Source organism: Streptomyces sp. NBC_01244 (genome assembly GCF_035987325.1).
GTDB lineage: Bacteria > Actinomycetota > Actinomycetes > Streptomycetales > Streptomycetaceae > Streptomyces.
This window is the reverse complement of sequence record NZ_CP108488.1, coordinates 7,251,477-7,309,147: the sequence shown is the minus strand read 5'-3', so window position 1 is coordinate 7,309,147 and position 57,671 is coordinate 7,251,477. Positions and strand designations below refer to the sequence as shown.

The 57,671-nt window shown below is 71.8% G+C and carries 32 protein-coding genes and 1 pseudogene (2 of these 33 cut by a window edge); 15 read left to right on the top strand and 18 right to left on the bottom strand.

Features of this window, described 5'->3' with window-relative positions; genetic code table 11:
• The 3 genes in view from OG247_RS32720 to meaB are tightly spaced (at most 5 nt apart) and all read left to right on the top strand, a layout consistent with a single transcriptional unit that may run on beyond the window.
• Window positions 1-405, top strand: partial view of a methylmalonyl-CoA mutase family protein gene (locus tag OG247_RS32720; RefSeq protein WP_327255565.1) — the 3' end only. Its footprint begins 1,452 nt before the window's first position; the window shows 405 of its 1,857 coding nt (coding positions 1,453-1,857); its start codon lies beyond the left edge, outside the window; the stop codon is at window positions 403-405.
• The gene (gene scpA / locus OG247_RS32715; protein WP_327255564.1) at window positions 402-2,597 is read left to right on the top strand and encodes a methylmalonyl-CoA mutase; all 2,196 of its coding nucleotides are present in this window, start codon (window positions 402-404) and stop codon (window positions 2,595-2,597) included. Before OG247_RS32720 ends, scpA begins: the two co-directional genes overlap by 4 nt.
• A gap of 5 nt (window positions 2,598-2,602) precedes the next feature.
• Window positions 2,603-3,586: a methylmalonyl Co-A mutase-associated GTPase MeaB gene (gene meaB / locus OG247_RS32710; protein WP_327255563.1), complete on the top strand. Its 984-nt coding sequence runs from the start codon at window positions 2,603-2,605 to the stop codon at window positions 3,584-3,586.
• 30 nt (window positions 3,587-3,616) lie between these two features.
• On the opposite strand, the gene OG247_RS32705 is transcribed toward meaB, so the two are convergent.
• Window positions 3,617-4,627 carry an asparaginase gene (locus tag OG247_RS32705; protein ID WP_327255562.1) on the bottom strand — a complete coding sequence of 337 codons (1,011 nt, stop codon included), beginning with the start codon at window positions 4,625-4,627 and terminating at the stop codon, window positions 3,617-3,619.
• Window positions 4,628-4,763: 136 nt separating this feature from the next.
• Here OG247_RS32705 and OG247_RS32700 point away from each other — a divergent pair, with 136 nt between their 5' ends.
• The 5 genes from OG247_RS32700 to OG247_RS32680 all read left to right on the top strand — a co-directional run bounded on the left by OG247_RS32700 (window position 4,764) and on the right by OG247_RS32680 (window position 8,535).
• Window positions 4,764-5,213: an Lrp/AsnC family transcriptional regulator gene (locus OG247_RS32700; protein WP_254384480.1), complete on the top strand. Its 450-nt coding sequence runs from the start codon at window positions 4,764-4,766 to the stop codon at window positions 5,211-5,213.
• A gap of 146 nt (window positions 5,214-5,359) precedes the next feature.
• Complete coding sequence (locus OG247_RS32695; protein WP_327255561.1) at window positions 5,360-6,949, top strand: amidohydrolase; 1,590 nt, start codon at window positions 5,360-5,362, stop codon at window positions 6,947-6,949.
• A 14-nt stretch (window positions 6,950-6,963) separates the two neighbouring features.
• Window positions 6,964-7,194: a hypothetical protein gene (locus tag OG247_RS32690; protein ID WP_327255560.1), complete on the top strand. Its 231-nt coding sequence runs from the start codon at window positions 6,964-6,966 to the stop codon at window positions 7,192-7,194.
• The gene (locus tag OG247_RS32685; protein WP_327255559.1) at window positions 7,191-7,913 is read left to right on the top strand and encodes a 4'-phosphopantetheinyl transferase family protein; all 723 of its coding nucleotides are present in this window, start codon (window positions 7,191-7,193) and stop codon (window positions 7,911-7,913) included. The genes OG247_RS32690 and OG247_RS32685 overlap by 4 nt, the downstream gene beginning before the upstream one ends.
• A gap of 88 nt (window positions 7,914-8,001) precedes the next feature.
• A complete protein-coding gene (locus tag OG247_RS32680; RefSeq protein WP_442813475.1) occupies window positions 8,002-8,535 on the top strand; it encodes a GNAT family N-acetyltransferase in 534 nt (177 codons plus the stop codon).
• Between the two features lie 76 nt (window positions 8,536-8,611).
• Here the strand turns inward: OG247_RS32680 and OG247_RS32675 are convergent, their stop codons facing one another.
• The 6 genes from OG247_RS32675 to OG247_RS32650 all read right to left on the bottom strand — a co-directional run bounded on the left by OG247_RS32675 (window position 8,612) and on the right by OG247_RS32650 (window position 14,239).
• The gene (locus tag OG247_RS32675; protein WP_327257721.1) at window positions 8,612-9,745 is read right to left on the bottom strand and encodes an acetylornithine transaminase; all 1,134 of its coding nucleotides are present in this window, start codon (window positions 9,743-9,745) and stop codon (window positions 8,612-8,614) included.
• Window positions 9,746-9,792: 47 nt separating this feature from the next.
• Window positions 9,793-10,707: an acetylglutamate kinase gene (gene argB / locus OG247_RS32670; protein WP_327257720.1), complete on the bottom strand. Its 915-nt coding sequence runs from the start codon at window positions 10,705-10,707 to the stop codon at window positions 9,793-9,795.
• Window positions 10,708-10,781: 74 nt separating this feature from the next.
• Window positions 10,782-11,933 carry a bifunctional glutamate N-acetyltransferase/amino-acid acetyltransferase ArgJ gene (gene argJ, locus OG247_RS32665; RefSeq protein WP_327255558.1) on the bottom strand — a complete coding sequence of 384 codons (1,152 nt, stop codon included), beginning with the start codon at window positions 11,931-11,933 and terminating at the stop codon, window positions 10,782-10,784.
• Window positions 11,930-12,976, bottom strand: coding sequence for an N-acetyl-gamma-glutamyl-phosphate reductase (gene argC, locus OG247_RS32660; RefSeq protein WP_327255557.1), 1,047 nt, complete (start codon window positions 12,974-12,976; stop codon window positions 11,930-11,932). The genes argJ and argC overlap by 4 nt, the downstream gene beginning before the upstream one ends.
• Before the next feature lie 130 nt (window positions 12,977-13,106).
• Window positions 13,107-13,775 carry an isochorismatase family protein gene (locus OG247_RS32655; protein ID WP_327255556.1) on the bottom strand — a complete coding sequence of 223 codons (669 nt, stop codon included), beginning with the start codon at window positions 13,773-13,775 and terminating at the stop codon, window positions 13,107-13,109.
• A gap of 251 nt (window positions 13,776-14,026) precedes the next feature.
• A complete protein-coding gene (locus OG247_RS32650; RefSeq protein WP_266886023.1) occupies window positions 14,027-14,239 on the bottom strand; it encodes an MbtH family protein in 213 nt (70 codons plus the stop codon).
• Window positions 14,240-14,432: 193 nt separating this feature from the next.
• On the opposite strand from OG247_RS32650, the gene OG247_RS32645 reads away from it, so the two are divergent.
• The gene (locus OG247_RS32645) at window positions 14,433-15,548 is read left to right on the top strand and encodes an alpha/beta hydrolase-fold protein (protein ID WP_327255555.1); all 1,116 of its coding nucleotides are present in this window, start codon (window positions 14,433-14,435) and stop codon (window positions 15,546-15,548) included.
• Window positions 15,549-15,657: 109 nt separating this feature from the next.
• On the opposite strand, the gene OG247_RS32640 is transcribed toward OG247_RS32645, so the two are convergent.
• The 8 genes from OG247_RS32640 to OG247_RS32605 all read right to left on the bottom strand — a co-directional run bounded on the left by OG247_RS32640 (window position 15,658) and on the right by OG247_RS32605 (window position 35,909).
• Entirely contained in the window at window positions 15,658-17,361 is a 1,704-nt protein-coding gene (locus OG247_RS32640; RefSeq protein ID WP_327255554.1) for an ABC transporter ATP-binding protein, read from the bottom strand.
• Window positions 17,348-28,324 carry a non-ribosomal peptide synthetase gene (locus OG247_RS32635; RefSeq protein ID WP_327255553.1) on the bottom strand — a complete coding sequence of 3,659 codons (10,977 nt, stop codon included), beginning with the start codon at window positions 28,322-28,324 and terminating at the stop codon, window positions 17,348-17,350. The genes OG247_RS32640 and OG247_RS32635 overlap by 14 nt, the downstream gene beginning before the upstream one ends.
• 57 nt (window positions 28,325-28,381) lie before the next feature.
• The gene (locus OG247_RS32630) at window positions 28,382-30,169 is read right to left on the bottom strand and encodes an ABC transporter ATP-binding protein (protein WP_327255552.1); all 1,788 of its coding nucleotides are present in this window, start codon (window positions 30,167-30,169) and stop codon (window positions 28,382-28,384) included.
• A gap of 2 nt (window positions 30,170-30,171) precedes the next feature.
• Window positions 30,172-31,239 carry an iron-siderophore ABC transporter substrate-binding protein gene (locus OG247_RS32625; RefSeq protein ID WP_327255551.1) on the bottom strand — a complete coding sequence of 356 codons (1,068 nt, stop codon included), beginning with the start codon at window positions 31,237-31,239 and terminating at the stop codon, window positions 30,172-30,174.
• Between the two features lie 106 nt (window positions 31,240-31,345).
• Window positions 31,346-32,221, bottom strand: coding sequence for an ABC transporter ATP-binding protein (locus tag OG247_RS32620; protein WP_327255550.1), 876 nt, complete (start codon window positions 32,219-32,221; stop codon window positions 31,346-31,348).
• 40 nt (window positions 32,222-32,261) lie between these two features.
• Window positions 32,262-33,359, bottom strand: coding sequence for a FecCD family ABC transporter permease (locus OG247_RS32615; RefSeq protein ID WP_327255549.1), 1,098 nt, complete (start codon window positions 33,357-33,359; stop codon window positions 32,262-32,264).
• Window positions 33,356-34,444, bottom strand: a complete 1,089-nt coding sequence (locus OG247_RS32610) for a FecCD family ABC transporter permease (RefSeq protein ID WP_442813474.1) — start codon at window positions 34,442-34,444, stop codon at window positions 33,356-33,358. Before OG247_RS32610 ends, OG247_RS32615 begins: the two co-directional genes overlap by 4 nt.
• Window positions 34,445-34,541: 97 nt before the next feature.
• Window positions 34,542-35,909, bottom strand: a complete 1,368-nt coding sequence (locus tag OG247_RS32605) for a lysine N(6)-hydroxylase/L-ornithine N(5)-oxygenase family protein (RefSeq protein WP_327255548.1) — start codon at window positions 35,907-35,909, stop codon at window positions 34,542-34,544.
• A gap of 263 nt (window positions 35,910-36,172) precedes the next feature.
• Between OG247_RS32605 and OG247_RS32600 the strand changes: the two genes are divergently transcribed.
• Entirely contained in the window at window positions 36,173-37,120 is a 948-nt protein-coding gene (locus OG247_RS32600) for a methionyl-tRNA formyltransferase (protein ID WP_327255547.1), read from the top strand.
• 264 nt (window positions 37,121-37,384) lie between these two features.
• Here OG247_RS32600 and OG247_RS32595 read toward each other — a convergent pair.
• The 3 genes and pseudogenes from OG247_RS32595 to OG247_RS32585 form a co-directional block, all read right to left on the bottom strand.
• Window positions 37,385-38,503 (bottom strand): annotated as a pseudogene (locus tag OG247_RS32595) (MFS transporter).
• Window positions 38,504-38,854: 351 nt separating this feature from the next.
• Window positions 38,855-39,103: a hypothetical protein gene (locus tag OG247_RS32590; protein WP_327255546.1), complete on the bottom strand. Its 249-nt coding sequence runs from the start codon at window positions 39,101-39,103 to the stop codon at window positions 38,855-38,857.
• 92 nt (window positions 39,104-39,195) lie between these two features.
• On the bottom strand, window positions 39,196-39,927 hold the full coding sequence (locus OG247_RS32585) for a thioesterase II family protein (protein ID WP_327255545.1): 732 nt from the start codon (window positions 39,925-39,927) through the stop codon (window positions 39,196-39,198).
• 456 nt (window positions 39,928-40,383) lie between these two features.
• On the opposite strand from OG247_RS32585, the gene OG247_RS32580 reads away from it, so the two are divergent.
• The 5 genes in view from OG247_RS32580 to OG247_RS32560 are tightly spaced (at most 35 nt apart) and all read left to right on the top strand, a layout consistent with a single transcriptional unit that may run on beyond the window.
• On the top strand, window positions 40,384-43,518 hold the full coding sequence (locus tag OG247_RS32580; protein ID WP_327255544.1) for a non-ribosomal peptide synthetase: 3,135 nt from the start codon (window positions 40,384-40,386) through the stop codon (window positions 43,516-43,518).
• On the top strand, window positions 43,511-48,136 hold the full coding sequence (locus tag OG247_RS32575) for a type I polyketide synthase (protein WP_327255543.1): 4,626 nt from the start codon (window positions 43,511-43,513) through the stop codon (window positions 48,134-48,136). The genes OG247_RS32580 and OG247_RS32575 overlap by 8 nt, the downstream gene beginning before the upstream one ends.
• 35 nt (window positions 48,137-48,171) lie before the next feature.
• Window positions 48,172-53,667: an SDR family NAD(P)-dependent oxidoreductase gene (locus OG247_RS32570; RefSeq protein WP_327255542.1), complete on the top strand. Its 5,496-nt coding sequence runs from the start codon at window positions 48,172-48,174 to the stop codon at window positions 53,665-53,667.
• 15 nt (window positions 53,668-53,682) lie between these two features.
• Entirely contained in the window at window positions 53,683-55,593 is a 1,911-nt protein-coding gene (locus tag OG247_RS32565) for a CocE/NonD family hydrolase (RefSeq protein ID WP_327255541.1), read from the top strand.
• 5 nt (window positions 55,594-55,598) lie between these two features.
• Window positions 55,599-57,671: the 5' portion of a condensation domain-containing protein gene (locus OG247_RS32560; protein ID WP_327255540.1), read on the top strand. 1,110 nt of this gene lie beyond the right edge of the window; the window shows 2,073 of its 3,183 coding nt (coding positions 1-2,073); the start codon lies at window positions 55,599-55,601; its stop codon lies off the right edge, out of view.

Genomic DNA, 57,671 nt, shown 5'->3' with positions numbered 1-57,671 from the left:
AGCGACGTACACCTGGCGGCGACGGGTGCCCGGCCGACCGTCTTCCTGGCGGCCCTGGGCCCGGCGGCCGCGCACACGGCCCGCGCCACCTTCGCCTCCAACCTGTTCCAGGCGGGCGGCATCACCCCGGTCCACGACCCGGTGTCGGTGACCCCGGAGACCGCCGCGGCGGCCTACGCGGCGAGCGGGGCCGACGGCATGGCCGTGCTGTGCTCCAGCGACGCGCTGTACGAGGAGCAGGCCGAGGCGGTGGCCGCGGCCCTGCGCTCGGCGGGCGCGACGACCGTGTTCCTCGCGGGCAGGCCCGGCACCGCCGCGGCGGCCGTGGACGAGTACGTCTTCGCCGGCTGCGACGCGATCGCCGTGCTGTCCTCCGTACTCGACCGGATGGGAGTCGCGTCTTGAGCATCCCCGATTTCTCCGAACTCGCGCTGAACGGCGCGGCCCCGGCCGCCGGGTCCGAGGACCAGTGGCGGACCGCGCTGAAGGAGTCCACCGGCTCGGGAGCCGCCGAGCTGCTGTGGGAGACCCCCGAGGGCATCGGCGTACAGCCCCTGTACACGGGCCGCGACCTGGAGGGCCTGGACTTCCTCCACACCTACCCGGGCGTGGCACCGTACCTGCGCGGCCCGTACCCGACGATGTACGTCAACCAGCCCTGGACGATCCGGCAGTACGCGGGCTTCTCCACGGCCGAGGAGTCCAACGCCTTCTACCGGCGCAACCTCGCGTCCGGCCAGAAGGGCCTGTCGATCGCCTTCGACCTGCCCACGCACCGCGGCTACGACAGCGACCACCCGCGCGTGACGGGCGACGTCGGCATGGCGGGCGTGGCGATCGACTCGATCTACGACATGCGCCAGCTCTTCGACGGCATCCCGCTGGACAAGATGACGGTGTCGATGACGATGAACGGCGCCGTGCTGCCGGTCCTCGCCCTCTACATCGTGGCGGCGGAGGAGCAGGGCGTCTCGCCCGACAAGCTCGCCGGGACCATCCAGAACGACATCCTCAAAGAGTTCATGGTCCGCAACACCTACATCTATCCGCCGAAGCCCTCGATGCGGATCATCTCCGACATCTTCGCCTTCACCTCGCAGAAGATGCCCCGCTACAACTCCATCTCGATCTCCGGGTATCACATCCAGGAAGCCGGGGCCACGGCCGACCTGGAGCTGGCGTACACCCTCGCCGACGGCGTGGAGTACCTGCGGGCGGGCCAGGCCGTCGGCCTGGACGTGGACGCCTTCGCGCCGCGCCTGTCCTTCTTCTGGGCGATCGGCATGAACTTCTTCATGGAGGTGGCGAAGCTGCGAGCGGCCCGCCTCCTCTGGGCGCGCCTGGTCAAGCAGTTCGACCCGAAGAACGCCAAGTCCCTGTCCCTGCGCACCCATTCGCAGACCTCGGGCTGGTCCCTCACGGCGCAGGACGTCTTCAACAACGTCACCCGCACCTGCATCGAGGCGATGGCGGCCACCCAGGGCCACACCCAGTCGCTGCACACCAACGCGCTGGACGAGGCCCTCGCCCTGCCCACCGACTTCTCCGCGCGCATCGCCCGCAACACCCAGCTCCTCCTCCAGCAGGAGTCGGGCACCTGCCGCTCCATCGACCCGTGGGGCGGCAGCGCGTACGTCGAGAAGCTGACGTACGACCTGGCCCGCCGGGCCTGGCAGCACATCCAGGAGGTCGAGGCGGCCGGCGGCATGGCGCAGGCCATCGACGCGGGCATCCCCAAGCTCCGCGTGGAGGAGGCTGCGGCCCGCACGCAGGCCCGTATCGACTCGGGCCGTCAGCCGGTGATCGGCGTCAACAAGTACCGGGTGGCGACGGACGAGCAGATCGACGTCCTCAAGGTCGACAACTCCTCGGTCCGCGCCCAGCAGATCGCCAAGCTCCGGCGGCTGCGCGAGGAGCGCGACGAGGCGGTCACCCAGGACACCCTGCGGGCGCTGACGAACGCGGCGGAGCGCGGGGACGGCAACCTCCTCGCCCTGGCGGTGGACGCGGCGCGCGCGAAGGCCACGGTGGGCGAGATCTCGGACGCCCTGGAGAAGGTGTACGGGCGGCACGCGAGCCAGATCCGTACGATCTCGGGTGTGTACCGAACCGAGGCAGGCGAGTCCCCGTCCCTGGAGCGCACCCGTGCGCTCGTCGACCGGTTCGAGGAGGCGGAGGGCCGCCGTCCGCGCATCCTGGTCTGCAAGATGGGCCAGGACGGGCACGACCGCGGCCAGAAGGTGATCGCCACCGCCTTCGCCGACCTGGGCTTCGACGTGGACGTCGGCCCGCTGTTCCAGACCCCCGAGGAAGTGGCCCGCCAGGCCGTCGAGGCCGACGTGCACGTGGTCGGCGTCTCCTCCCTCGCGGCCGGCCACCTGACCCTCGTACCGGCGCTGCGCGAGGCCCTCGCCTCGGAGGGCCGCGAGGACATCATGATCGTCGTGGGCGGGGTCATCCCTCCCGCGGACGTCCCCACCCTCCTCGAGATGGGTGCCACGGCGGTGTTCCCGCCCGGCACGGTCATCCCGGACGCGGCGCACGACCTGGTGACGCGGCTCGCCGCGGACCTGGGCCACGAGCCGCACGAGCTGTAGGCGCCGTGCCCCGGATCGACATCACCGCCTACACGAAGGGCGTACTCGACGGGAAGCGCGCGTTCATCGCGCGCGCGATCACCCTCGTCGAGTCCACCCTGCCCGCGCACCGGTCCCTGGCGCAGGAGCTGTTGACCGAGCTCCTCCCCCACGCGGGGCGGGCTCGGCGCATCGGCATCAGCGGTGTGCCGGGCGTGGGGAAATCCACCTTCATCGACGCCTTCGGCACGATGCTGACAGGGCTCGGCCACAAGGTGGCGGTCCTGGCCGTCGACCCCTCCTCCACCCGTACGGGCGGCTCCATCCTGGGTGACAAGACCCGGATGGAGCGCCTCTCCGTGGACCCCGCGGCCTTCGTCCGCCCGTCCCCCTCGGCGGGGACGCTGGGCGGGGTGGCGAAGGCCACCCGGGAATCGATCATCGTGATGGAGGCCGCGGGCTACGACGTGGTCCTCGTGGAAACGGTGGGCGTGGGCCAGTCCGAAACCACGGTCGCCGGAATGGTCGACTCCTTCCTCCTCCTCTCCCTCGCCCGCACGGGCGACGGCCTCCAGGGCATCAAGAAGGGCGTCCTGGAACTGGCCGACGTCCTGGCCGTCAACAAGGCGGACGGCCCGCACGAGCGCGACGCGAAGGCCGCGGCACGCGAACTGTCCAGCGCGCTGCGCCTGATGCACCCGGCCGACGCCGCGTGGACCCCACCGGTCCTGACGTGCAGCGCCCGGGAATCCACGGGCCTGGAGGAGGTCTGGAACCGCCTGGAACAGCACCGCGTGCTCCTGGAAGCGGGCGGCCGCCTGGCGTCGAAGCGCGCGGCCCAACAGGTGGAGTGGACCTGGTCGATGGTCCGCGACGAACTCCTGGAACGCCTCCGCTCGAACCCGGCGGTACGGGACCTTGCACCGACCCTGGAATCAGAGGTCCGCGCGGGCACCCTGACCCCCACCCTGGCCGCGGACCACTTGCTGTCGGCCTTCACCGACTCCTGACGACCCCGGCCCCGCCCACCGGGGTCAGCCTCAGGCGGCGACGAGCACGGGCCCACCGATGGCCAGCACCCGCCGAAGCACCCGCACCCGCGCCTCCGCATCCCCCTCGGAGAGCAACGCCGCAAGCACGGCGACCCGCGCCTGAGGCGCCCGCAGCGTCCCCGTGGGCACGGCCCCGGCCGCAACCAGATCCACCGCACCCCCGTGGGTGTAGATCTCCGTCACCGGCCCGGCCGCAACCCGCGTGGTCAACGCCACCAGCACACCGTCCGCGACAGCCGCCTTCACCGCGTCGACGATCTCCGGCGTGGCGTTGCCGGCGCCGGTCCCGACCAGCACGATCCCCCGCGCCCCCGCCGCCACCGCGGCGTTGAGCAGCACCGCGTCACCGCTCACGTGGTGCACCACGACATCCACCCGCGGCGGCCCTTCCGGCGCCTCGGGCATCGCGGGCAACGGCAGCGGCTCCGGCCGTACCGGCGTCCGCAGCACGGTGACCTTGCCGAAGCCGACCTTCCCCAGCAGTTCCTTCGACGGGTCGGCGAAGGCATCGAGCGCCACGGCCTGCGCCTTCACGGTCCCGCGCGCCGCGTGCACCCGCCCCGCGAACGTGATCAGGACGCCGAGCCCGCGCGTCTTCGACGCGGTCAGCAGGGCATCGTAGAGATTGCCGGGACCGTCCCCGTCCGCCGCCCCCATGGGCCGCTGCGAGCCGGTGAACACCACGGAGCGCCCATCGTGGTGGTGCAGGTCCACCAGGAACGCCGATTCCTCCAGCGTGTCCGTGCCGTGCGTGACGACGATCCCGTCCACACCCGGATCGGCGAGCACCTCGTGCACGGTCCGCAGCAGGGTCAGCTGGTGCGCGGTGGTCAGCCGGGGACTGTTCACACTGAACAGGTCGACGACCTCGACGCTCACCCCCTCCGGCAGCGGCGCGGTGGCCATGACCTCGGCCCCGTCGGCATCGGCCGCGAAACCGGAACCCTGCCAGCGGCTGGCTATCGTCCCGCCGGTACTGATCACGACGATGCGTCCCATGACCACGACCCTTCCCTCACACAGCCCGAAACGGCCCGCACAGACTTTCTATAGACGGCAATGGTAGGCCGATCTACGCGCAATACGATTGCGATCTCACCCCACCGCGCAATAAAACCTGAGTGATAATTGCGCAATGGACGCCATCGACAAAGAAATCTTGCGCGAGCTTCAGGCGGACGGCCGGCTCAGCAACCAGGAGCTGGCCCAGCGCGTGGGCCTCACCCCCTCCCCCTGCATGCGCAGGGTCCGCCAGCTGGAAGAGGAAGGGATCATCCAGGGCTACCGCGCGGTGATCTCCCCCGAAGCGGTCGGCCGCGGCTTCGAGGTCCTGGTCTCCGTGGAGGTCCGCCGCGACCGCGAGGCCGTCGAAGCCTTCGAAGCCGCCCTCCAGGACATCCCCGACGTCATCGAGGCCTACCGCCTCTTCGGCAGCCCCGGCTGCCTCCTGCGCATCGCGGTCGCGGACCTCCGCGCGTACGAACGCCTCTGGATCGAAAAGCTGACGGCCCTCTCGGGCGTCACGGAGGTCAACTCGCAGATCATCATGAAACGCATCAAGGAACCGACGGGCCTGCCGGTCTGACCCTCGCGGCGGACGCGGGCGCCCGTCGCACATTGACCGGCCGCCGAGTGTACGGTTAGGGTTACCTAAGTCGGACGCGGCAGCCCTGGGGCCCCTGTCCTGACCCGTGTACACGCGCGTTGCCGCCAGGGGGAGTCGGACCGCCCATGCTGTGTTCGAGGCTGATCAACGCGAACATCATCACCATGGATCCGGCCCGTCCCCTCGCCCGTGAGCTGGGGATCTGGCGGGGGCGGATCGTGGGGCTCGACGAGGACGTCGCCTCGCTGCCGGCCCGTGAGGTCATCGATCTGCAGGGCGCCACCGTGCTGCCCGGGTTCATCGACAGTCATGTGCACCTCGCCTGGACCGGGCTGAAGCAGAGCACCCCGAGCGTCGCCCCGTGCGAGCGGGTCGAGGACGTGCTGGCGGTGGTGGCGGAGGCCGTCTCCCGCTCGGCGGGCGGGGACGGCTCCTGGGTCGACGTGATGGGCTATGACCAGCGGGCCCTGGGGCGGCATCTGACCGCCGGCGAGCTGGATACCGTCAGTCGCGGGCGCAAGGTGTTCCTGATGCACGACTCGGGGCACGGGTGCGTCGTGAACAGCGCGGTGCTGCGCCTGCTTCCCGCCGGCGTTCCGCACCAGGACGGCTTCCTGGCCGAGGGCGCCATGACCGCCGCGCGGCGACTGCGGCTGCCGTACGGGCAGGACGAGATCGCCGATGCCGTCGAGCGCGCGGCCCGGACCTGCCTCGCGGAGGGCGTGACCGCCGTCGCCGAGGCGGGCATCGGGGGTGGGCTGCTCGGCCACAGCCCGGTGGAGCTCGGCGCGTACCAGCTGCTGCGGGACCAGGGGAGGCTGCCCCTGCGGGTGCAGCTCATGCCCGCCGGCGATGTGCTGCGGCCGCGCGAAGCGCACCGGGAGGACGGGATCCCCCGCGCCCTGGACCTCGGCATGCGCACCGGGTTCGGCGACGACTGGCTGTCGCTGGGCGCGCTCAAGATCTACACCGACGGCGGGATGATGGCCCGGACCGCCGCGCTCACGGCCCCGTACGCGGGCACGGACCACACCGGACAGCTCCAGGACGACCCCGACCGCCTCACCCGGCTCATCGTGGACGGCCACCTCGCCGGCTGGCAGCTCGCCGTCCACGCCATCGGGGACCGCGCCGCCGACCTCGCGCTCGACGCGCTGGAGCAGGCGCAGCGGCTGCGGCCCCGGCCGGACGCGCGGCACCGGATCGAGCACGCCGGGCTGATCCGCCCCGACCAGCTCCCGCGCTTCGCACGCCTGGGCGTCAGCGCGGTCGTCCAGCCGGCCTTCCTGTACTCCTTCGGGGACGACTACGCGGACGTGATGGGTGAGGAGCGGGCCCCCTGGATGTACCGGGGGCGCGGGTTCCTGGACCACGGGGTGACCCTCGTGGGGAGTTCGGACCGGCCCGTGACGGACGGGGCCCCGCTGCGGGCGATCCAGTTCATGGTCGAGCGCGCCTCCGCCTCCGGGCGGCCGATCGGGCCGGACGAGGCGGTCACCGTCGAGGAGGCGCTGTACGCGTACACGGTCGCCGGTGCGTACGCGTGCCGGTGGGAGGACAGGGCCGGCAGCCTCACCCCGGGGAAGCGCGCCGACCTGGTGGTTCTGGGTGACGACCCGCGGTACGTCGATCCCTCCCGGATCAGTGCCATCGAGGTCGTGGAGACCTTCGTCGACGGAAACCGCATGACGGATACGGATGCGGGAAAGCTGTGAGTGGAGTGAGCAGAGTGATTGGTACGAGTAGCGTCCTGGAACGTCTTTCCCCGCTGTGGGAGGAACCCGAGATGCCGCCGCGCTGGGTCATCTGGCACGCGGGTGCGGGTGATTCCTTCGTCTTCGACCGGGAGTTCAACATGCCCGTCGACGTGGACGACGCGCTCCTCGGGGAGGTTCTGTGCCGGATGCGCGAGGTCGGCGCCCCGGAGGGTGACACCTACCCCGGCCGCCCGTGCGGATGACGGCCGTTGCGGACCCGGCTCCCGACGCCGACGCCTCGGCGCGGCCCTGGCTCACCTCGCCGGGACCGGGGCTGTGGGCCGTGCGCGTGAGCCTGTACGCGGATCGGGCGCGGGAGCTGGAGGGCATGCTCGACGATGCCGAGCGGGCCCGGCTCCAGGGGATCCGGCGTGCCGGCGACCGTGACCAGTACCGGGTCGCCCACGTCGTGCTGCGGCAGTTGCTGGGCGACCGGCTCGGCCGGGATCCGGCGCGGGTGCGCTTCTTCCGCGAGCCCTGCCCCGGCTGTGGCGGACCGCACGGGCGGCCCGCCGTGACCGGCACACCGCTGCACTTCTCGCTGTCCCACGCGGGGGACGCCGTCCTGGTGGCCTTCGCGGACAGTCCGGTCGGGGTCGACGTCGAGCGGCGGCCGGAGCCCGCGCTGGCCTCGCAGGTGGCCTCCGAACTGGCGGAGGTCCTCCATCCGGCCGAGCGCGCCGAGTTGTCGGCGCTGCCGGCCGACGAGCTCCCCGCCGCGGTGGCCCGCTGCTGGTCCCGGAAGGAGGCCTACCTCAAGGGGGTCGGCATCGGACTCGGCGGGAACCCGGCCCTGACGTACGTGGGCACCGGCGCCACCCCCTCGGCTCCGTCGGGATGGACCGTCGCCGACGTGCCCGCCTTCCCCGGCTACGTGGCGGCACGCGCCGTCCGTACGGGCCGACTTGGCCCCGCCAGCTAGGTAAGGCTAACCTTACCTCGACCGTTCCGCCGGGAGGCCTCCGCCTCCGCACCCGCCCCGCACACGGCGGAACCGAGGAAGGAACACCTTGACCACGGCCACGCTGCCCCCTGCCGCCGCGCACGCCACCCTGCCGCCCCGCACCCCCGCCGCCGTTCCCCGGTGGCACGAGGTCCCCGGGTTCACGGTGCGCCCGGCCCGCCGGGACGACGGCCCCGCGCTCGCCGCCCTCTCCCGGCCGTTCGTCCACGCGGGGGCGCTCCGCGAACGCCCGCTCTCCCTCTACCTCTCCCGGGCGTCGGACTTCCTCGTCGCGCAGGCACCCGACGGAACCCTCGAAGGCTGCCTCGGCCTGCGCGAACACCCCGCCGCGGGCGTGCTGTACAACTTCTGCGTCGCGGCCCACCGGCAGGGCTCGGGCATGGGCGCCCGGCTGCTGCACGCGGCGTTCGCCAGGGCCCGCAACCGCTCCCTGGCCACGCTGTTCACGGCGACGACCGGCAGCGGCCGGCTCTTCCTCCTCCACGGGTTCCTCCCGGCCAGCCCGACCCTGGCGCCGGCCGAGTGGGCCCGGTCCCTGGACCCCGGCCGGGGCGCGCGCGTCCTGTCCCGCGCTCTCTAGACGGCGAGACCGGAGCGCAGGTGGACGGCCAAGGGGCGGGCCCCTGAGGGACCCGCCCCGCCGTACGCCCCCGGCCCTACGAGGCGTCGAGGATCCCGGGCAGCGCCGCCACCAGGGCATCGGCCCGCTCCTGCGGCAGCGTCAGGGCGGGAGCCAGCCGTACGACACCCGCGCCCGCCGCGTTCACGAGGAACCCGGCGTCCTGCGCGGCCCGCTGGACCCGCGCGGCGACGGGCTCGGCGAGGGCGATGCCCAGGAGCAGGCCGGCGCCCCGCACGTCCCGGACCAAGGGGTGTTCCAGGGCCTCGATGGCGAGCCTCAGCCGCTCCCCCACCCCTGCGGCGTGGGCGAGCAGCCCTTCCTTCTCGATGGTCTCCAGGACGGCGAGCCCGGCCGCGCACGCCACCGGGTTGCCGCCGAAGGTGGAGCCGTGCTGACCGGGGGTCAGCAGCTCGGCGGCGGGGCCGAAGGCGACCGCGGCGCCGATCGGCAGGCCTCCGCCCAGCCCCTTGGCCAGGGTGATCACGTCCGGCTCCGCTCCCGGCTCCGCCTGGTGCGCGAACCAGTGGCCGGTGCGGCCGATCCCGGTCTGCACCTCGTCCAGTACGAGCAGGGTGCCCGTGGCGCGGGTGATCTCGCGGGCCGCCCGCAGGTAGCCATCGGGAGGCAGGACGACTCCGGCCTCGCCCTGCAGGGGTTCGAGTACGACCGCGGCCGTCTGTTCGGTGACGGCCGCGCGGAGCGCCTCCGTGTCCCCGTAGGGAACGTGCGTGACCTCCCCGGGCAGGGGCAGGAAGGGGGCCTGCTTGGGCGGCTGGCCGGTGAGGGCCAGCGCCCCCATGGTGCGCCCGTGGAACCCGCCCTCCGTCGCGACCAGGTGCGGGCGCCCGGTCCGGCGGGCGATCTTGAAGGCGGCCTCGACCGCCTCCGCGCCCGAGTTGGCGAAGAACACCCGGCCCGGCCTGTCCAGCAGGGCCAGCAGCCGTTCCGCCAGTGCGACGGCCGGCTCCGAGACGAACAGGTTCGACACGTGGCCGAGCCGGGCGACCTGCTCCTGGACGGCCGAGACCAGGGCCGGATGGGCGTGCCCGAGGGCGTTGACGGCGATTCCGCCGGTGAAGTCCGTGTACGCGCGGCCGTCTTCGTCCCAGACCGTGCTGCCCTCGCCCCTGACCAGGGCCAGCGCGGGGGTGCCGTAGGTGTCCATCATCACCGCGCGCCAGCGGTCGGCGAGCGGTGTCGTCGTGCTGTCGGCGGTCACGCGCCGTCTCCCTTGCCGCCGGACCCCTCGGGGCCGGTCTGCTCGTCCGGCACCACCGTGGTGCCGGGTCCGTCCTCGGTGAGGATTCCGCGCAGCAGCGCGTGCGGCACCCGGCCGTCGATGACCTGCGCCCTGCCGACGCCCGCCCGTACGGCGCGCAGGCAGCCCTCCATCTTGGGGAGCATGCCGCTCGCGAGCTCCGGCAGCAGGGCGTCCAACTGGCCGGCGGTCAGGCGGTCGATCACCTCGGTGCTGTGCGGCCAGTCCGCGTACAGCCCCTCGACGTCGGTCATCACCACCAGCCGGTCGGCCCCGAGGGCGACGGCCAGCGCCGAGGCCGCGAGGTCGGCGTTGACGTTGTAGACCTGGCCGTCCTCGCCGCGCGCGACGGGTGAGATGACGGGGATGCGGCCCTGCTCCAGCAGCCCGGCGATCGTCGCGGCGTCCACGTCCACGATGTCGCCGACCAGACCGATGTCCACCGGCAGGCCGTCGACCCAGGCCGGACGGCGTACGGCGGTCATCGTGTGGGCGTCCTCGCCGGACAGGCCCACGGCGAACGGCCCGTGGGCGTTGATGGCCCCGACCAGTTCGCGCTGGACCTTGCCGGTGAGCACCATGCGCACCACGTCCATCGTCTCCGGCGTGGTCACCCGCATTCCGGCCTCGAAGCGCGTCTCCAGGCCGAGCCGGTCGAGCAGCGCGCTGATCTGGGGACCGCCACCGTGGACGACGACGGGCCGCAGGCCCGCGTGCCACAGCTCCACGACGTCCTGGGCGAACGTCCGGTGCGTGGAGGGGTCCACCATGGCGTTGCCGCCGAACTTGACGACGACCGTGCGGCCTTGGAGCTGCTCCAGCCAGGGCAGGTCCCGGGGGGCGGGCACGGCGGCCGGCACGGCGGCCGGCATGGCACCCGGCATGGCACCCGCCACGCCGTCCTGTGCGTGCGTCCGCTTCGTCTCCGCCGTCATCTCGACCCCGTTCACGAGCTGTAGGCGCTGTTCTCGTGCACGTACTCGGCTGTCAGGTCGTTGGTCCAGATGACGGCCGAGGAGTCACCGGAGCGCAGGTCCACGGTGATGGTGATCCGGCGGCCGGACAGGTCGACCTTGTCCCGCGGCTCGCCCTCGGCTCCGTCCCGGCACACCCAGACGCCGTTGATCGCCACGTCCAGCCGGTCCGCGTCGAAGACGGCCGAGGTGGTGCCGATCGCGGACAGCACCCGGCCCCAGTTCGGGTCCTCGCCGTGCAGTGCGCACTTGAGGAGGTTGTTGCGGGCCACCGAGCGGCCCACCTCCACGGCGTCCGCCTCCGAGGCCGCGCCGACGACGGCCACCTCGATCTCCTTGGACGCCCCCTCGGCGTCCGCCACCAGCTGGAGCGCCAGGTCCCGGCACACGGCGTGCACGGCGGCGGTGAGCTCCGCGGGTGCGGGCGTGATGCCCGAGCTGCCCGAGGCGAGCAGCAGCACGGTGTCGTTGGTGGACATGCAGCCGTCGGAGTCCACCCGGTCGAAGGTGGTGCGCACCGCTGCGCGCAGCGCCGCGTCGAGTACGCCGGCGCTCGCGTCGGCGTCCGTGGTCAGGACGACCAGCATGGTGGCGAGTCCCGGGGCGAGCATCCCGGCGCCCTTCGCCATGCCCCCCACGGTCCAGCCGGGGCCGGCGGCCACCGCCGTCTTGTGGACGGAGTCCGTCGTCTTGATCGCCACGGCCGCTTCCTCGCCGCCCCCGGGCGAGAGCCGGACCGCGGCGGCGTCGATGCCGGCCGTCACCCGGTCCATGGGCAGCCGGACGCCGATCAGGCCGGTGGAGCAGACCGCGACCTCGTCGGCGGCGATCTCCACGGCCCCCGCGGTGCGCTCCGCCATGGTCCGTGTGTCCTCGGCGCCACCGGGGCCCGTACAGGCGTTCGCGCCACCGGAATTGAGGACGACGGCGGAGATCCGCCCGTCGGCGAGCACGCGGCGGGACCAGCGTACGGGCGCGGCCTGCACGCGGTTCGAGGTGAAGACACCGGCGGCGGCGCGCGAGGGCCCCCGGTTCACCACGAGGGCCAGGTCCGGGTCACCGGACTCCTTGATGCCCGCGCGCACGGCGCCTGCAAGGAATCCCCGGGCGGCGGTCACACTCACGGAGCCACTCCATTCATGGGCAGGCCCAGCCGTTCCGGCAGGCCGAGGGCTATGTTCATGCTCTGCACCGCGCCACCGGCGGTGCCCTTCGTCAGGTTGTCGATGGCGCTCACGCAGATCAGCCTGCGGGCGTCCGGGTCCACGGCGATCTGCACCTGGGCGGTGTTCGAGCCGAGTACCGCGGCGGTGGTGGGCCACCGGCCGGGCGGCAGCAGCCGTACGAACGGCTGGTCGGCGTAGGCGGCTTCGAACACGGCGCGCACCTCGTCCTCCTCAGGGATCGCGGAGGTGTCCGCGGCCGGGCGCAGCCGGGCCGAGCAGGTGGCGAGGATGCCCCGGGGCATGGGCGCCAGGGTGGGGGTGAAGGAGACCGTCACGTGCTCGCCGGCCGCGCGGGATAGGTTCTGGGCGATCTCCGGGGTGTGCCGGTGGCCGCCGCCGACTCCGTACGGGCTCATGGAGCCCATCACTTCGGCGCCGAGGAGCTGCGTCTTGAGCGCGCGTCCGGCGCCGGAGGTTCCGCTGGCGGCGACGATGACGGCCTCGGGCTCGACCAGGTGTGCCGCGTAGGCGGGGAACAGGGCCAGGGTGACCGCCGTGGGGTAGCAGCCGGGTACGGCGATCCGGGTGGCCCCCTTCAACTCCGCGTGGGCTCCCGGCAGTTCGGGCAGGCCGTAGGGCCAGGTGCCGGCATGGGCGCTGCCGTAGAACCGCTCCCAGGCGGCCGCGTCCCGCAGCCGGAAGTCGGCGCCGCAGTCCACCACCAGCGCGCCGGGCTCCAACTCCGCTGCCAGAGCGGCGGATTGACCGTGGGGCAGGGCCAGGAACACCACGTCGTGACCGCGCAGCGAGGCGGCGGAGGTATCCAGGAGGACCCGGTCGGCGAACTCCGGCAGCTGCGGCTGTACGGACCCCAGGGGACGCCCCGCGCTGCTGTGCCCGGTCAGCGCGCCGATCTCCACGGCGGGGTGCGAGCCCAGCAGGCGGAGCAGCTCCCCGCCCGCATAGCCGCTGGCACCGGCCACCGCGACCCGTACGGTCATGTTCTTCCGCTCTCTCTCGGTTCGTGTGCGCCTTCGGCGCAGGGCGACGCCGTGGTGGTGGCGTGAGTGGTGATGGCGTTGGTGGTGGCGTGCGTGATGGTGGCGGGGTGCGGGCGTCGGCGGGACGCCCTCAGGCATCCTTGCGCACGTTTCGGGACCCTCCGCCGAGCAGGAGCTCGCGGAGCAGGGTCTCGGTCGTGCACACCACCGCGCTGCGGGCGGCCCAGCGCAGGGCCATCGCGTGCTCCTCGGCGGAGAGATCGGCGACGGCGTCGGCGACCACGAAGGGCTGGATGTCGTTCATGAAGGCGTCCGCGGCCGTCAGGAGGACGCCGAGGTGGGCGTGGACCCCGCAGACGATCAGCTGGTCACGCCCCTCCGAACGCAGCAGTCTCCCCAAGTGGCTGCGGAGGAAGGCGTTGTGGCGCACGTTGGCCAGGACGCGCTCGCCCGGCCGCGGGGTGAGCGGCGGGATGATCGCGGCGGCGTCGTTCCCGTCATCGATGCCCGGCCCCCAGACGTCCGCGGCGAGGCCGCGCTGGCCCGGCGGCTGGGCGGCCGGCTCGGCGGTGAAGACGACGGGAATCCCCAGTGCCGTGGCGAGGGCCCGAAGAGCCGCAATGTTCTCCACGAGTTCCACGACCGGGGACCTGTCCGTGGGGAGCTCCCCCACGAAGTGGTTCTGCATGTCGTGGATCAGCAGGGCGGCGCGGCCGGGGTCGATGACCCAGGACGCGCAGGAGCGGGGCAGGGCGGCACGGTCGGGCATGGGGTAGGAGCCGATGACCGGCAGGCTCATGACGATCCCCTCCCCTGATGCCGCACGCGGCCCCCGCACAACCTCTGCGCAGTTAGCTTAGCCTAACCTAATTTACCGTGATCCCGCTCGCGCGGCCCACCGACAACCAGCCACACCGCCCGACCCCTTGGACCGAGGGGCTCCGCAGGCACGCCTGCTGCACGGGCGCGTCCGCCCCGGACACAAGGCGGCCCCGGACACAAGGCGGCCCCGGACGCGCCGCGAGCGCGGCACGTCCGGGGCCGGCCCGGTCAGGCTTCGACGGCCGCCGCGAGGGAGCGGGGGCGCAGGTCGGTCCAGCTCGACTCGATGAACTCCAGGCACGCGTCACGGGTGGTCTCGGCGAGCGCGACCGTCCATCCGCCGGGAGCCTCGGCGAAGGAGGGCCAGAGGGAGTGCTGACCCTCGTCGTTCACCAGGACCAGGAAACGGCCGTCGGCATCGTCGAACGGGTTGGTGCTCATACTGGGGTTCCTCCAGGAGCCCGATGGGTCCGGCGGGTGGCGTCGGCGTGCGGCGCGCGGCGCGCGCAGTCCGACAGCGGGCGCCGTGCCCGTGGGAAAGGTCGATCGGGAATGAAGAGAGCCATCCACTTAGGTTAGGCTCGCCTAATTATAGAGCTTAACGTTTCCCCTTCCCCCTCACAAGGAGGCACCGATGCGTGCACTCGAACGGAGCCTGGCCGACGCCGGTTCGGAGAGCCCCTTCGCCGCGTTCGACCTGCCCGGCACGCCCGGCACCGACGCGTTCTGGGCGGCCGCGGCACCCGCGTCCGCGCCTTCCGGCGACGGCGGTTGGGTCACCCTGTTCCTGTGGCGCGGCACCCCGACGGTCATCGACTTCGAGAGCTGGTCGGAGCCGGTCGCGCTGCTCCGGTGGCGCGATACGGACTGCTGGTACGCCGAGGTGCGCATGCCCGCACGGCTCCGGGTGACCTACCGGTTCCTCGCGGATGACGGATCGTCGTACGCCGATCCGCTCAACCCCCTCCGGGCAGGCGGCGACCGGTCCATCGTCGCCACCCCGGACGCTCCGCCCCAGCCGTACTGGCCCGCCGTCGGCGCCGACGACGTACTGCCCCTGCCGCGCACCCGGATCCGCTGGGCGAGCGAACGGCTCGGCGGCAAGCGCACCGTACGCGTCCACCCGGTGGGCGGCGGCGGACCGGTGGTCCTGCTGCTCGACGGGGACGACTGGCTGTACCTCCACCCGGCCATGACGGCCTTCGACGCGGCCTTCGAAGCCGGCGACATGCCCCCGGCCACACTGGTGTTCCTGCCCACCAAGGACCGCCAGGCGGAGTTCGGCTGCCGGCCCGAGCTGTGGGAGGCGGTACGGGACGAACTGCTGCCGCTGGTCGCCGGCAGCGGGGTGCGCGCGGACCCGGACCGGCTGGTGGTCGCCGGCCAGAGCCTCGGCGGTCTGAGCGCGCTGTACGCGGCGACGGAGTTCCCCGAACTGGTGTCCCGGGTCGCCTGCCAGTCGGGGTCGTTCTGGTGGACGCCCGAGGCCCGGGACCTGCCGGACCCCCTGGGCGGTCCGCGCGGCGGCGCCATCGCCGCGCGGCTGCGCGAGCGGCCCGCCCCGTCCGGACTGCGGATCGCCTTCGACCTGGGCGAGCACGAGACGCGCATGCTCCCCCACTGCGAGCTGGTCGAGGCCCTCACGGAACAGGCCGGTGCGACCGTACGGGTCTCCCGGTCGGCATCGGGCCACGACCGGGCGGGCTGGCGGCAGGCCCTGCTCCGGGATGTCGCCTGGGCGCTGGCCTGATCGCACGAGGGGCCTGACGACAAGGGGGCCCGGGTGCCGGCGAATCGCCGCACCCGGGCCCCCTCGTGTTCACCGGTTCACCGGTTCAGGCGCTCACCGGTTCACGAGTTCACCGCGTGACCGCCAGGCAGTACGCCGGATCATTGGCCAGCAAGTGCCGGTGCGTTCCCTCGGCCGTGACGACCCCGTCGTCCAGGACCAGGACCCGGTCGGCGGCGTCGAGCAGGGCCGGGCTGCTGGTGATGACCACGGTGGTACGGCCCCGGCGCAGCTCCGCGATCTTGCGTGCGACGAGCTGCTCGGTGACCGCGTCCACGGCCGTGGTCGGGTCGCGCAGCACGAGCACGTCGGAGTCCGCGGCCAGCGCCCGGGCCAGCGAGAGCCGCTGGCGCTGTCCGCCGGAGAGGTTCGAACCGCGGTCGCGGACCTCGTAGTCGAGTCCCTGCCGGTGCAGGGCGACGACATCGGTCAGCATGGACGCCTCGACGGCCTCGGGCACCGTCCGGCTGGTGCCCGACGGGTCGATGTTCGTACGGAGGGTTCCCGCGAAGATCTCCCCGTCGTACGGGTTCACCAGCATGAGCTCGCGGACCGCCTCGACCGACAGTTCCGCGAGGTCCTGTCCGCCGAGCCGCACCGTTCCGCCGTACGCGGCCGGCGGCACGTTCACGGCCAGGATCGAGGCGAGCTCGGCCGCCGCGCGCGGCTGGTAGACCGCGATCGCCGTGAACTGGCCCGCCGGGACGCGGAACTTCAGGCCCTGGAGGGACTCGTACCGGACGCAGTCGATCTCCAGGTCCCCGCCCGGTGCCGGGCGGGCCGTCCCCGGGGCCGCCACCGGCGGGGCGGACAGCACCAGGGCCATCCGCTCCGCCGAAGCGCGCGCCATCATCACGTACTTGGGCATGTCCGAGAACAGCCTGAGCGGTTCCATGATGAACTGCGCCAGGCCCACGGCCATGACGAGCTCGCCGATGCTGATCTGCCCGTCGAAGGCCAGCCAGCCGGCGGTCAGGGTCACCGCGGCGGCGAGGGTCGAGTTCAAGGCCAGCGCGGTGCCCGTGTAGGCGCCGTTCACCTTGGCGACCGTGATCGCCTGTTCCTTCGCCTCCGTACTGACCTTCCGGTAGGACCGGAAGGCCGCGTGGTTGCCGCCGAAGCCGTGCAGCGGGCGCAGGCCGGTGATCAGGTCGGCGACCTTCGCACCCGCCCGCGCCACCCGGGCCTGCTGCTCCTGGGTGCTGCTGCCGATCCGCTTCGACATCACGCTGAGGGTCGACAGGATCAGAGCCGTTCCGATCATGACCAGCAGGCCGAGGCGCAGGTCCGCCAGGCTCAGCGCGACCGCCGCGACCAGCACCGCGACCGAGGAGCTGATCAGCATCGGCACGACCTCGACGATGTCGGCGGTCTGGTCGGCGTCCTCGGTGGCGATGGTGAGCACCTCGCCGGACTTGAGGTCCACGTCCCGGGCCACCGGCTGGAGGCCGCAGGACGCGACCGCCACCCTCCAGTGGTGGGCCTCGGTCGTGTTGGCCTTCTGCAGGATGCGCATCCCGTACCGCCACGACAGCGACACGGTCGTGATGATCACGGCCAGCGCGCCGATCGAGAGGGCGAGCGCCCCGAGGCTCCGCTCCTTCATCGTGTGGTCGACGATCAGGCCGAGCGCGATCGGGAAGGCCGTCTCGCCCGCCTGGTACAGGCCCATGAGGACGGTGCCCCAGACCATGGCGCCGACGTTGCGCCGTATGGCGGTCCGGAGGATGTCGGATCCCGCGCGGCGGGATCTCTGGACGTCAGGAGTTGTCATCAAGGTGCCGGGCAATCGCTTCGGGGGTTCGCAGGGTGAGCAGGTCTCGGATGGTGATCGTGGGGCCGAATTCACGGCGCAGGAGTCCGACCAGGCGTACGGCCAGCATGGAATGTCCTCCGAGGGAGGCGAAGTCGCTCACGGCGCTCACCTCGTCGTCGTCCAGGTCCAGGGCTTCGGCGAAGAACTCGCAGACCAGGACCTCGGTATCGGTCTCCGGGCCGCGTTCGCCCGAAGTGGTCAGCGCGCCCAGCGGCTTGGGCTCCGGCAGGGCCTTGGTGTCGGCCTTCCCGTTCACCGTGAGCGGGATGGCGTCGACCTGAGCGTAGTGCGTCGGGCGCATGTAGTCGGGCAGTCCGGTGCCCGCCTCGGCGGCGACCGCCGCCAGGTCGGATCCGTCCGCCAGCACGAGGTACGCGGCCAGCCGGTGGGCTCCGTCGACCTGCGGGTCGGGCTGGGCGACCGCGGCGGTGAACCGTACGGCCGGGTGCGCGGTGAACGCCGCCTCCACCTCGCCCAGCTCGACGCGGTGGCCACGGATCTTGACCTGCTGGTCGGTGCGGCCGAGGTACATCAGGTTCCCGTCCGGCCTGCGGACCACCAGGTCGCCGGTACGGTACATGCGCTCTCCGGGCGCACCGAACGGGGAGGCCACGAACCGGTGCGCGGTCTGGGCCGGCTGGCCCAGGTAGCCGCGGGCGATGCCGATGCCGGAGACGTAGAGCTCACCGGGGACCCCGTCCGGCAGCGGCCGCAGCCACGGGTCCAGGACGAACACCTCGGTGTTGTCGATGGCCACGCCCACCACCGGGTCCTGGCACTCGAAGGTGCCGACGCCCAGGGTGTTGATGGTGTATTCGGTGGGCCCGTACAGGTTGTAGCCGACCGTGCCCTCGGTCTCGGCGAGCCGCTGCCACAGGGTCGGGGTGACCGCCTCGCCGCCCAGGAGCACCAGCGCGGGGCGCCGGTCCGGGTTGTCGAGCAGGCCTTCGGCCGCCAGCTGCTGCGCGTAGGTCGGGGTCACGTTGATGACGTCGATCCCGTGCTCACGGCAGTAGTCGACCAGAGCGGGTGCGTCGCGGCGCAGTTCCTCGTCGCAGATGTGCACCTCGTGGCCGTCGGCGAGCCACAGGAGCTCCTCCCACGACATGTCGAAGGCGAAGGACACGGTGTGCGCGATCTTGAAGATCCGGTTGCCGTGCTCCGCCAGCACCGGTTCGAAGATGCGGCGCTGGTGGTTGATGAGCATGTTGGTGAGTCCGGCGTACTCGGTCACGACGCCCTTGGGCTTGCCCGTGGAACCGGAGGTGTAGATCGTGTACGCGGGGTACCGCAGCCGGTTCGGGTCCTGCGGCGCGAACGTCACGAGCGGTTCGGCCTCCGGAAGGGGCCGGTCCAGCTCGATCAGGTCGCCGGGTCCGGTCAGGCCGCCGGTCAGCCGGGGTGCGACGGCGCTGACGGTGAGGATCACCTCGGGCCGGGCGTCCGCGACGATGGTGGCGATCCGCTCGTCCGGGTGGTCCAGCTCCAGCGGTACGTACGCGGCTCCGGTGCGCAGTACGGCGAACAGCGCGACGATCCAGTCCGGCGTGCGCGGGATCGCCAGGCCCACCGTCTTCTCCGGGCCGATGCCGCGCCCGGCGAGCACGCCCGCCAGCAGGCGGCTGCGGTCCCGGAGTTCACCGAAGGTCATGCTCCGGCCGTGTGCGACGAGCGCGACCCGCTCGGGTGCGCGGTCCGCCGCCAGGTCGAAGCGGTCGACCACCGTGTCGGTGCCGATGTCCGTGCGGTCGGCGGGGCCGGGCACCGGTCCGAGGCCGGGCAGCGCGCCCACCGGTCCGGTGGACCGGGCCAGGTCACGGAGCAGGCCGACGTAGTCCTCGAGGAGGCGACGGGCACTGTCGGAGTCGCCGTGGCGGTGCTCCAGCTTGACGGTGAGCCGGTCTCCGGGCGTCACGACCCAGGTGAACGGGTAGTGCGTGGAGTCGTCCGACTTCACCTCGGTGATGCCGTGGCGGGCGTTCATCTCGGCGAGCCCGTCCAGGTCCAGGAAGTTCTGGAGGACGAACAGGTTGTCGAAGAGGGTGTCGTGGCCGCTGGCCCGCTGGATCTCGCCGAGCCCCAGGTGCTCGTGCTCCATCGCCTCGACCCGGGCCGCCTGTACGGAGGCCAGGTACTCCCCCACGGTGTCCTCGGGCCTGGCCCGGGTCCACATGGGCACGGTGTTGAGGAGCACGCCGACGATGTCGGACAGGCCCTCGCCCTCGCGGCCGGAGACGGTCACCCCGAACACGGCGTCGCTGCGCCCGGTGTGGGCGCCGAGGAGCAGGCCGAAGGCGCCGGTGAGGACCGAGTTGAGGGTGACTCCGTGCGCCTTGGCCGTCTCCCGCAGCAGCTGCGACTGCTCGGCGGTGAGGGTGTGGAGCAGCGCGGGCGGCAGGTCGTCGGAGAGGGACGGCGCGGGTCCGGCGAGCAGCGTCGGGCCGGAGAGCCCGGTCAGGTGCTCGGCCCAGAACCGCTCCGAGAGGGCCGGGTCCTTGGCGGCGAGCGCGCGGGCGTGGTCCTCGAAGCCCGGCACGGCCGGGGCCCGGGACGGCTCCTCGCCGGCGAGTACGGCCCGGTAGGCCTCGAACAGGTCCCGCAGCACGATCGCGCGGGACCAGCCGTCCCACAGCAGCAGGTGGTAGCTGAGGAGCAGGCCGTCGCGGCCGTCGGGCAGCCGGATCACGGTCAGCCGGATCAGCGGCGGCTCGGCCGGGTCGAAGCCGGTGTTGCGGTCACGGACGCGCAGGGCTTCGACTTCCTCCTCGGTCGACAGCTCGACCGTGTGGACGCCGACCCGGCGGCCCGCCTTGAGGATCTGGACCGGGTTGCCGTCGTCGTCGGTGGTGAAGCCGGCGCCGACGACCGGGTGCCGGGCCATGACGACGGCCATGGCCTCGGTCAGTGCCTCGGTATCGAGGCGGTGGTCGAGGGCGAAGTAGCTCTGCGCGACGTAGTGTCCGGCGGTGCCGGCCAGCTGGGCCTGGAAGAACAGGCCCCGCTGGAGCGCGGTGACCGGGGCCGTGCGCTCGGCCGTCACGGAGGCCTCCGCGAGGGCTTCCAGGGCGTGCAGCCAGTGCGCGGTGATCTCGTCGGGGATCTCCTCGGCGAGGGTGAAGGCCGCGTGCAGGCTGCCGGTGGCCGCGTCGGTCCAGGCGTTGACCTCCACGGCGTAGGGGCTGCCCTGGTCGCCGCCGGTGATGTGCAGCGCCTGGGACTCGCTGCCCCGGCCGAGGTAGTTGAAGAGCACCTGCGGGCGGGCGGTCAGCAGCGGGGCCGTCTGCGGGTTGAGGTAGCGGAGCCGGCCGTAGGCGAGGTGCCCGGACTCGTCGGGCTGCCGCTCGGCGAGTTCGCGGGCCGCCGCGACGGGGTCGGTGTGCGCGGTGAGCCGGACGGGCGCGATGGCGGTGAACCAGCCGACCGTACGGGTGTAGTCGTGGTGCTCCAGTACGGACACCCGGCCGTGCCGCTCCAGCTCGATCGCGAGATCGGTGGGCGCCGGCTGGATCCGCGTCAGGGCGGTGCGCAGGGCGCCGCACAGCAGCTCGGTGAGGGCGACGCCGAGCGCGGCGGGGGCGGTGCGCGTCACCCGGTCGCTGGCCTCGGGGCCGAGGACCACGGTGGTGTCGCGCAGCGTGCCGGACGCGCCGGACGCGGGGAGCAGCGCGGGCGCCCGGAGGGTTTCGGCCCAGTGCCCCAGGTCGTCGGCGCCGGCGGCGGACCGCAGGGTCAGCGCGTCGGCGTACTCGGCGTAGGAGGTGGTCGCCGGTGCGAGGGTCTCCCCGCGCAGGGCGGCGGCCAGGTCGTCCAGCAGGATCAGCCAGGACACCGAGTCGACCGCGATGTGGTGCACGGTGACCACCAGGGTGCCGGTCGCCGCGAGCCAGGTGAAGGCGGTGACCTCCCCGGTCTCGGGGTCGAGCCGTCCGGCGGCCTCGTTCGCGGCGGCCGTGGCGTCGGCCGTGTCCGCACGGACGACGGTGGCCTCGCGGGCGGGTTCGGTGCGCAGGGTCCACACGCCGTGCTCGGTGTTCAGGCGCATCCGCAGGGCCGGGTGGGCGGCCAGTACGGCGTTCGCCGCGCGCTCGACGTCGGCGAAGGCGGTGCCTTCGGCCACGTCCACGGTTCTGGCCTGGGCGAACCGGGCGAGGGAGCCGCCCAGTTCGCGCTGGCGCAGGATGATCGGCGTGGGCGCCAGCGGGCCGTCCTCGCGGCGCGCGGGGGCCGAGGCGGCGGCCGGGGTCTGCGGCGCGCGCGTGCCCAGGAGCTCCGCGAGGGCGCGCGGCGTCTTCAGGAGGAACACGTCGCGGGGTGCGATCGGCAGGCCGAGCGCCCGGGCGCGGTTGACCACGGTGATGGCGATGATGCTGTCGCCGCCGGCTCCGAAGAAGTCGGTGTCGCCGTCGGCGGCCGGGTGGGACAGGGTGTCGGCGAAGATGCCGACCAGCGAGGCGAGGACGGAGTCCGTGCCGGAGGCGGCGGACCCGGTGACCGGGCCGCCGGTGGCCGGGGTGTCGTCCTGCGCGGCCCGCGCGATGAGGGCCTTGCGGTCCAGCTTGCCGTTGACGGTCAGCGGCAGGGCGTCCACGGGCAGGACCCGGCCCGGCACCATGTGCACGGGCAGCTTCTCGGCGAGGAGGGCGGAGAGCTCTCCGGGCACCCGGCCCACGACGTGCGCGACCAGGTGGTCGCCGCTGTCGGCCACGGTGACGGCCACGTCGACCACCCCGTCGAGGTCCCGCAGCGCGGACTCGACCTCGCCGAGCTCGATGCGGAAGCCCTTGAGCTGCACCTGGTCGTCGGCGCGGCCGGTGAACTCCAGCTCCCCGTCGAGGGTGCGGACGGCCAGGTCGCCCGTGTGGTACATCCGGGAGCCGTCGTTCGCGAACGGGTTCGCGACGAACCGGCCGGCGGTGAGGCCCGGCCGCCCGAGGTAGCCGAGGGAGACCTGGTCGCCGGTCACGTAGATGGCGCCGACCTGCCCCGGCGGCACCGGCCGGAGCCGGTCGTCGAGCAGGTGGGTGACCAGGCCGGGGATGGGTCCGCCGATGGGGCTGACGTCGTCGCCGAAGGCGAAGTCCTCGTCGGTCAGCACCCGGTGGGTCACGTGGACCGTGGTCTCGGTGATCCCGTACATGTTGACGAGCTCGGGCGAGGCGGCGCCGTGCCGCTCGATCCAGCCGCGCAGCCGCCCGAGGTCCAGTGCCTCGCCGCCGAAGATGACGCGGCGCAGGGCGGGGAGCTCTTCGGCGGCGTGCCGGTCGGCCTCGACGAACTGGTAGAAGGCCGAGGGCGTCTGGTTCAGCACGGTCACCCCGCGCTCGCGGACCAGCCGGTGGAAGTCGACCGGGGAGCGGGTCAGCCCGTAGTCGGGCACGAGCAGCTCGCCGCCGTGCGCCAGGGCGCCCCACAGCTCCCAGACCGCGAAGTCGAAGGAGTAGGAGTGGAACTGGACCCAGACGTCGTCGGGGCCGAAGTCCATGTCGGGCTGGGTGTTGGCGAGCAGCGCCACCACGCTGGAGTGCGGGACGACGACGCCCTTGGGCTTGCCGGTGGAGCCGGAGGTGTAGATCACGTAGGCGGGGTCGTGCCAGCTGACCTCGTCCGCCGGGGCCGCTTCCCCGGCAGGGGCCCGCGGCGGAGCCTCGTCGCCTTGTACGAGGACGCGTGCGGCGACTCCCGCACGCTCCAGCAGGGCCGTGAAGCGTTCGCGCTGACCGGGATCCACGAGGACGGCCTGCGGGGCGGCGTCCGCGAGGACGTACTCCAGCCGCTCGTCGGGGTAGGCCATGTCGAGCGGTACGTACGCGCCGCCCGCGCTGACGATCGCGACCAGGGCGACGACCTGCTCGATGGTGCGCGGGACGGCCACGGCGACGCGCCGGCCCGGCCGGACCCCGGCCGCGCGCAGGGCGGCGGCCAGTTCGTTCTTGGCGTCGGCGAGTTCGCCGTAGGTCAGCGAGCGGGTGGTGCCGTCGAGCGCGCACTGGGTGACGGCGGTGGCCGCCGGGTCCCGCTGCGCCGCGGCGTCGAAGAGTGCGCCGAGGGTGGTCGGGGTGATCCGTGCGGGGGTCCTGCCGCCCTCGGGCGCGATCTCGCCGACCGGGGCGTCCGGCCGGGTGAGCAGGCCGGTGAGGGTGTGCGTGAACCGGTTCAGGATGTCCCGGGCGCTGCTCTCGCGGAGCAGTTCGCCGTCGTAGATCAGGTTGAAGCGGGGGCGCCCGTCGAGGGCCCGTTCCACGACCAGGGTCAGCGGGTAGTGCGGGGCTCCCTCGTTGACGAGGCCGGTGACGGCGAGGGTGTCGCCGGTGCGGCGCAGGGCGGCCACGTCGGTGGCCACGTCGAACACCACGAGGGTGTCGAAGAGGGAGCCGACGCCGGCCAGCCGGCCGATCCGTGCCAGCGAGACGTGCTGGTGCGGCAGGACCGCGCCCTGGTGTTCGCGCACCGAGGTGAGCAGTTCGCGCGCCGTGGTGGCGGCGGCCCACCGTGCCCGCAGCGGGACGGTGTTGATGAACAGGCCGACCATGTCCTCGATGCCGGGGACGTCCGCGTCGCGGCCGGAGACGGTGGAGCCGAAGACCACGTCGTCGGAGTGCAGGATCCCGCCCAGGGTCACCGCCCAGGCGCTGTGCACGGCCACGCTCAGCGGTACGCCCGCGGAACGGACGGCGGCGTCGACGTCCAGCGCCGGCTCGACGGAGGTGTCGGCGAACCGGTCGGAGGGGGTGTGCTCCCTGGCCACCAGCGAGGGGCCGGGCAGACCGGCGAGTTCGGCGCCCCACACGCGGTCGCTCTCGTCGGCGTCGCGTTCCGCGAGCCAGCCGACGTAGTCGGGGAATCCGCTCAGCGGGTAGGTGCTCCCCGGCGCGTGGTACTCGGCGAGCAGCGCGCGCAGCATCGGGGGCACCGACCAGCCGTCGGCGATGATGTGGTGGACGGTCTGCACCAGGGCGTTGCGGCCGGATTCCGGGTCGCGGACCAGGGTGAACCGCATCAGCGGGCCGGTGGCCAGGTCGAATCCGGCGCGGCGGTCCCGCTCGGCGTGGTCGTGCAGTTCCTCGTCGGTGATGCCGGGCCGGTCGAGGGTGGTGAAGGGTGCCTCGGCGCCGGTTTCCAGTACGGAGACCACGCGGCCGTCGGCGAGGGCCGTGAACCGCGCGGCCAGGTTCGGGTAGAGGGTGAGCAGCCGGGTGGCCGCGGCCCGGAGGCGGTCGGGGTCGAGTTCGCCCTCCAGCGTCAGCAGCTGCTGTTCGACGTAGCTGCCCGCGGAGTCGTCGTCGAAGACCGAGTGGAAGTACAGGCCTTCCTGCAGCGGGGTCAGCGGCAGGACGGCGCGCAGCGCGGGTCCGTCCAGGGCGTCGACGTCGGCCTGGGTCAGCCGCACCAGCGGGAAGTCGCTGGGCGAGTGACCGCCGTCTTCGAGCGCGGCCAGGGCGGTGAGGGCCGCCTGGAAGTATCCGCCGATCGCCTCGATGTCCTCGTCGGTGAACATCCCGTCGGGCCAGGAGAGGGTGGTGACGAGTTCGTACTCGCCGGTGGCGGAGGGTTCGGCGATCGCGTTGAACTCCAGGGCGCGCGGCAGGCGCATCCTCGGGTCGCGCTTCTCGCCGAGCTGCCCGGTGGTGCCGGAGAGCTGCCAGTCCCCCGCCGCGCCCGCGTCGAAGCGGCCGAGGTAGTTGAAGAGGACCTGGGGCGCCGGCGCGGTGAAGGCGGCGTCGGCCAGGTAGCGCAGGGCGCCGTAGGAGACGCCGTTGCTCGGTACGCGGGCAAGGTCTTCCTTGACCGCCTTGAGTGCGGCGGCGAGGTACCGGGGGTCGGTGAAGTCGCCGGTCGTGCCGGGGTCCACGGTCACCGGGAACAGCGTCGTGAACCAGCCGACGGTCCGCGACAGTTCGGGCTCGATGCCGGCGGCGCCCGCCACGTGGCGTCCCTCGCGGCCGTGGCCCTCCAGCTCGATGTGCGCGAAGGTCTGCTCCTGGCCGCGGCCGCGCCGCCAGCGGGCGAGGGTGACGGCGAGCGCCGTCAGCAGGACGTCGTTGACGCCCGCGTGGAACCTAGCGGGGATCTCGCCCAGCAGTGCGGCCGTGGCCTCGGAGCCCACGGTGAAGACCCGGCTGCGCTCCCGCTCGACCGTGTCGGCCTCGGAGGGGGCGCGCCTGCCGAGCGGCGCGTCGGGGCCCGGCAGGGGGCGCTCGAAGTGGGCGCGGTCCGCGTCGAATTCGGCGCTGCCCAGGAGCTGGGTCCAGCGGCGGAACGAGGTGCCCACCGCGGGGAGTTCGATCTGCTCACCGGCGGTGAACTGGCGCCATGCCGTGGCCAGGTCCTCCATCAGGACCCGCCAGGACACGCCGTCGACGACCACGTGGTGGGCGACGAGGACCAGTTGGCGGGCTTCGCGGCGCCAGACGGCCCGCAGCATCACGCCGTTGTCCGGGTCCAGTCCCGCGGTGGCGAGGGCCACGCACGCGTCGAGCGGCCCGTCGCTCTGCTGCCAGTCGGCGGTGGCCCCGTCGGCCTCCGGGATGTCGAAGCTCCAGCGGTCCCCGCGGACGAGCCGGGCGCGCAGCATGTCGTGGCGGGTGACGACGGAGTCGAGGATCGGCCCGAGGGCGTCGGCGGTGAGGTCCGCCGGGGTGTTCAGTACGACCGCCTGCACGAAGCCGTCGATGGTGTCGGTGGTCCGGCCGAGCCACTGGACGATGGGCGATCCCGGTACGGGACCGGTCGCCACGTCGGCGTGGTCGACCCGGGCCGCGTCCTCGCGGCCGGCCACGGCCGCCAGGGCGCCCAGGACGCTGTTGGCGAAGATCTGGCCCGCGGTGACGTAGAGGCCCGCCGCGCGCAGTGCGCTCAGCAGCGAGATGGCGAGGATGCTGTCTCCGCCGAGCTGGAAGAAGTCCTGGTCGACACCGACTTCCTCCAGCCGCAGCACGGAGGCGACGGCCGCGCACACGGCGCGCTCCTCGTCCGTGGAGGGCCGGACGAACGTCCCGGTCACGACCTCGGGTTCGGGCAGCGCCCGGCGGTCGAGCTTGCCGTTCGCGGTGAGCGGGAACTCGGTCATGACGACGATGTGGGCGGGCACCATGTACTCGACCATGTGCTCGGTGGCCCAGGCCTTGACCTCGTCGGCCCTCAGCTGTTCGCCGCCGGCGGCGGGGATCACGTACCCCACGAGGTAGGTGCCGCCCGCGCTGTTCTTCTTCGCGATGACGCAGGTGTGCCGTACCGCGGGGTGCTCCGCGAGGCCGACCTCCACGTCCTCCAGCTCGAGGCGCATGCCGCGGATCTTGATCTGGTTGTCGGCTCGGCCGAGGAAGTCCAGCGAACCGTCGGGGGCGAACCGGGCGAGGTCACCGGTGCGGTAGAGGCGGGAGCCGTCGGCGGCGAAGGGGTTCGCCACGAACCGGGACGCGGTCAGTCCGGGTGCGTTCACGTACCCGCGGCCCAGGAGGAAGCCGCCGACGTAGAGCTCGCCGCCGACGCCGACGGGGACGGGGCGCAGTTCGTCGTCGAGGACGTACAGCTGGGTATTGGGGTTGGCCTTGCCGATCGAGGTCGACAGGCGTTCCGCCTCGCCGCGGTAGATGACGTGGGAGACGCCGATGGTCGTCTCGGCCGGTCCGTAGCCGTGGTACATGGGGATGTCGAGCCGGGTGCGGAACCGCTCGTAGAGCTCGGGGGTGAGCACCTCGCCGCCGCACCACACGTGGCGCATGCTGTCGAGGCGGTCGGAGTCGCCGGCGATCTCCAGCAGGACGTCCAGCATGGAGGAGACGAGGTAGGTGAAGGTGACGCGGTGCTCGGCGATCACGGCGAGCAGGTGGTGCGGGTCGCGTTCGCCGCCGGGCCGCAGGACCACGAGCCGGCCTCCGCAGACCAGCGGGAGGAAGATCTCGTTGATGGATATGTCGAAGGACAGCGGCGCCTTGAACAGCGAGGCGTCGTCGTGGCCGAAGCCCAGGATCTCGTCGACCTGCCACAGCAGGCGCTCGCTGATCGCCTCGTGCCGGATCATCGCGCCCTTGGGGCGGCCGGTGGAACCGGACGTGAAGATCACGTAGGCGAGGGAGTTGCCGTGCGCGGTGATTCCGGTGCCCTCGGTGGGCTGGTCGGCGTAGCGCCAGTCGTCGAGGTCGACGACCACGGCGGCCGGTTCCGCGGGGTCGTGCTCGCCGGAGCCGCTCAGCTGCAGCACGACCCGCGCGTCGTCGATGACGACGGCGCGGCGCGCGGCGGGCCACTGCGGGTCGAGCGGGACGAACGCGCAGCCGGCCTGGAGCACGCCGAGCAGGCCGATGACCATGTCGGCGGAGCGTCCGAGCGAGATGCCCACGACCTGCTCGGAGCCGAGTCCGCGGCCGATCAGGTGGTGGGCCAGCTGCGCGGACAGCTCCGCCGCCTGGCGGTAGGTCAGCGAGCGGTGTTCGTCGATGATGGCGACCGCGTCCGGCCGGAGCCTGGCCTGCTCGCGGAACATCTCCACGATGGTCGGCCGGACCCGGTCCGCCGCGTTGTCGTTCCACTCGGCGAGGGAGGTGAGGCGCTCCGCCACGCCGGACGGGCTGATGGTGCCGAGGGGCCGGTCGGGGAAGTCCGCCAGGTCGTCCAGCGCGAGCTGGGCGTCGGACTGCGGGACGCTCCCGGGGACCGCGATGGCCCAGCCGTCCGGGACGGCTTCGCCGGTCTCCCAGCCACTGGGCGCGCTGCCGCCGTTGTCGACCCATCCGAGGACGTCCGCGAAGAGCGTGCCGGGGACGAGGTCGATTCCGTCGGGGCTCTCGCCCGTCGCCCAGTACGACAGTCCGATGGCACAGGCCTCGGCGATGGTCCGGTCGGAGTATCCGCCGGTACGCCGGCGCACGTCTGCCAGGCGCGTAGGAGAGATCAGCACGAGACGAGCGCTCGGTTCCATCATTGAAGACTCAACACCCTTCCAAGGTACTAAGGTCAGCCTAACCTAAATTAGGATGACCTAACTAGCGTCTCTCCAGGCCCGCCAGAGTCGCGCGTAGCGGCCGCCCAGGGCCACCAACTCCTCGTGCGTGCCCTGCTCCACGACGCGTCCCGCATCCAGCACGGCGATCCGGTCGGCAGCCACCGCCTGGGTCAGCCGGTGTGCCACGAACAGCGTGGTCCGCCCGGAGCAGGCGGCCAGTACGGCCCGTTCCAGCTCGGCGGCGCCCTCGCTGCCCGCCTCCGCGGTCGACTCGTCGAGCACGACCACGGGTGCCCGGCCCAACACCAGCCGGGCCAGGGCGACCTGGGCCACCTTGGTGCCGTCCAGGCGCGCACCGCCCTCGCCGACCGCGGTGTCCAGACCCTCGGGCAGCGCATCGACCCACTCGGCCGCCCCTACGGTGCCCAGCGCGGCCAGCAGTTCGGCGTCGGTCGCCTCCGGCGCGGCCAGTCGCAGGTCGTCGGCGAGCGGCCCGGAGAACACGTGCGTCTCCTGGGTCAGGATGCTCACCAGCGCCCTCGCCGCGGCCTCGTCCAGGTCGGCGAGGTCGGTCGACCCGATCCGCACCGAACCGGCCTCCGGGGTCCCGATGCCGGCGATGAGCGCGGCCAGGGTCGTTTTGCCGGCTCCGGTCGCGCCCACCAGGGCCAGCGAGCCGCCCGCCGGGATCGTCAGGCTGACGTCGCTCAGGACCGGCTCATCGGCTCCGGGGTAACGGAACGTCAGCCCCTTCACCGTCACCGGGTACGGCTCCTCGTCCGCCGGCGCGGCGGCCCGGTCACCCACCAACCGGTCCTGCGTGGGCTCCGCCAGCACCCCGACGAGCCGGGTCAGGCTCGCGCCCGACTTCTGGGCCTCGTCGAAGGTGAACATGATCGCGCCCAGCGGGGTGAACAGGCGGTGGAACACCAGCGGCGCCGCCGCCACTTCACCGAGGCTGGCGGATCCGGTCTCCAGCAGGGCGTAGCCCACCACGAGGATCAGGACCAGGCCGATGAACTCCGCGCGGTTCTCCCTGCCGACGAACCGGCCGAAGAAGTGGAACACCTCGATGCCGAGGTCCCGCACCCGCCGCGAATCCTGGGAGACCTTCTCGCGGAAGGCCTCCTCCAGGCGGTGCGCCCGCACCGTCTCGATGCCGTTGAGACCGCTGATCAGGGCCTGCGCGCGCTCGGCCTGGGCCACCGCGCGCTTGCGGTAGAGCGGGGCGGAGCGGGGCAGGTACCAGCGCAGCGCCAGCGCGTAGGCGGGCAGCGCACAGGCGCCGGCCAGGCCGAGCCGCCAGTCGAGGCCGAACATGCCGATCGTGGCGATGGCCACCAGGACCCCCGCGGAGAACACCGTGGGGATGGCCGAGCGGATGCCCTTGGACAGCACGGCGACGTCGTCGCCGACCCGGGAGAGCACGTCTCCGCGACCCACCTGCTCGACCCGGGCGCTGGGCATGCCCAGTACGGCCCGTACGGCGCCTTCGCGCAGGTGCGCGAGCAGGTCGGCGCCGAGCCGCCCGATCAGGTAGGCGGACAGGGCGGTGGCCGCCGCGCCGAGCAGCGCGGCGGCCACCATCCACGCCCCGATCGTGATCAGGACCGAACGCGGTTCGCCCCCCGTCACTCCGTCGACCACCCGGCCGAGCAGCAGGACGGGGAGCATCTGGAGAGCCGCCCCGGCGACCGTGCTGAGTACGGCGCCGGACGTCAGCCAGGGCATCGTGCGGCAGTTGGCCGCCACCCATCGGGCCGCTTCACGCCCGGTCGTCGTACGCAGGGTTGCCGGGGCGACCCGAGTTTCCGTGGTGCTCACACCTAGCCGACCGACTTGACGAGCTCGTCGATCGCGAACGGCAGGGCGGGCAGGGTGGCCTGGGACATGGCCGCGCCGGCCGCCGGGCCCTCGCTGTCCAGCAGGTAGGACACCTTGTTGGCCTTGGTGACCTTCAGGTTGGCGAAGAGGTCGAACTTCTTCAGCGCGTCCGTGTCGGCCTTGTCGTTGACGACGAAGACGCGGTCGACGTCGATGAGGTCCATGCGCTCAGGAGAGAGCGCGAAGGAGAACTTGCCGTCCGAGATCTTGTCGAGCTCGGTCTGGCCCTTGAAGCCCATGCCGGTCAGGAGCTGCCCGCGCACGTCGGTGGTGGTGAAGGGGTTGACCGCGTCCTTGTACCAGGACACCGCGACGGCCGTCTGGGTGGCGAACTCGGGGTGGGCCTTCTTGACCGTGGCGAGCTTGTCCTGGATGCCCTGGACCATCGCCTTGCCCTCGGTCTCCTTGCCGACCGCCTTGGCGATCTGGAGGGCGTTGTCCTGCCACTTGGCGCTGAAGGGCTCCTTCTCGGCCTTGGTGCGGCCGACGGTCGGGGCGATCTTCGACAGCTTGTCGTAGGCGGCCTGGTCGACCTCGGAGTAGACCGCGATGATCAGGTCGGGGCGCAGGGCCGCGATCTTCTCGAAGTTGGGGCCGGCGTCACCGTTGTTCATGATGACCTCGGGCTTGGTCTCGCCCCACTTGTCCTTCACCCAGGGCCACTGGGTGTTGATGTCGGGGCTCTGACCGGCCGGGTTCGGGTACTGGTCGACCATGCCGACCGGCTTGATGCCGAACGCGAGGACGTTCTGGTCGTCGGTGTAGCCGACGGTGACGACCCGCTGGGGGGCCTTCTTGACCTCGGTGGAGCCGAAGAAGTGCTCGACGGTGACCGGGAACGCACCGGTAGCGGCCGGGGCCTTGGCGGCGTCGTCCTTCTTGTCCTTGCCGGTGGTGGACGCCGAGTCCGAACCGCACCCAGCGAGGAGGCCTACACCGAGGGCCGCGGCGGACACGGTTGCCGCCAGCTGCCGCCAGGGCTTGTTACGTGTCGTTCGGTCGAGGAGCATGCGGGATCCCTTGCTTTCGTGCTGTCCACTACGGCCCCACTTAGGGCAGGCAAACCGTACCCCGGGGAAGTGAGGTAAGCCTAGCCTAAGTTAGGAGGCTCTCGTTTCAGCTGTCCGCACTCTGGATTCCCACACTCCGACCGCCCTCACTCAGAACATGGGTCCGCCCGATCGGCACGACGAGCGGCCGGTCGCCCACCGGATCGTCAATCACCATGGCACGCAGGCCGAATGCCTCGTACAGCAGCTCGGCGGTCAGCACCTCGCGCGGATGACCCTGCGCCAGGACCGAACCGGCCTTCATCACGATCAGGTTGTCGCTGTAGCGCGCGGCCAGGTTGAGGTCGTGCAGCACCATGACCACGGTGCATCCCGACTCGTGCAGGTCGTCGACCAGGTCGAGCACGTCGATGGCGTGCGCCAGGTCCAGATAGGTCGTGGGCTCGTCGAGCAGCAGCAGATCGGTGCCCTGAGCGAGGGTCATCGATATCCATACGCGTTGACGCTGGCCACCGGAGAGCGCGTCGACGGGACGGTCGGCCAGGTCGGCCACCCCCGTCATGGCCAGCGCGCGTTCCACGACGGAGGCGTCGTCCGAGGACCACTGGCGCAGCCAGCTCTGGTGTGGATGCCGTCCCCGGGCGACCAGGTCGGCCACGGTCAGGCCTTCCGGCGCGACCGGCGCCTGGGGCAGCAGGCCGAGCTTCTTGGCCACGTCCCTGGTCCGCAGCCGGGCGATGTCCTCGCCGTCGAGTACGACGGATCCGCTGGTCGGCTTGAGCAGCCGCGACAGCGTCCGCAACAGGGTGGACTTGCCGCACCCGTTGGGGCCGATGATCGTGGTCACCACCCCCGACGGGATCGACACGTCGAGCGCGTCGATGACGGTCCGCTCGCCGTACCCGACCGTGACGCCCCTGGCCGCCAGCCGCGGAACGCCATCGGCCCCGGACTCGACCTCGGTGATGAACTGAGCGACCACGGCTCCCCCTCTATTTAGGCTTGCCTAACCTTTCTATCACCTAGCGGCGGTTCGCCCGCACCAGGAGATAGATGAGGAAGGGGCCGCCGATCGCGGCGGTGACCACGCCGACCGGCAGGGTGACCGGCAGCGCCGTACGGGCGACCAGGTCCGAGCCGATCAGCAGCACCGCCCCCACCACGGCGGACGCCACCAACGGCGGTGTCGGGGACTTCGTCAGACGCATCGCCACCTGCGGCGCCACCATGGCCACGAACGGGACGGGCCCCGCCGCGCTCACCGCGAAGCCGGCCAGGAGCACGGCGCACAGCAGCAGGACGGCCCGTACCAGCGCGTACCGGACGCCGAGGCCGGCGGCCACGTCGTCACCGAAGTGCAGCGGCTTGAACTGGAAGGCCACGCACGCCACGACCACCGCGAGGACGAGCGTGCCCCAGAGGGCCACGCCCACCTCGTCCCACGACCGGTTGTCCAGGGAGCCGACCAGCCACGCCTGGGCCCGCGCCACGTCCCTGATGTCGGCGGTGACCAGCAGCCAGGTCGTGATCGCCTCCATCACGGCGCTCACGGAGAGGCCGATGAGGATGAGCCGGAAGCCGTCGACCCCGCGCCGCCACGCCATGAAGTAGACCAGCAGCCCCGTGCAGAGGCCTCCCGCGAGCGCCGCCCCGGACAGTCCCACGGAGCTGACGACCGCGGCCGTGGCCCCGCCCGACACCGTCACCAGGCACACCGCGACCGCGCTGGCGCCTCCGGTGATCCCGAGGATGTCCGGACTGGCCAGCGGATTGCGGGCGATGGACTGGGTGATCGCCCCGGACATCCCCAGCGCGATGCCCACGACGAGCCCGGCCAGGGCCCGCGGCATGCGCAGGTCCATGATCACGAACTGGTCGACCTGCTCGCCCCCGCCGAACAGGGTGGCGACCACCTGCGGCAGGCCGAGGGGGAAGTCCCCCACGGCGATGGACAGGCAGAACGCCAGGAAGGCCGCCGCCGCCAGCAGCAGCGTGACCAGGACGATCCGGGGCCGCCAGACGAACGACATGCCGCCGAGCCGCACACCGGGCGCCACCGAGGGCTTCCCGGCGGGCTTGCCGGCGGGCTCCTTGCCGGACTTCACCACTGTCACGTTCATGCGCTCTTGAACTTTCCCCGCCACACCAGGAGCGCGAAGAAGGGGGCGCCGAGGAGAGCGACGAGGATGCCCGCGTCCAGCTCTCCCGGCCGCACCACGACGCGTCCCACGATGTCGCAGACCAGAAGGACGACCGCGCCGAGCAGACCCGCGTACGGCACCAGCCAGCGGTAGTCGGGCCCGGCCAGATAGCGGGCCACGTGAGCGACCATCAGCCCGAGGAAGGCGATGGGCCCGCACGCCGCCGTGGCCGCGCCCGCCAGCAGCGTGATGGCGACGATGCCGACGATCCGGATCAGCGTGATGTTCACGCCCAGTCCCCGCGCCACGTCGTCGCCCAGGTTGAGCAGGTTGACGGACGGCAGGGTGACCAGAGCCAGCACCAGCCCGACCACGATGAAGGCGGTCACCGGCCAGATGACGTCGAAGCCGACACCGGCCACCGACCCGGCGTTCCAGAACCGCAGGGCGTTCAGCGCCGCCTTGTCCGACAGCGCGACCGCCGTCGTCATCGCCATCAGGAACACCGTGACCCCCTGCCCGGCCAGAGCCAGCGTCAGCGGATTGCCGGCGCCCCGGCCGATGCTCGACAGCCCGAACACCACGACACCGGCGAGCGCGGCCCCGAGGAAGGCGAACCAGACGTACTGGAACGGGTCGGTGAATCCGAGCAGGGCGATCGCCGACACCACGGCGAACGAGGCGCCGGTGTTCACCCCGAGCAGGCCGGTGTCCGCGATGGGGTTGCGCGTGTACCCCTGGATCAGCGCCCCGCCGACGCCCAGGGCGATGCCCGCCACGACCGCGAGGACCGTACGGGGCACCCGTACGGTCCTCATGATGAGCCTGGCCTCGGAGAGCTTCTGGTCGGGGTCCGGACCCGCGAAGAGCCCGTGCCACGCCTCGGCGGGGCTCAGCGCCCGCGCGCCGACGGCGAGGGACACCACCGCCGCGAGCACGAGGACCGCGAGGATGACGCCCAGACCCACGATCCGCCGCCGCCGGGCCTGCGCGACGACCCGGGAAGGCGCCGGGCGTTCGACCGTCGGCGGGCCGCCGGCAGGGCGGCGAGTACCAGTGGGCACGGACGTTCCTTATGTATGGGACAACTGGTTGCACACTACTGCCGTGCCTCGGGCGCGAGAACGCCCGGGAGGCACGGCAGTGGCTGAACGGGGCCGGTCAGACGGCTGGCTGGCGGGCTCCGCCGCCCGCTCCGCCGGCGACCGGGCGGGCCTGGTCGGGAACGGACTTGAGGTTCCGGTCGAGGATCGAGTCGAGTATCTCCCCGACCCGTACCGCGGTGTTGGACAGCAGGGAGGAGGTGATGCCGTGCGTGTGCTCGGTTCCGCCCTGGAGGTAGATGCCGCAGCTCAGTTCGAGGTCGGTCGCCACCCGGTAGTCGCGCTCGACGCGGACCCGGCCCTGCTCGTCGCGGTGGCAGCGGTCCGCGACCTCGCCGAGCAGCCCCAGGCCGTCGGCCTGCTGGTAGCCGGTGGCGCACACCACGACGTCGGCGTCGAGCACGCTCTCCTCGCCGGTGACGAGGGACTTGATGCTGGCGCGGACCCCGTCGGCCGACTCCTCCACGCCCGTCAGGCGCGAGACGTTCAGGAAGCGGAGCCGCTCGGTGCCGAGCACCTTCTCCTGGTACGACTGCCGGTACAGGTCGTCGATGAGGTCGATGTCGACCACGGAGTAGTTGGTGTTGCCGTGGTAGCCCATCAGCCGCTGCTTCACGTCCTCCGGGGCGGTGAAGTACTCGTCGACCGCCTGGGGGTCGAAGATGCGGTTGGCGAAGCTGCTGTCGTCCGCCGGGCTGTAGCCGTAGCGGGAGAAGACGGCGCAGACCTCGGCCTGCGGGAACCGGCGGTGCAGGTAGGCCACGTTCTCGGCGGCGCTCTGGCCGGCGCCGACCACGATGAAGCGGGTGGGCTCGGTGCCCTCCAGGCCGTCGATCTTCTTCAGCAGGTCGGTGTTGTGCCAGACGTGGTCGGTCCGCTCGACGCCCTCCGGCATGACCGGGCGCAGCCCGGTGGAGATGACGAGGTTGCGGGCACGGTGGACGACGACCTCGTCGCCGGAGCGCGCCGTCACGTCGAGGTACTCCACGACGCCGTCCCGCACCACGGGCTCGACGGAGACGACCTGGTGGCCGTACGAGACCATGTCGTCGACCTTGGCGGCGGCCCACTCGAGGTAGTCGTGGAACTCGACCCGGAGGGGGAACAGGTTCTTGTGGTTGACGAAGTCGATCAGCCGGCCCTTCTCCTGCAGGTAGCAGAGGAAGCTGTATTCGCTGGTCGGGTTCCGGAGCGTCACCAGGTCCTTCATGAAGGACACTTGCATCGTCGCGTCGTCGATGAGCATGCCGCGGTGCCAACCGAAGCGGGGCTGCTGCTCGAAGAAGTGAGCGGTGACCGCCTCTTGCCTTCCGACGCGCACGTTGTGCTCACTGAGCGCGATCGCCATGGCGACGTTCGACGGCCCGAAGCCGATACCGATCAGGTCGTGGATCAGTGGTGCGTCGCCAGGAAGAGCCTGTGACATGTCACTCCCATTGGTGCGGGACAGCCGCCTGCCAGGCGTCGTGTCAGGGGTGGGGAAAAGGGGGGCGTCCAGGCGCACCGGTGACCGGCAGCCGAGTGGAACTTAGGTAAAGCTAACCTGATCTGGACAGCCTGTCGACCGGACAAACTCGACAAATCCCTAACACTCGGGTCAATCAAGCCTAGAATCGGGGCTGTTGCGCCGTTAGGTAAGCCTTGCTTTACTTACCTTTGCTCATTTAGCTCTTCTGAGGAGGAACCCCGATGCGGGTCGTCATGTTCGGTTATCAGACCTGGGGCCATCGCACCCTGAAGGCGCTCCTGGACTCCGAGCACGACGTCGTCATGGTCGTGACCCACCCCAAGAGCGAGCACGCCTACGAGAAGATCTGGAGCGACTCGGTCGCCGACCTCGCCGAGGAGAACGGCGTCCCGGTCGTCATCCGCAACCGCCCCGACGACGAGGAACTCTTCCAGCAGCTCAAGGAAGCCGACGCGGACATCCTCGTCGCGAACAACTGGCGCACCTGGATCCCCCCGCGCATCTACACGCTCCCCCGGCACGGCACGCTCAACATCCACGACTCCCTCCTCCCGAAGTACGCGGGCTTCTCCCCCCTCATCTGGGCCCTCATCAACGGCGAGCCCGAAGTCGGCGTCACGGCGCACATGATGGACGAGGTGCTCGACGCCGGCGACATCGTCATGCAGCGCTCGATCCCCGTCGGCCCCACGGACACGACCACGGACCTGTTCCACAAGACGGTCGACCTGATCGCCCCGGTCACGATCGGCGCGCTCGACCTGATCGCCTCGGGCCGGACCGAGTTCACGAAGCAGGACCGCACCCAGGCCACCTTCTTCCACAAGCGGGCCGAGGAAGACATCCGGATCGACTGGACCTGGCCCGCCGAAACCCTGGAACGCCTGATCCGCGCCCAGTCGGCCCCCTACCCGGCCGCCTTCACCTTCCACAAGGGCAAGCGCCTGGAGATCCTCACGGCCGTCGTCTCCGAGGGCCGCTACGGCGGCACCCCGGGCCGCATCTTCTACCGCGAGGGCGAAGGCGTCGTCATCGTCGCCGGCGCGGACGCCCACACGGGCCGCAACCACGGCCTGTCCATCACGAGCGTCCGCACGGAAGACGGCACGGAACTCCCGGCCTCGACCTACTTCAAGTCCATGGGCGGCTACCTCACACCCCGCCCGTAACCCGGGCCCCCAAAAACCCCGGCCCGCCCAGGACGGTCCCCGGGCGGGCCGGCCGTCACGGCCGCGCGGACCCCTGGTCCGCGCGGCGGCGACGCACCGCCCGCAACACCCACGGGCGCGAAGCTCAGTTGTCCTTCGCCACCCGCTCCAGGATCGCCACGCACTCCACGTGGTGCGTCATCAGAAACAGATTTGAGGAAAATAGGTCGAAGATAACTGCAGTTCAGAGCCCTGCAGCGTAACCTCGCGGCGTAAGCGAGGGGCCTACGAGTGCTGTGTGCGCGAGCCTGACCCTGCTTTCCTGCTCGAACCCGACGCCAACAGGGCCAGACACGCGGCCACTACGGAAAGCTCGGCGAGTGCCGCGAATAGGTGGGGGTGCCCGCCGAGTGGGCCCGCGAGGGCGGCGCCGGCCCAGGGGGCCAGGGCTCCTGGGATGCGGGCCGGAGCGCCGAGGAGGCCGGAGAGGCGGCCGTAGTGAGTGGTGCCGTGGTGCCCCAGCGGTCGGTGACTGCCGTGGCCTGGAGCAGGGTCAGGTGCCGCGTACGACACCCGCCAAAACCGCGAGCGCGATGAGCAGCAGTATCGGGCCGGGGGCCAGAGCGAGGGCTATCGTTGTTGCGCCACCCAGGGTGAGCAGGGTGACCGTGCGGGTGGTGGTCGAGGCGCGGGTGGACAAGCTGGAGTAGAGGGTTCGGCCGAGGGTTTGGCCTGCGCCGCCCAGCCCGAGGGCCCAGGCCGCGGTGGTCGCGTCGGCGCCGCGTTAGGTCAGGAGTGGAATGAGGCCCATGACGACGGCGTACATGGCAAAGCCGCAGGAGGTGAAGGCGACAGCCAGGAGGAGGAAGGGGCGGCTGCGGGCGACCGGCGTGCAGTCGACCGAGGGCGGAGCGGGCGGGGCCGACGGCCAGGGGGCGCGCAGGGCATGGGCATGGGCATGGATGGTGACGGCGGCGAGGACCGCGCGAGCACAGCGTAGGTGGTTCGCCAGGTGAGGTATTCGGTCAGGGTTGCGGTCAGCGGGGCGAAGACCGCGGAGGCGAGGCCTCCGGCGAGGGTGACGATGGTCAGAGCGCGGATGCGGTCGGGGCCCCACCAGCGGGTGAGGGCGGCGAAGGCCCACGGGTGGAAAGTGGCGGCCATGGCCACGCCCGCGAGGATCCAACCGCAGGTGAAGACGAGCAGGTTCGGGGCGACTGCGATCAGCAGGCTGGCCAGGGTGCCGATCACGGATCCGGTGGCCATCACGGTGCGCGGGCCACGGCAGTCGAGGATCCGGCCGATGGGGATGCCCACGGTGGCCGAGACGATAAGTGCGAGGGAGAACGCGGCGGTGGCAGCGTTGGTGGACTAGCCGGTGTCGGCTGTGAGGCGTGGGAGCAGGTCGGGGAAGGCCTAGTACACGAACCGAGAGTGAACCCCACCGCGCCGGGTGGCTGATCTGGCGACGATGACATCGGCCTGGAAGGCAGCACGGCGGGGCCGAATATAGAAGTGATCGACTAGGGCCGTCGGTGTCGAGATTTTCGCCAGCCCGCCAATGTTCAACCCACGCTCGACGACACCGCCTCCACCGGGACGTCACCACGGCATGAGGAAGCGGGTGGCACAGCAAGCGCTGTGCCACCCGCTTCCTCATGCCGTGGGGTTCTCTGGGACGTACTGCGGAGCTACGCCAAGCAGTGCATCGACGGCCGCTCGCCCCTTTCCCCCAGCTTCGGGCATGAAGTGGGCTTAGTAGTCAAGGGTGATGGTCGGGCTGGAGTGGCCGAGCCGCCGAGCGAGGGTGACGACGGACTCGTCGGCTTCAAGAATGATCGAGGCGCCGGTGTGCCGGAGGACGTGGAAGCCGTCCTTGCGAGATGCCTTCCAGCGCTCGCCCTTCTCCCTCAGGGGGATAACGCCTGCCTTCGCGAGGGCAGGCTTCCAGTTCTCGTCGTTGAAGATGTTGACGCGGATCGCGTTGCCGTACGTCGCAGTCAAGACGAGCGGGAAGGCCTGCTTCTCCCGCTCGGGCTCAGGACCACCCCACGGCAACTCGACCTCGACAGCTGGGTACTGCAGGAAATGAGCGATCAGACCGGCTGGTCCGACGACAGCCGGGCGCCGATCTCCGACAGGAGCCGGTCCCGCGAGGAGTGCAAGAAGAAGTGGTCTCCAGGCAGGAGCACGGTCCGCGAGCCGCCCGGAAGGTCGTCAGACCACCGCTCGAGCTGCTTTTCGCTCACCAGGGGGTCGCCCAGACCGCCGAACACCGTGGTGCCGCAAGCCGGAGAGGTGCCGCGGACGAAACGGTAGGACGAGAGCATCCTGTAATCCGCCCGGACCACCGGCAGTAGCAGACTCATGAACTCGGCGTTCTGGAGGATCTGTTCGGGCGTACCGTTCATGGCGCGCAGTTCGGTAACCAACTCTTGGTCGGAGAGATCACACAAGTCCCGCCGCCCGTCATTCAGCACCGGCAACGCCCGGCAACCCGAAAGGAACAGGTGCTGCGGCTCGACACCATGCTCATCCCGCAACTTCCGGGCGATCTCCCAGCAGACCACCGCACCAAGACTGTGGCCGAACAAAGCGAACGGCTTCCCGGCGGCCTCCAGGATTTCCGGGACGACTTCGGCCAGCACCACCGCCAAGTCATCGACCGGGGCTTCCATGAGGCGGTCCTCACGCCCCGGAGGCTGGATCGCGTGGATGCTCACCTGCGGCGACAGCAGCTCGGCCCACCCCCCGAAAGCCGAGGCACCGCCCCCCGCATACGGGAAGCAGAAGAGTTGAACATCGCCAAACGAGTCTTTTCCGGACATTTTCCGGGTCCAGGTATTCGACCTCACCGCAACGCCCACCGATACCTCCGCACCGCTCTCCCCATTGAATACGCACAGTCCAAGTTGCACCAAATCCAATGCAACCCCGCCCTGTCAACCGACTAACACGCCGGTCAGGCAGATCGCCAAATCGTGAGGCACGTCACACCTTCAACCATTGCCAGCGTATTGCAGCCGAGCTTAAGATCATCGAGATTTGATCATGGCGGCAGGGGCGGGACCTGGAGATTCAATCCCTCATGAGGCCAGATCGCAGAAGCGGGTCTTAATTAAAGTATTTCTTCCACATTTCCGACTGCTGTCGCACTTTCGACATCGGAATTCCCAGCGAAGGAAGCGTCGATTGCGGCTTGCACGACCAATGTTCATATTTTTTCCAATTAGTCAGTAGCTGGGTCTGGGGCGGCCCGGCCAGCCACGGGGGTACCTGCGTTCATGACCTTGTCCTCTCGGCGGGTCAGCCGTGCACAGCAGCAGGGCTGGTTCCTCGCCAACGTAGGTGCCGACACCTCGGTCGCCCACGCCGCGGCCGTCCTCCAGCTCAGCGGCGTTCCAGACGGCGGGTTCGAGGACGCGATGCGAGCGGTGCTGTCCGCCGACCCGCGTCTCACCCACGGGCACTCGGTTGTCGAGGGTCGTCTGGTGGACGGCAGTGCGGAGCCGCGTCTGGTGCCTGTCGGTCGGCAAGACCTCACCGGCCTCCCGCCGGCCGAGCGCGGGACGCGTCTGGCGGCGCTGGTCGAGGCAGCGGTCCACGCTCCGTTCGAGCCGACGACCGGCCCGCTGGCCCGGGCCCTGCTCGCCGACACCGACGGCAGGGAGCAGGTGGCCGTCCTGGTACTGCACCGGATGGCCGGCGACGTGCAGTCGGCCGAGACCCTGCTGGCGGAGGCCGTGCGGGTCTACGGGCAGTTGCCCTCCGGAGCTGCGCCGGCCCCGGTCGGCGAGGCACCGACCGCTGAGGCACTGGCGGCCGATCCGGCGGAGCTGCCGCCGGCACCTGTCCTTCCGTTCAGCAGGCCCGCCCCCGCGCGGCGTACGTTCGCGGCGGATTCCGTTCCGGTAGATCTTGCACCGGAGGCGGTCGCGGCACTCCGTGACCTGGGCGCAGACCACGGCATGGGGCCCGCCACCGCCGTTCTCGCGCTGTATCTGGTCCTGCTGAGCCGCTACAGCGGGGAGTCCCGGCAAGCCGTTGCCGTGCCCGCCGGCCTGATGCCGGACGGATCTCCCGGGCCCGACGCCGATGGCGTGACCGCCGCCCTGGTGTGCGAGCTGGATGGCAGCACCACGTTCCGCGGACTGCTCGACCGAGTCCACGACGCCCTCCACGGGCTCTCGGACGCTTCCCCGATCGGCATCCTCACCCGGCCCGCCTTCGCTGTCCGGCGTCCCCTCCCGGTCACCGCCCCCGCCGGGATCGAGGCCCGGTTCCTGCCGGTGGGCACCGGCACCACCCCGAGCGATCTCACGCTGCGCCTGTTGCCGGACGGCGAGCGCCTCACCGGCGAGTTCGAGTTCGCGGCCGAGATCATCGACCGGGCGACAGCGGAGCGGGCCGCCGGCCACCTGTCGTCTCTCCTCGCCGGGGCGATCGCCGCGCCGGACACGCCCGTGTCCGCGCTCCCGCTCATCACCCCCGCGGAGCGGGATACCTTCGACGCGCTGAACGCGGTGGCCGCCACTCCCGCGGAGCTGACGTTCCACCAGCTCTTCGAGGCACAGGCCGAGCGGACTCCCGAAGCGGTGGCGGTCCGTTCCCACCACGCCGTTCTCAGCTACCGGGAGGTCAACCGGCATGCCAACCGCCTGGCCCGGCTCCTGCGCGGCCACGGTATCGGGCCCGAGCGCACGGTCGCGATCTGCATGGACCGTGGCGTCCAGCTGATCGTCGCGGTCCTCGCGGTTCTGAAGGCCGGCGGGGCCTACGTCCCGATCGATCTCCGCGATCCGGCACAGCGGCGGGAGACGATCCTGCGCGACGCCGGGGTCCGGGCCGTCGTCGTCAGCGGCCTCCCGAAGGACGCCGCTGACTTCGGCACCGTCCCGGTCGTCGTGCTCGACGACCTCGAAAGCGCTCTCACGGGGCTGGCGGCGGACAATCTCCCCTCGTCGCCCTCCGCCCTGACCGACGCCGCCTACCTGCTGTACACCTCCGGGTCCACCGGTGTCCCGAAGGGGGTGGTGGTCGAGAACCGGCAGCTGATCAGCTACGTCCACGGTGCCGTGCAGCGGCTGGGTATGGACGCGCCGCTCAACCACCTGATGGTGCAGCCACTCACCGTGGACTCCTCCGTCACGGCGCTGGTCCCTCCCCTGATCACCGGAGGCGAGCTGCACGTGGTGTCCCGTGAGTGCACCCTCGACCCGGAACTGCTCGCCGACTGGGTCCAGGAGTACGGCGTCGACTGCCTGAAGATCGCCCCCTCCCACCTGCGCGCCCTGCAGGGGTCCGCCCGCTTCGAGGAGCTGCTGCCGCGACGCGTCCTGGTAGTCGGCGGCGAGGTGTCGGACTGGCGCTGGATGCGCGAGCTGCAGCACCGCGTCCCTCACTGCCGGGTGTTCAACCACTACGGGCCGACTGAGACGACCGTCGGGGTGCTGGCCATGTCCGTGGGCGATCACCTGGACGCCGACTGGCAGACCGCCCCGATCGGCGTTCCGCTAGCCGGCACCCAGGTGTACGTGGTCGACAAAGCCGCCCAGTTGGTCCCGGCCGGTGTCGCGGGCGAACTGCTGGTTGGCGGCGCTTACGTGGCGCGCGGGTACCACAACCGGGCCGAGCTCACCGCGCGCGCGTTCGTGGCGGACGGCTTCGGCCCGGATCCGGACCACTGCCTGTACCGCACCGGCGACTTCGTCCGCCGGCTGCCGGACGGTGCGGTCGAGTTCCTGGGCCGCGGCGACGACCAGATCAAGATCCGCGGGCACCGGGTGACCCTGGGCGAGATCGACGCGGCGCTGGCCGGCCATCCCTCGGTCGACCGGGCGCTGGCCATCGTGCGGCAGGATCCGCCCGGTGAGCGCCGGGTGGTCGCGTACGTCCAACCGCGCGACCCGTCCGCCTTCGAGCTCGGAGCGCTGGAAGCACACATGCGGCAGCAGGTGTCTCCGCACATGGTGCCGCAGGCCTACGTGGTCCTCCCGAGCCTGCCGCTGTCGGCGCACGGCAAGGTGGACCGCTCGGCCCTGCCCGCTCCGGCCGCGCCCTCGCCCGCCACCGGCCCCGGCGGCACGCCGCAGAACGCGGTCGAACGCACGGTCGCGGCCGTCTGGCAGGAGCTGCTCGGCCTGGAAGCGGTCGGCGCCGAGCAGAGCTTCTTCGACCTCGGGGGCCACTCCCTGCTCCTCGTCGAGCTGCAGCACCGGCTCGGTACCGCGCTCGGCCGGTCGATCCCGTTGCTCGACCTCTTCCAATACCCGACGGTGCGGTCACAGGCCGCCCACTTCTCCCAGATCGCCGAGCCGGAACGGCTCAGGGCCTCCGACCGCGCAGCCAGTGTCCGGCAGAGCGCGCTGATGAAACGACGGGAACAGCAAATGCGAGCGAAGCGAGGCCGCAATGAGTGAACAGCAGCTCCCGGAGCTCGGCCCCAAAGCGGAGGACGGCCTCGAAGCGGAGGACGGCCTCGAAGCGGAGGACGGCCTCGACATAGCGATCGTCGGCATGGGCGGCCGGTTCCCGCGGGCGGGCACCGTCGACCAGTTCTGGCAGAACCTGCGGGCGGGTGTATGCGCGGCCACCGAGTTCAGCGAGCAGGAGCTCCTGGACCGGGGTGTCCCTGCGTCCGTTCTGGCTGACCCGGGCTTCGTACCGGTCGGCTACCCGCTGGAGGACAGCGACAAGTTCGACGCCGCCTTCTTCGGCTACTCACCACGCGAAGCCGAGCTGATGGACCCTCAGCACCGCGTCCTCCTCGAATGCGCCTGGGCCGCACTCGAGAGCTCGGGGCACGATCCCCAGCGCTACGATGGGCTGATCGGCGTGTACGCCGGTGCGGGGAACAACACCTACCTACTCCGCAACATCGCCTCACACCCCGACGCGATCGAGGTCATGGGCGGCAACCAGCTGGTGATCGGCAACCGCTCCGACTTCCTCACCACCCGGGTGTCGTACAAGCTCGGTCTCAGGGGCCCGAGCCTCAACGTCCAGTCCGCCTGTTCGACCTCGCTGGTGGCCGTGGCCCAGGCGAGCCAGGCGCTGCTGAGCTACCAGTGCGACATCGCGCTCGCCGGCGGAGTCGGCATCGACGCGATGCGCCGCGACGGGTATGTCTACCGGCCCGACGGCATCTTCTCCTCGGACGGGCTGTGCCGCACGTTCGACGAGAAGGCGAACGGCACCGTGGGCGGCGAGGGCGTCGGCATGGTCGTCCTCAAGCGCTTGCAGGACGCCATCGCCGACCGCGATCACATCCACGCGGTCATCAAGGGCTCGGCCGTCAACAACGACGGTGCCGAGCGCGCCGGTTTCAGCGCACCGAGCTCGGCGTCGCAGGCCGAGGTGATCGCCACCGCACTGGCCACCGCCGACGTGGAGCCGGGCACCGTGCGCTTCGTCGAGACCCACGGCACGGCCACCGCGCTCGGTGACCCGATCGAGGTGAAGGCGCTCTCCTCGGTCTACACCGGGCTGTCCGCAGCGCACTGCGCGCTCGGCTCGGTCAAGTCCAACATCGGGCACCTGGACTCCGCCGCCGGCGTCGCCGGCCTGATCAAGACGGTGCTCGCCGTCGAGCACGCGGAGATCCCCCCGACCCTGCACTTCGAACGCCCCAACCCCCGGCTCGGTCTCACCGACAGCCCCTTCTACGTCAACACCGAGCTGATGCCCTGGCCGGCCGACGCGAGCCCGAGGCGCGCCGCGGTCAGCTCCTTCGGACTCGGCGGGACGAACGCGCACGTCGTCATCGAGCAGGCGCCCGCCGTCGCGCCGACGGGGGCGGACCTCAAGGACGAGCGCGAGCAGCTGCTGGTGCTGTCGGCCGCCACTCCGGAGGCCCTCGACACCACCACCGACCGGCTGCGCGACCACCTCCGGAGTCACCCCGGCCTCCGTCTCGCCGACGTCGCCCACACCCTTCAGCAGGGCCGGCGCGCGATGCCCCACCGACGGGTGGCGGTGTGCGAGGACGTCGACGACGCGCTGAACGTGCTCGACGCTCCGGACGGCGGCCGTCTGCTGACCGGGACGGCCCCGGACCTGGCACACCGCCCGGTCGCGTTCATGTTCACCGGTTTCGGCGCGCAGTACCCGGGCATGGCCCGGGGCCTGCGCGAGGACGAGCCGGTCTTCCGTGACGCCCTCGCGCGCTGCGCCGAGCTGCTCGAACCCATGCTCGGGCAGAACATCCTCGACGTCATGTACCCGGCCGCCGATACCTCCTCGCCTGGCCACGCGCAGGACGAGTCCTCGGACGTCCTTCACCGGATGCTGATCCAGCCGACGCGCAGCGAGCATCCGCTCGACCAGCCGCAACTGGGCTACCCCGCCATGTTCGCCCTGGAGTACGCACTGGCCGAACTCTGGGAGTCGTGGGGGGTGCGACCCGACGCGATGATCGGGCACAGCCTCGGCGAGTACGTGGTCGCCTGTCGCGCCGGAGTCCTCACCCTGGAGGACGCGCTGCACCTGGTGGTGGAGCGGGCCCGCCTGATCGAGGAGCAGGGCGAGGGCGCGATGGTGGCCGTACCCCTCACGGAGGAGGAGGCCCTGCGTCTCACCGACGACGAGGTGACCCTTGCCGCCGTGAACGGGCCGCAGACCTGTGTGCTTTCCGGGAGCCTGCCGGGCATCGACCGGCTTGAGGCCGAGCTCACCGCCGCGGGCATCGCGTTCCGCCGCCTGACCAGCCGGTACGCGTTCCACTCCCCGCTCATGGAGCCCGTGATCGAGCCGTACACCGACCTGGTGCGCAAGGTCCGGCTCAACCCGCCCACCACGCCGTTCATCTCCAACGTGACCGGCACCTGGATCACCGACGAGCAGGCCACCGACCCCGCCTACTGGGCCTCCCACATGCGTCGTACCGTCCGGTTCGCCGCGGGCATCACGACCCTGTGGGCCGATCCCGACTTCGCCATGGTGGAGATCGGCCCCGGCCAGACGCTGAGCACCGGCGCCCTCCAGCACCCCGACGGTCCGGTCGGCGCCGCCCGAACAGTCGTCCCCTCGCTCCCCGGTCTGTTCGACCGGCAGACTGACCGGGCCACGATGCTCCTCGGCGCCGCGAAGCTGTGGACTGCCGGGCGCGAACACCCCTTCCCGGTCTCCGCCACGGCCCGTCGGGTTCCGCTGCCGACCTATCCGTTCGAGCGTCGGGCCTACTGGCTGGAGCCGGCGGTCGCCGTCTCCGAGCGGTCCACCGCCAAGCGGCGGGCCGACATGTCCGACTGGTTCTACGCACCGTCCTGGACCAGGCTCGGACCGAACCCCGGCCCGCTGCCCGCGGAGTCGGGAGCCGACGTCCGGTGCCGGCTCGTCTTCGCCGACCGCACCGGCCTGGGCCGGGCCCTGGCCGACCGCCTGCGGGCAGCAGGTGAGCGGGTGGCCGTCGTGACGGCCGACGACGCCTGGGCCGAGACGGCGGCGGACGAGTACACGCTCGACCCGTCCCGCGCCGACCACTATCCCCGGCTCGCCGCGGCGCTCAAGTCGGCGGACACGATCCCCGACCGGGTGCTGCACTGCTGGAGCGTGGGGGACGACGCCGGATACACCGGCACGGCCGAGGGCGCCGAGCGCCTTCTCGACCTGGGCTTCCGCAGTGTGCTGCGCTGGGCGCAGGCCACCGAGTCGGACCTGATCGGCCGCCCCCAGCGCTGGGACGTCGTCTCCACCGAGGTGTACTCGGTGACCGGCGACGAACCCCTGTGTCCGCCGAAGGCCTCGCTCCAGGGTGTCTGCAAGGTACTCCCTCAGGAGTACCCGCCGCTGACCTGCACCCTCGTCGACGTGGTCCTGGAGCCCAGCTCCATCGATTCGCTGGCCGACCGGGTGCTCACCGAGCTCAACGGCCCGGCCGCAGACCAAACGCTCGCGCTGCGCCGTACCCACCGCTGGGCTCCCGCCTACCAGCCGCAGTCGCTGCCTCAGCGCACGGGAGCGGCCCTCGACAAGGGGGTCTACCTGGTGACCGGCGGGCTCGGCCGAATCGGCCTGGTGGTCGCCCGGGTGCTGGCCGAACGCACCCGCGGACACCTGGTCCTGCTCGGCCGCACAGCTCTGCCGCCACGATCCGAATGGGCCGCCCCCGGGCACTCCGACGAGACCCGGGCGCTCTTCGACGCCATCGCCGAACTGGAGGACCTTGGTTCCGGAGTGACGGTCCTCGCCGCCGACGTCGGCGATTTCGTCCGGATGCGCGAGGTCCGTGACGAGATCCTCGCCGCGCATGGCCGGATCACCGGTGTGGTGCACTGCGCCGGGACTACCGGTGCCGCGGCACACCGAGTGGTCGCCGACCTCGGTACCGAGGAGGCGTCCTGGCACTTCGGACCCAAGCTGGCCGGTTCCTACGTCCTTCAGGAGATCCTGGCGGACCAGGAGCTGGAGTTCGCGGTCTTGTGCTCCTCGATCTCCGCCGTCCTGGGAGGCCTCGGCTTCGCCGCCTACAGCGCCGCCAACGCGGTGCTCGACGCCTTCGCGCAGGCTCACCACCGGCCGGGCCAGCCCTGGACCAGCCTGAACTGGGACGCCTGGGACTTCGCGGAGCGAGCCGTCCCCGGCGCTGGCATCGGTGAGTCCGTCCAGGAGTTCGCCCTGTCCCCGGCCGACGGCCGAGCGGTGTTCGAGGCCCTGCTCGACGCCACACCGCAGGCTCAGCTGATGGTGTCCACCGGTGATCTGACGCTGCGGTACCGGGAGTGGGTGAACCCGATGGCGACCGCCACCTCCACCACCCAACGGCACGAACGACCCAACCTGCGCAATCCGTTCGTCGCCCCGGAGGGCGACATGGAGCAGCGGGTCGCCGCGGTCTGGCAGGAGCTCCTCAACGTCGAGAACGTCGGAGCGAACGACAACTTCTTCGAACTCGGCGGGAGCTCGCTGATCGGACTCCAGGTGGTCCACCGGCTGCGCCAGGAACTGAAGCTGACGGTGCCGCTGACCGTGGTCTACGAGGGTCCGACGCTCCGCACCCTGGGCCGGATCATCGAGGAACTCATGGGGGCAGAGCAGTGACCGACGAAGCACTTCCGCACGACGAGAAGGTGACTGTGACTGACAGGGACGACACCCACGGCCCTTCGGACGAAGGCGCCCACGAGGGCATTGCCGTCATCGGCATGTCGGGGCGGTTCCCGGGCGCGGCGGACCTGGCGGAGTTCTGGGCGAACCTGCGCGACGGCGTGGAGTCGGTCACCGAGCTCACCGACGCGGAGCTGGCGGCCGCCGGCGTCCCCCGCGAGTCGATCGCCGATCCCCACTACGTCCGGGCATCGGCGAAGTTCGAGGGTGTGGACGGCTTCGACGCGGAGTTCTTCGGATACACCGCCCGCGAGGCGAAGATCATGGACCCCCAGCACCGCCTGTTCCTGGAGACCGCGTGGGAGGCCCTGGAGCACGCGGGCTACGACCCGGCCGGCTGCGAAGGCAGCGTGGGCGTCTTCGGCGGGGCGAGCAGCAGCGCGTACCTCACCAACGTCCTCGCGAACATGGACGGCGGCGAGGAGGTGCGCGGGGAGAACGTCGGACTGGGCAACGAGCTCGCCTTCCTGGCCAGCCGGGTCTCCTACAAGCTGAACCTGAAGGGCCCGAGCTTCTCCGTCCAGACCGCGTGCTCCAGCTCACTGGTCGCCCTGCACAACGCGTGCCAGAGCCTGCTCGACTACGAGTGCGACCTGGCGCTGTCGGGCGGGGTGTCCTACAAGGTGCCCGCCGGCACCGGGTACTCCTACGTCGACGGCGGCTTCCTATCTCCCGACGGGCGCATCCGGCCGTTCGACGCCGACGCGCGCGGCACGGTGTTCGGCAACGGTGTGGGCGTGGTGGTCCTCAAGCGCCTGGCCGACGCGCTCGCCGACGGTGACACGGTGCACGCGGTGATCCGGGGGTCGGCCGTCAACAACGACGGCTCGCTGAAGGCGAGTTTCACCGCTCCGAGCATCGCCGGACAGGCCTCGGTCATCGCTGAGGCCCTGGCTGCCGCGGATGTCGAAGCGGAGAGCATCGACTACGTCGAAGCCCACGGCAGCGGCACCCTGATCGGGGACTCGATCGAGGTCGCGGCGCTGTCCCGGGCCTTCACCGGCGCCGTCGAATGCGGCCTGGGCTCGGTCAAGGCGAACGTCGGCCACCTCGACGCGGCCGCCGGCATGGCCGGCCTGCTGAAGACCGTCCTGTCCTTGGGCCACGGCCAGCTTCCGCCGTCGCTGAACTTCCGCACCGCCAACCCGGACATCGACTTCGGCACCGGACCGTTCCGGGTTCGTGCCGAGCTCACCGACTGGTCCCGTTCGGAGCGGGTGCGGCGCGCCGGCGTGAGCGCCTTCGGATTCGGCGGCACCAACGCCCACGTGGTCCTGGAGGAGGCGCCGCTGCCGGCGGCCACCGAGGGCAGCTCCCGCGACTGCCAGCTTCTCACCCTCTCGGCCTTCAGCGAGCCGGCTCTGGAGCAAGCGACGCGGCGTCTGGCCGAGTCGCTGCGCCGGTACCGCCCGGCGCTGGCGGACGTCGCGTTCACCCTCGCGAGCGGGCGCCGCGCGCTCCCCTTCCGCCGCACCCTGTGCGTGGCCGACCTCGACTCGGCGGTCGCGGCGCTGGAGTCCGTCGACCCGGCCGTGGTCACGATCGGACAGGCCCCCGCGGCTCCGCCGGAGGTCGCCTTCTTGTTCAGCGGGCAGGGCTCCCAGTACCCGGACATGGGCCGGGGGTTGTACGACACCGAGCCGGTCTTCCGAGCCGTGGTCGACGAGTGCGCGCGGCTGCTGACACCGGTCACCGGCCGCGACCTCCGCGAGGTGCTGTTCCCGGGCACACCGGCCGACCGGGCGCTGCTCCGGCGGACCCGTTGGGCGCAGCCGGCGCTGTTCGTGCTCGAGTACGCGCTGACCCGGCTGTGGCAGTCCTGGGGCGTCGAGCCCGCGCGCATGCTCGGCCACAGCCTCGGCGAGTGGGTGGCCGCGACGGTGTCGGGGGTGTTCGGCCTGGAGGAGGCGCTCCGGTTGGTCTCCCTGCGGGGCGAGTTGATGGAGCGCTGCGGCCGGGGCGCCATGCTCAGTGTGGTCGCGGACCGCGCCGAGGTCGAAGGGGCCCTGCTGCCCGGTCTGAGCGTCGCGGCCCACAACGGCCCCCGCGAGTGCGTCGTCTCCGGCGCCGTCGACGTGGTGGAGCGGTTCGCCGAGGTCGCGGACGAGAAGCAGTGGCCAGTCCGGCCGCTGGAGGTCGAGCACGGCTTCCACTCCGAGCTCATGGCACCCGTGGTCGACGAGTTCACGGCCGCCGTCGCCCGCAGCAAGCGCTCAGCGCCCGGGGTGCCGTTCGTCTCCAACGTCACCGGCGACTGGATCACGGACAGCCAGGCTCAGGACCCGGCGTACTGGGGCCGCCAGATCCGGGCCGCCGTGGAGTTCACGGCCGGCGTCCAGCTGATCGCCCAGGCGCCTGACACCCTCCTCCTGGAGGTCGGTCCGGGGCAGATCCTCACGGCGATGGCCCGCCGGACCCTGCTGGACACCGGTATCTCCCGTACCGTTACGGCGTCCCTGCCGCACAAGCGGGATCCCCGCGGCGACGGGGAAACGATCCGTCGCACCTTGGGGCAGCTCTGGCTGTGCGGCGTCCAACCGGACTGGGCCGGCTACCACGCCGGCGAGCGACGCCGCCGGGTGCCGCTGCCGACCTACCCCTTCCAGCGGAAGAGCTACTGGCTCGCCCCCGTGCCCCCGGCCGACCGGCCCGTCCACCACGAGGCCGGCCCGCACCCCCTGCTCGACCGGGTCGCGCTGCGTTCGAACGGTCAGACTGTGTTCGAGACCGAGTTCTCGCTCGACCGGCACTGGGTACTGGCCGAGCACCGTCTGCTCGGCGAGGCGATCGTCCCCGGGACCACCTACCTGGAGATGGCGCGGGCAGCTGCCGCGTCCCACTTCGGACAGCCGGTCACCGAGCTCTTCGAGGTGGACTTCCTCGGGCCGCTGCTGGTGACCGAGTCGGCTCCGTGCACCGTCCACACGACCGTCCGGGACCTCGGCGACGGCCGGTGCGAGTTCGCCGTCGCGAGCCATGACCCGGAGCGGGACGTCTGGACTCCGCACGCACACGGCAGGGCTTCCTCGGTCTCCGCCGACCGGCCGGACGGGGTGGACCTCGCCGAACTGCGCTCCCGCTGCGCGCTCCATACGGTCGACCTCGGTACCGCCCAGGCGGAGCACCGGGTCATGGAATTCGGCCGGCGGTGGCGGGACAGCTTGCGGACGGTCCACGTGGGCGTGCACAGCGCGATCGGCGAGCTCGCCCTGCCCGAGGAGTTCCAGGCCGACTGCCAGGATCTCGTCCTGCACCCGGCCCTGCTCGACCTGGCCACCGGCTTCGGCGGGTTCGCCGTCGTCGACTCGGTGGAGCAGGTGCGCGCCTACCAGGCCGACACCGCCTTCTTCCTCCCCGTCGGCTACGACAGCCTCCGCGTCCACGCGGCCCTCCCTGCGACTGGCCTCAGCCTGATCCGCCCGCACACGGGGGAACAGCCCAGCACCGAGACCCGCAAGGTCGACGTCACAGTCTTCGACGACCAGGGCAACACCGCCGTCGAGATCGTCGGGTTCACCGTCAAGCGGGTGACCGACCCTCAGCGGACGGTCGCCCACCTGCGCCCGCACACCCGGCACCAGGGGCTGCGGTGGATGCCGGCGCCCTCCGGCGAGCCGATCCGGACGCCCGGTGGCCCCGTGCTGATCGTCGGGGAGCCCGACAGCATGGCGTCCCGGCTCGGCGCCCGGCTGCGCTCTGACGGCGTGGGGGTGACGGTCGCCGAACTCTCCGAGGAGTGGGGCGAGTCGGCGGACGGCTGCCACCACGTCCCACCCACCGTCCAGGGGTTCGAGAAGCTGCTCGCCGAGCTGTCTGACGGCGCGCCCTCCCGGGTGGTCTTCGTGGCCGCCCCCGCGGACGAGGCCCCGACCGACCTGGCATCGCTGGAACACCGGCTGCGCTACGGCGCCGAAGGCATGCTGCACTTGTTCCAGGCCCTGGCCGCGAGGGACGCCGTGCCGGACCGCCTCTGCGTGGTGGCTCCCGAGGTGGCCCGGGTGACCGGGACGGAGCCGGCGACCGCCCCGGTGCACGCGACGCTGTTCGGCCTCGCGAAGGTGATCGGCCTGGAGAACGACGGCACGAGCGTGCTCTGCCTCGACGTCGACCGGGACGCCGACCCCGCCACCGTGGCCGGTGAAGTACTCGGAACATGGAGCGTCTCGACCGTGGCCCTGCGCGGCGGACAGCGCTTCGTCAGCGAGCTGGCGCCGGTCCACCTCCAGGACCGGTCGCTGCCGACCGGGGCACAGCCCACCGGCGCCTATCTGGTGACCGGCGGCTTCGGCGGGATCGGGCTGGCCGTCGCCCAGCACCTCAGCCGGACCGTTCCGGGCATCCGGCTGGCCCTGGTGGGCCGCACCGGGCTGGGCCCCCGCGAGCAGTGGGACGAGGTCGCCGCGACGGACGGACTTCTTCGTGGCCGGATCGCCGCGGTGCGGGAGATGGAGGCCAACGGTGCCCGGGTGCGCTGCTACCAGGGGGACACCAGCGACCCCATCGCGATGGAGCGGGTGGTGCGCGACGTCCGGGCCGACCTCGGGACGATCGGCTGTGTCCTGCACGCCGCAGGAGTCCCCGGCGACGGCTTCCTAGTCCGCAAGGACACGGAGACGTTCCGCCGCACGCTGGCCCCCAAGGCCCTGGGCGCCGTCGTCCTGGACCTGGTGACCGCCGACGAACCGCCACAGCTCATGGTGAACTTCGGGTCGACCGCCTCGGTCTTCGGGGTCGCGGGGCAGGGTGACTACACTGCGGCCAACAGCTTCCTCGACCACTTCGCCGAGGAGCGCTGCGCCCGGGGCCTCGCGACCGTCACCGTGACCTGGACGGACTGGCTCGGCACCGGCATGGCGGCCGACCACGGCGTCCGCCGTGACCAGGGCTTCTTCCGGTCGGTCGAGATCGAGGACGCGGTCCGCAGCCTGGACGAGATCCTCGCCGCACCCTGCCCCCGGGTCATCGTCGGTGAGATCAACTACGAGTTGCTCGCCGGTCTGCCGGCAGAAGCCTCGGACCGGCTGCTGGCCGGCGCCCCGCTGGTCCTGGCCGAGTCCGTGCGGCGCCGCCTGGTCACCGCGCAAGGGACGGCCAAGCGTCCGGCGGCCCCGCTCCCGGGGCCAGCCGAGACGGCCAGCGTGCGGCTGTCGGGCCACGAGGACGGCGGCTACACCGAGACCGAGCGCAGTCTGGCGGAGATCTGGGCCAGGGAGCTCGGACTCACCGAGCTCGACGTCAACGAGAGCTCGACCTCGCTCGGCGGCGACTCCCTGGTGGCGCTCCGGATCGCCCAGAGCATCCAGAAGACCATGCGGGTCAGGGTCTCGATGGTCGACCTCTTCCGGTACGTCACGGTCGCGGAACTGGGCGCGCACATCGACCGGAAGACGGGCGCGAAGGCCGTGACGCGCGTGGCCGACCGGGGGCCCGTCGGTGCTCCCCCGGTCGGCCACGCGGAACGCTAAGAAAGGACAGGAGACATGACGACACGGACGCAGGACGACGACCGGTCGGCCGACGGGCTACCGCGCGCCGGTGTCATCGGGCTGCTGTTGGAGCTCAGGCAGGCTGACGTACGGGTGTGGACCTCCGAGGGGCAGCTCCGGTGGCAGGCCGCCACCGGGGAGGTCGACGCCGCGCTGCGCAACCGGCTCACGCAGGAGACCGACGCGATCGTGGCCTTCCTGGAGGACATGGACTCGGTCGAGTCGTCCACCCACTACGTGACCATGCGCGACGGCGTGCGCATCGCGGTCGACGTCTTCCGTCCGAAGCGGGACGGCGAGGTGGTCACCACCCCGCTGCCCGCGATCTGGTGCCACGACCGCTACCACCGGTCCGACATCGTCGACGGGATTCCGCGCACCAAGCTGGACACCCGGCCCTGGCTGCGCGAGGTCCTGAAGCAGGGCTACGTGATCGCCGCCGCCGACTCACGCGGCAGCGGAGCGTCCACCGGCTCACGCGGCCAGGAGTTCTCGCCGGAGGAGACCCGGGACGCCTACGAGATCACCGAGTGGCTGGCGGCCCAGGAATGGTGCAGCGGCAACATCGGCATGTTCGGCGAGTCCTACCTCGGCATCACGCAGTTCCTGGCCGCCGGTACGGCCCCGCCCAGCCTGAAGGCGATCTTCCCGCAGGTCGCGCTGTTCGACCTGTACTCCTTCCTCTACCCGGGCGGGATCCTGCGGCACGACTTCATCCACAACTGGGGCACCCGGGTCCGGGCCCTCGACACCCAGCTGGAGGCCGCCCCGGTCCAGGACGACGACGACGCGGTGCGCGAGGCGGTCGCCGGTCATCAGGTCAACGCCGACGTGTTCGCCAGGGCGCTCACCCTGCCGTTCCGCGACAGCCGCAGCCCCGAGGACGACGGACTCCCCTTCGAACGCCAGAGCCCTGCCTCCGCCGTGGCTGCGGTCCGCGAATCCCCGGTCGCCATCTACCAGTTGGCCGGATGGCACGACATCTGGGTCCGGGACGCATTCCAATGGCACGCCAACCTGGGCGGGCCGCGCAAGCTGATCGTCGGCGACTGGTCCCACGACGGCCGAGAGGGCGCCGACCTCGCCACGGAGCACCTCCGCTGGTTCGACCACTGGCTGAAGGGGATCGACACCGGCGTCATGGACGAGCCGTCGATCCGCTACTACCGGCGGTCCGCCGCCCCGGGCGAACAGTGGCGCGGCACCGAGCAGTGGCCGCCGGCCGAGGTACGTACGGAACGGCTGTACTTCGCCGCAGGGGACGACGAGCCGCTCGCCTCCGTCAACGACGGCGCACTCACCACCGCCGAGCCCTCCCGGCTCGGCGGCATGGACGAGTTCGTGGTCGACTACACGGCTTCGTCGGGCACCGCGACCCGCTGGACCAACGGCTACGGCGGCCCCTTCGGCTACCCCCCGATGACCGCGAACGACGCCAACGCCCTGACGTACACCACCCCTCCGCTGACCCAGGCCCTGGAGGTGACCGGTCATCCGGTCATCCGGCTCTGGGTCACCTCGACGCACCCGGACGGCGACTTCTTCGTGTACCTGGAAGACGTGGCCCCCGACGGGGAGTCGCACTACGTGACCGAAGGGGTGGTCCGGGCTTCGCACCGCGCGCTCGGCACCGCGCCGTACGACAACCTCGGCCTGCCCTACTTCCCGAGCGCTGAGGCCGACTGCCACGACCTTCCCGAGGAGCCCACCGCCCTCACGGTGGACCTGCACCCGATCTCCCATGTCTTCGGCCCCGGCCACCGCCTGCGCATCGCGGTCACCGGATGCGATCGCGACAACGCGCGCACGCCCGTGCACTACCCGCCGCCGGTCGTGCAGATCCACCGGCGTGGTCCGCAGGCGTCCTACGTGGACCTTCCCGTCTTCCCCACCAGTCAGAGCTGAGCGAGATGAGTTCCGTGTTCCAGCAGGACGACCGGCTGACGACCGGCGGGCCCGAGCCGGTCCCCACGTATCTGCCGCTGTCGCAGGCGCAGCTAGGCATGTGGCTGGCGGACCAGGCCGGGCCGGGTGGGAGCCGCCACCAGATCGCCGAGTACTTCGACGTGGCCGGCGCCCTCGACGCCCCGGCCTTCGTCCGCGCGGCGTCACAGGCCCTGTGGGAAGCCGAGGCCCTGCGCGTCAGAGTGGCGGACCTGCCCGACGGTCCCCGCCAGTTCCTGGTCCCGGTGCCGGACGAGCCGGTCGTCCTCCTGGACCTGAGCGGGGAACCGGACCCGGAGGCAGCCGCGTTCGGCTGGATGCGGGCGGAACTGACCCGGCCGGTCGACGTCACCGCCGAACCGCTCTTCACCATCGCGCTGCTGACCCTGTCCGGGCAGCGCACGCTGTGGTTCCAGCGTGCCCACCACCTGGCCGTCGACGGCCACGGCGCGGCCCTGTTCACCGAACGGGTCGCCGTTCTCTACGCGGAGGCCGTGCGCGGTGCCGCGCCGTCGCGCTCCCCATTCGCCCCTCTCACCGCGGTGCTCGCGACCGAGGTGGAGTACTACGCGTCACCGGACGTCGACCGGGACCGGGACCACTGGCTACGGGCGATGGCGGACCATCCGGTGCCCGTCTCGCTGTCCGACCGGCCGTGGCGCCACTGCACCACCACGACCCGCCGCTCCCTACGGCTCTCGTCCGCCCAGGACGAGCTGCTGCGGTCGGCGTTCGGCCGGGCTCTCGCACCTGCCGCCGTCGCCGCCACCGCGGCGCTGCTGCACCGGGCTACCGGTGCCGAAGACGTGCTGCTCTCCCTCCCCGTCCTCTCGCGCCGGGGGCAGGCGGCGCGGGTGACTCCCAGCATGTCGTCGAACGTCGTACCGCTGCGGCTGACCGTCCGGGGCCAGGCGACGTTCGCCGAGCTCACCGACCAGGCAACCGCGGCGATCAAGCTCGCGCTGGCCCACCAGCGCTACCGTGCCGAGGACCTGCACCGCAACCTGGGCCACCGCAGGGGCGAGCGCGGGCTCACCGCGACCTCGGTCAACGTGATGGCCTTCCCGTACGAGTTCGCCATCGGCGGGCTCCCGGTCACGGCCCACAACCTCTCGAACGGCCCGGTGCCCGATCTCGCTGTCGCGATCTGCCGTCGGCCGGGCTCCGGGCTGGCAGTCGACCTGGACGCGGGCGCCGAACTGCACCGCCCCGAGGACGCGGACCGGTACCTCGACTCCCTGGTCGGACTGCTGACGGACGCGGCCCGCAACCCCCGGCGCCGCATCGCGGACGCCGGAGGACCGGCCGCCACAGCGGTGACGCGCGGTGGCGACGCCGCGCCCGGGACCCAGCCGTCGATCGCGCCCACCGCCCGGACAGCCGGTGCTCCGGTGGCCTCGGGAGCGCGGGACACCGAGGCCGCCGAGCAGTTCCTGACGGGGCTGTTCCAGGACGTCCTGGGTCTGGAGGCCTGCCGGGCCGACGACAGCTTCTTCGAGCTCGGTGGCGACAGCGTGATGGCGATCCAGCTCGTCGCCCGGGCCCGCGAGGCCGGCTGGGCGCTGACCCTGAAGCAGGTTTTCGCCAACGAGACCGCCGCCGCCCTGGTCGATGTCGTCGAACGCGTGGAACGCCAGGCCGGCGCCGACCCGCGCGAGGAGCACGACCCCTTCAGCGGGCCGGTACCGGCCACTCCGATGACCACCCGACTCGGCGAGCTCACCGAGGAGGCCGACGGCTATCACCAGTCGCTGGTGCTCCGCACACCGTCGGACCTCACCGAGGACGGGCTGCGATCCGTCCTTCAGAGCCTGCTGGACCATCACGACCTTCTGCGCGCCCGGTCGGTCGCGCCGGGCCACTCGCTCGTGGTCGACCCGCCACGCTCGGGCTCGGCGGCCGCGCTGATCGAGCGGATCGATGCGACCGGCCTCGACGCGGACGAGCTCGCCACGGCGGCCGCCGACCACGCGTCGGCCACCGCCGCCCGGCTTCGGCCCCGCGCGGGGGTCATGCTCCGGGCCTGCTGGTTCGATCGC

Excerpts from the sequence above, each read along its gene's own strand:
- OG247_RS32640 (WP_327255554.1), bottom strand. The coding sequence starts at position 17,361 with ATGACAACTCCTGACGTCCAGAGATCCCGCCGCGCGGGATCCGACATC.
- OG247_RS32605 (WP_327255548.1), bottom strand. The coding sequence starts at position 35,909 with ATGTCACAGGCTCTTCCTGGCGACGCACCACTGATCCACGACCTGATC.
- OG247_RS32705 (WP_327255562.1), bottom strand. The coding sequence starts at position 4,627 with ATGGGACGCATCGTCGTGATCAGTACCGGCGGGACGATAGCCAGCCGC.
- OG247_RS32700 (WP_254384480.1), top strand. The coding sequence starts at position 4,764 with ATGGACGCCATCGACAAAGAAATCTTGCGCGAGCTTCAGGCGGACGGC.
- OG247_RS32650 (WP_266886023.1), bottom strand. The coding sequence starts at position 14,239 with ATGAGCACCAACCCGTTCGACGATGCCGACGGCCGTTTCCTGGTCCTG.
- OG247_RS32635 (WP_327255553.1), bottom strand. The coding sequence starts at position 28,324 with ATGATGGAACCGAGCGCTCGTCTCGTGCTGATCTCTCCTACGCGCCTG.
- OG247_RS32585 (WP_327255545.1), bottom strand. The coding sequence starts at position 39,927 with ATGTCCGGAAAAGACTCGTTTGGCGATGTTCAACTCTTCTGCTTCCCG.
- argC (WP_327255557.1), bottom strand. The coding sequence starts at position 12,976 with ATGACCGTACGGGTCGCGGTGGCCGGTGCCAGCGGCTATGCGGGCGGG.
- OG247_RS32580 (WP_327255544.1), top strand. The coding sequence starts at position 40,384 with ATGACCTTGTCCTCTCGGCGGGTCAGCCGTGCACAGCAGCAGGGCTGG.
- OG247_RS32655 (WP_327255556.1), bottom strand. The coding sequence starts at position 13,775 with ATGAGCCTGCCGGTCATCGGCTCCTACCCCATGCCCGACCGTGCCGCC.
- OG247_RS32565 (WP_327255541.1), top strand. The coding sequence starts at position 53,683 with ATGACGACACGGACGCAGGACGACGACCGGTCGGCCGACGGGCTACCG.
- OG247_RS32615 (WP_327255549.1), bottom strand. The coding sequence starts at position 33,359 with ATGAACGTGACAGTGGTGAAGTCCGGCAAGGAGCCCGCCGGCAAGCCC.
- argB (WP_327257720.1), bottom strand. The coding sequence starts at position 10,707 with ATGCCGGCCGCCGTGCCGGCCGCCGTGCCCGCCCCCCGGGACCTGCCC.
- OG247_RS32645 (WP_327255555.1), top strand. The coding sequence starts at position 14,433 with ATGCGTGCACTCGAACGGAGCCTGGCCGACGCCGGTTCGGAGAGCCCC.
- OG247_RS32675 (WP_327257721.1), bottom strand. The coding sequence starts at position 9,745 with ATGATGGACACCTACGGCACCCCCGCGCTGGCCCTGGTCAGGGGCGAG.
- OG247_RS32625 (WP_327255551.1), bottom strand. The coding sequence starts at position 31,239 with ATGCTCCTCGACCGAACGACACGTAACAAGCCCTGGCGGCAGCTGGCG.
- OG247_RS32685 (WP_327255559.1), top strand. The coding sequence starts at position 7,191 with ATGACGGCCGTTGCGGACCCGGCTCCCGACGCCGACGCCTCGGCGCGG.
- OG247_RS32600 (WP_327255547.1), top strand. The coding sequence starts at position 36,173 with ATGCGGGTCGTCATGTTCGGTTATCAGACCTGGGGCCATCGCACCCTG.
- OG247_RS32575 (WP_327255543.1), top strand. The coding sequence starts at position 43,511 with ATGAGTGAACAGCAGCTCCCGGAGCTCGGCCCCAAAGCGGAGGACGGC.
- OG247_RS32695 (WP_327255561.1), top strand. The coding sequence starts at position 5,360 with ATGCTGTGTTCGAGGCTGATCAACGCGAACATCATCACCATGGATCCG.